The following is a 57671-nucleotide window of genomic DNA, read 5'->3' as shown; positions in this document are numbered from 1 at the left end:
CAGAAAGCTGTTTAACAAAGTGACTATTGATTCCTTCTTCTTTCAATGCATCGAACAGTTCACTCGTAATTTGATTATTCAACTTTCCTTTTCCAGCAATCATTTCTTTTTTGGCACCATTACCAGCAGTTGCCTGGTTCTTGTAAACGACCCATAAAAGAGAAGGATCACTTGTCTCGTAAAGTGCTTTCGCTTTTCCTTCGTACAACAATGCTTTTTTTTTCACCAAATATGCCTCCATCTCAAAAACGCTTATAACCGAACATTCCAGTTGATTAAATCCGTAATGTTATTATCTAAATTCATCATAAGTCGTAGTCAGAATTGAGTCAACCTTTATCGGTACATTCACATCTTAAATATCTTTATTGTTCGTATTTGCATTCTGTTTAATTGAAATACTAACCATCTAAATATAAAAAACCTATTAAAACGAACAATACTGCTAATACCTATTACTTTTATAATAGGTCGACCATAATTGTTATTGTATTTCATCAGAGAGGTTGATATAGTATAGTTACTTACTTTTAGGAAGAAGCGTGGGAACATGATAAAAATAGAAGTCTGGTCAGATTATGTCTGTCCATTTTGTTATATTGGAAAACGAGAACTTGAAAAAGCCATTAAAGAAACAGGCTTAAGCGGACAAGTAGACGTACAATTCAAAGCATATGAACTAGATCCAACAACCTCTCTAACAGATGATCAACCTGTCAAAGAGAGCTTGATGAAGAAAAAAGGAATGAACGATCAACAAGTTGAAGAAATGTTTAGCGCCGTAACCGAACGTGCACAAAGCGTGGGCTTAACGTATGATTTTTCTAAAATGATCAATGCAAATACTAAAAAAGCCCATCGATTGGCAAAATTTGCGGAGGAAAAGGGTAAAGGTCCTGAAATAGACGAAGCTTTATTAGCGGCGCATTTTTCAGACAATCGTGCTTTAAATGAAGACACGGTCTTGTTAGACGTAGCTGAACAAGTTGGCTTATCTCGCGAAGAGGCACAAGCAGTGCTCTCAAGCGATCGCTATGCAGATGCGGTTTCTCAAGATATTCAAGAAGCACAAGCTATCGGCGTTCAAGGCGTTCCATTCTTTGTACTCGAACGTAAATATGCTATCTCTGGTGCTCAACCACAAGAACTTTTCCAACAAACCCTACAAACAGTAGCGGATGAATTAGGGATTAAGCCTAGTTTACAAATACTCGGCGACACCAACACTGGTATCTGCGAAGATGGCAGCTGTTCAATTTAACGCTACCTTTAAAAAGCACAAGCATCATGACTGAATTTATTCAGTATGATACTTGTGCTTTTTTGTGATTACTTTCAATTACATCATTGATACACTCAGCTGCGAGCAGTCTATAAAGTATGATCTCCATTTAGTTTATGATTTGAATCAACTGTTTACGTTTGTTTTACGGCCATACGCTACTATTTATAGGTGAGATTATTTAAGTTACTACATAAGTAAAACGCTTCGTGTTTATTCAATTTAAATTAGTAGAAAGGCGGTCCACGATGTATAAGCACCTCGTTCCCCCTATTTATAAAAAGCAAAATCCCTTTCAATGGATTAATTATGCCATCTACACACATGCTTCATTTGCTATTGTCAAAATAGTCATTAGCATTGCGACACTTTCATTATTTTTATTTATCCACGCCTTCTATAATTTAATGCTGGCTATAGCGAAATCTACTATTTCCAAAACAAATTCAAATCGTGATCGGGGAATAATAGATGAAAGAAAAGTATATAAATCAACGGCCATCCTTATCTTGGTCATTAGTATCGTTTATAGTCTGTACTGTAAAAGAATCTTTTTAACTACCTATGAACTGACCACTTATCCCATGATCCTCAGCATCGGCATTGCGCTCTTTGCTTTTATTGAACTCACTCTAGCAATGATCGGCATTATCGTTGCTAGGAAAAAGGCTAATCTCTTAATTGAATCTTTAAAAATGATTAATCTAACTTCCTCTTTGATCTCCTTGCACTTAACACAAACAGCCATTATGTCCTTTGCTAGTGCCAGCGACTCTGTCAATACAGTTCGCCTCATCGGCTATGGCGGATATTTCATGAGTTTTATTATTTTCTTAGTAAGTTTGTTGATGTTGTTGCGAACAACGAAATTATTTCAAATGAAGTGACGAAAAATCATCAGCTAGCCTTAGGAAATGTTTACATTAGTTTTACTTGTCTTCACCTTGACTTTACCTTTAGCCTCTATACTCGTAAGTAAGCAAGACATAACAACTTGGTCATATTGAATAACAAGTCTTTGGGAACGAATGCGTTATCACTATACCCGGAAGTTATGTCGGCAAATAAAATCACTATACAGGAGAAAGAGGAGATTATATTATGAGTCAAATAGCCACAGATAAAGCAGAGAAAACCCTTGAACAAAGAATCGAAGAAAGATTACTCAATGGATTTAAGAATTGGAATGGCGGGTATGATGGTTGGCTAGAATGGTGCAATAAACTTTATGAACCAGATGCTCATTATAATGTGTATGGGAAAAGAATGACCTTGCAGGAATACAAAGATATGATGGGAGAGTTATTCGAGCACTATACGATGGATTTAGGCGAATTCGATAATATGCTCATCAAAGATGACTGGTGTGCCATTCGCTATACTGTTACCATTAAAAACATCCACACGGGTGAAGCTACTACTCAACACACGATGGAATTTGTAAACTTTAAAGATAATGACAATACCGAAGGTGCACGTGTTGTAGAAGGCTGGGCTTTATCTGATAGTCCATTGTCTACGCAACATTAAACAGGCTGCTCGCTTTATAATTCTCAGCAGCAATCAGTAAACACTATAAGAAAATGCAAAAAAACTTTATTTAATATAAAAAGCGCTCGTCGAGTATATAACATTACTAGACGGGCGCTCTTTACATGTGCATCAATTCTTCGTCATACATCCCTTACCACTTATCTCCCAATAAACCTAGTCTTCCCTTTCCCTCCTCAATGAGTGTTTCAAAACTATCTATCATGGCTAAATAGTTGATCAAATCCAATGATTCATTTGTACTATCACTAGCTGTGATTCCTCTTAAAAAAGTATAATCGTAGTCGAATAACAAACTACCGGATTCTACCAGGTCTAGCTTCTCGTCAAAAACAATCAGCATCGTTGGTTGCTCAAAATACAGCTGAAACATACTTTCACCAAATGTACTGAATTCATCATAGTACAATCGACTTTTTCCATTATGTAGCACTTTATAAAACTGTAGAGTGATTTTTTCTCCTCTATAAGTTGGCATGTGCCTACAATTTTGTTCAAGAATCGTTAAATGAATTTTTGCAATACGATTCATTGGGTAAGCTTCTATGTCTACTAATTTTTTGACTACTGCTAGAGGGGCTGTTTTAGTTTCTACATCGTTTATTCGGTCTTTATATTTTTTCATCAATTCTTCTACTTGCTTGTCTTTTACTGGATTCCCTGGAGAAATAACCCCGTAAAAAGTATCATTCATCTACATTCTCCTTTATTAATGAAACAACTCTTTTTCTTTTTGCTCCACCAATTTTCTATTATCTTCTCAAATATAATTAACAAATCCTTGCATATGTATCAGTAAAGAACGATTAAGATATAGTACATCTATTTAAGTTAAAAAATACATTAAATACTTTAATCACTCAAGCACTTTTTCCCGATTCCTAAAGCAATTAGATTAGACCAGAAAATCTATTCATGATAAATTCACATTGTATTTCCACTAGATATGGTGCAAAAAAAAGAGAGTGGAACTTTTATAGTGACCCCAAAAAGTTAGACTTTTTCAGAGCAGATATTCTGCTCTGTTTTTTTATGCTGTTTTACACTCATTTGCATGAGTTCGCCGATATTCGATTGGACTTAACCAATTCAATCGTTCTTTCATACGTTCTTCATTGTAGTAAGTAATGAAAGATTCAATCGCCATTTTTAACTCACTAAAACTTTTGAATATCTTTCCGTAATACATTTCTTGTTTTAAAATACTGAAAAAATTTTCTATTGGACTATTATCTAAACAGTTGCCTTTTCGAGACATACTTTGAAAAATACTATGCATTTTCAGTTCTCGACTGTAAGCTTTCATTTGATAGGCCCATCCTTGATCAGAGTGGAAGGTTCTCCTGTAAGGGCAACTATTCGTTGCCTTAATGGCTTCTTGAAGAGCTTCCATAATACTTTCTCCATTGGGTTGTTTCGTTATTTTGTAGCTCACAATCTCTTGATTAAATAAATCCATAAAAGGATCTAAATACAATTTTTTAATTTGTAATTGGCCAGAAACATTCTTTTCATAGTATTTGAATTCTGATGTATCCGTTGTAATCTTTTGATAAGGAATAGGGGTGGTAAACCGTCGGTTCACTTTGTTTGGGGCAATGTGACCAACTTTCCCTTTGTAGGAGCTATACTTACGTGACTTACGTGTAAATGAAGTCACACAAATCTCTAACTCCTTCATCAATCGTTGGATCTTCTTATGGTTCACGATTGTCCCTTTTCTAGCTAATTCTTTTTGGATACGGCGGTAGCCATAATTCTCATGTTTCTCTCTTATAGAAAGCAATTGATCTTTTAATACTTTATCTGGATCTTCTCTATTAAATCTTTTCTGCCAATACATATAGGTAGATTTAGGAAAATCAATGACCGATAGAATCTCTTTTAATTTAAATCTTCCTCGGAGGAAGTGGACGATCCGTGCGAGTTGTTCGCTCGTTTTTGAGATTCCACGTTCCGCAACCTCCTGAGTTCTTTTAAAAAGGCATTTTCAATTTCCAATTCTCGTATGCGTTTCGCTTGAACTTTCTCACGGTCAGTAAGCAGAGATTGGTCTTTAGAAACTTTAGGTCTCTTCGGTTGTCTTTTCTCTTTAGACATTTCAGACGGACGTCCTCTCGATTTAGTTGAAAGTCCATCAATCCCTTCTTCACGATACTTGATTACCTAATTGGTAAGTATAGAAGGATTATTCATGTTTAGCTGTCCAGCTAACTCTTGATAGGACAATTCAGTAGTTAAATACAATTCTACCGCATTTAATTTAAATTCACTAGTATAATTGATCTTTTTTCGGCTTCTATAGAGTCCTTCTTCTCCAAAATTTTTATAGGCGGTTATCCATTTTCTAACCGTTGATTCAGCTGGAACGCCATATTTTTTCGCTAAATAAGGGGTTCCTCCTTCGCCTTTAAGATATGCTTTTACTATCTCATGTTTAAGTTCAAAACTATATATTGCCATAAAAAAATACCCCCAGAAGTTAGATTTTAGGTCTAACTTCTGGGGGTCGGCTCATTTTGCTCCACCCTTTATTTAGTTGTTTACGCCAAATCTTCACCATTTGATTCAATCACTTTCTTGTACCAGAAGAATGAATCTTTTCTTGAGCGATTCAATGTCCCATTGCCAAAGTCATCTTGATCGACATAGACAAAGCCATAACGCTTAGCCATTTCACTGGTTGAAGCACTGACCAAGTCAATACAGCCCCAGCTTGTATATCCTAATAAATCTACACCATCTTTAACAGCTTCTCTCATCTGTTCAATGTGTTTTCTCAAGTAATCAATGCGGTAGTCATCGTGAATACTACCATCTTCTTCTACTTTATCGTACGCACCTAAACCATTTTCAACAATAAATAATGGTTTTTGATAACGTGAATACATATCATTTAATGTATAACGTAATCCAATCGGGTCGATTTGCCATCCCCAGTCAGAAGTTTCTAGATAGTTATTTTTCACGCCACCAAATAGATTTCCGCCAACGCTATCATCGCTCTCTTTTGAACTAACCGATAATGACATATAGTAACTGAAAGAAATAAAGTCAACTGTATAAGCTTTTAATATTTCGTCATCTCCGCGCTCTTTTTTGATTTGAATATTGTTCTCATCAAAGTAGCGTTCCATGTAGCTTGGATATTCTCCACGAGCGTGTACATCTGTAAAGAATAAGTTCAGTTGATTTTCATGCTGTGCTAGTAAAACATCTTCTGGATTATTTGTTTCTGGATAGAAAGTCGAACGTGCTAGCATACAACCAATTTGGAATTCAGGGTTGATTTCACGCGCAATTTTAGTCGTTAAAGCACTCGCAACAAATTGATGATGTGCCGCTTGATAACTAAGTTGCATTGGATTCTCAGCATCTTCAGTTAATACGCCTGCCCCGGTATACGGGCTCATTGTGACAATGTTGATTTCATTAAATGTTAGCCAGTAAGTGACTTTATCTTTGTAGCGTTTGAATACTGTTTCTGCATAGTTCAAGAAAAAGTCTACAACTTTTCTATCTGTCCAACCATTATATTTTAATGTTAGGTTTAACGGTGTTTCATAGTGAGAAAGTGTAACCAACGGTTCGATACCGTATTTTTGACATTCATCAAAGACTTTATCGTAAAATGATAGCCCTTCTTCATTCGGTTCTTGGTCATCACCATTCGGGAAAATTCTTGCCCAGTTAATAGATAGTCTAAATACTTTGAAGCCCATTTCAGCTAGTAATGCAATGTCTTCTGCATATCTATGATAGAAATCTGTACCAAAGCGTTTCGGGAATGTTGCATCTGATTGACCATCCAAAATCGCTTCGATTTCTTTTTTGGTTACATCTAATGCATGTCCACCTGTACGTTCTTCTTTAGGTACAAATTTAACCATATCGGCAGTAGACAAGCCTTTTCCGCCTTCGTTATAAGCGCCCTCGTATTGGTTGGCCGCAGTTGCGCCACCCCATAGAAAATCTTTCTTGAATCCTTTGACTGACAAATTAACTCCACCTTTCAAATAATATACAGGCAGCCTTTGACTGCTGCCTGTACGCTATTACACTTTTTTATATGACAACTGTCATCAGATAATCACTTGTTGATACAGCTGTTTTATCTGTTGTTAATAAATCTAGATAGTGGTCAGCATTCGTGACTAAGACTGGTGTTGTCACTGGGTACCCAGCTTGTTTGATTAAATCAATATCGAATTCAATCAATGTCTGTCCTACTTCAACGCGGTCTCCCGTTTTAACGTGTGTTGTAAAGCCTTCACCATCTAATTGGACAGTATCCATTCCAACATGGATCAATAACTCTACGCCTTCATCACTAGTGATACCAATTGCGTGACCTGTTGGGAATAATGCTGTTATCTCACCTTTTACTGGTGAACTCACTTTACCTTCTGTTGGTTCGATTGCTAGCCCTTTACCCATTGCGCCTGAAGAAAAAGCTTCATCTTTTACTTCGCTCAACGGTAATACTGTTCCTGTTAGAGGACTTTCGATCACTTCTTTTTCTACATATGATTCGCCATTTGCTTGAACGATGGCACCTTCAGTTGTAGAAGCATTTTTGGTTTCGATTCCTTGGTCAGTCGCTACTTCTGCTTCACCAAATAGTGTACCGAATCCAACCAAGTAAGTTACGATTGCGCCGAATAATAGGCCTGCTACTGAGATAGCAATAATGATAAATAAGTTTTGAACACCCGATTGTGCTGGGTCTAAGAAGTTTGTATAACCAAACACACCTAGTCCACCGATGATATAACTTTTTGTTTCAAAAAGTGCCAATGCAGCACCACCCAAGGCACCACCGATACAACTGATGATGAAAGGTTTTCTAAGTGGTAAAGAAATACCATAGATTGCTGGCTCTGTTACACCGAACAAACCTGAGATAATAGCAGGTATTGCTAATGTTTTGACTTTTGTTTCTTTTGTTTTGAATAACACACCAATGATTGCACCAGTTTGAGCAAAAGAAGCAATAAATGATAGTGCTAGAATTGGGTCGAACCCGTAGACAGATAGATTATTGATGGCAACCGGAACAAGTCCCCAGTGTAATCCGAAGATTACAAGCACTTGCCAAAATCCACCAATCAAGAGACCAGCAATAATTGGGCTAAAGTTATAAACAGCTAACGTTCCAGCACCGATCATGTTCGCTGCAATATTTGCGACGGGTCCAATAACCATAAATGTTAAGGGTACAACTACGAGTAAGGTAGCAAATGGCACTAAGAATAATTTAACAACATCAGGAATAATCTTTTTCATCAATCTTTCAATTTTAGAAGCAAAGAATACTGCTAAAATGATTGGAATAACAGTAGAACCATAGCCACCTTGTGGCAGAATAACCGGTAGTCCTAAGAAATCTAGATATACGGGAGATGCAAACAGCGTATCTGGGAAAAGTGTGTACATTACTTCCCCACCTGTAATCCCTGCGATCGTCGGATAAACCAACGCACCACCAATTGCCATTGCAATAAAAGGTGCTACTTTAAATTTCTTAGAAGCTGTATAAGCTAAGAAAATTGGGAAGAAATAAAACAGTGAATCGCCTATCGCATTTAAAATTTGATAAGTTCCTGAAGTATCGGTCAATAAACCAGTCGCTAGAAATAGTGCATTAAACCCTTTGATCATACCAGTTGCTGCTAATACACCTAGAACTGGTTGGAAAATACCTGATACTAAATCAATAAATTGATCAAGCGGATTCCCTTTTGGACCTGAATCATCTGATGATGAATCTGAAGCATTACCTAAATTACCTTCTTCAACCACTTGTGCATAAACGTCTGGTACGTGGTTGCCAATAACAACTTGGTATTGTCCACCACTCTTCATAACGGTTACGACACCGTCCATTCCTTTAAGGTGTTCAGTATTTGCTTTCTCTTCGTCTTTCAATTTGAAACGTAATCTTGTAATACAATGTGTTAAGCTGTTGACATTTTCTTTACCCCCGACGTTGTCGAGAATCTCTTTTGCTAATTCTTCATAAGCCATTTTATTTTCCTTCTTTCTTATAGTTGTTTACCTTATTTATCTTTAAAGTAATAAAAAAACCTAAACGAATAGTCATGAATACACTCTCCCCTAAAAGAGGTGCTTCTGACTATCAACTTAGGTTTTGCCTGCACCCGGTTGCCCAGATCAGTAACAATCCATCTATGATAGATTACTCTTCAGTTGTGACACGTTGGATATGAATCGCTAGATATAGCTGTTCATCTTTCGTGAGTGCCGCTCCTTGCGTATTTAACAGATACTCATTGATCCGCTCCGTACACTTAAAGGCTTTTTCATACTTGCTTTTCACTTGTTCGTATAGAAAAGTATCTTCTGTTTCTTTTCTTTCTTGCTGCAGTAATCGTCTTGCAAAATACTGAAGATGTGTAATAAATCGCGTATACTGAAAAGATTCTTCGTTAAAAGTCTTTCCATAATAATAGCTGACAATATTCAGTATATCCTGCACCATCTCAGTCATTCGAATCGTTACTTGCAAGTCTTGTTCGTCTTGTCTTGCATTTACAATGTGCAATGCAACGGCTGCTGCTTCTGATTCCGGTAATTGGATAGATAGGTTTTTTTCAACAAGTTCTATAGCTTTCAGACCAATTTCGTATTCCACTTTGTAAAATCGCTTGATTTCCCAGGTCAGTGGATTTTTGATGTCCAATCCTTCTTTTGCTCTGCTGATTGCATAGCTTAAGTGATCTGGTAAAGTAAGATAGATATGATTGCTCAGTCTAGTGCGTAATATTCCTTGAGCATACTTGATGACATTCGTTGCAATCTCAAGAATATCTGGATCGATGTCTCGATATAGTGACAATAAATGTTCCATCACATCTTGACCCTCTGGGATAAACGTTTTTTCGATTTTATCTAACTCGATTTCGTCTCCAGCATGCTTTTGAAAAGCAATACCTCGTCCCATCACGACCATTTCTTGCTTTGATTCATTAAATGCTAGTACGACATTATTATTCAGTACTTTCTCGATTTTCATTTCACTCTTATGACACCCCCGATTGGAATTTATTAAAAAAAACCTAAACTCATCCCAAACCTACTATACAGCGAAAATCCGCTAAAAGAGTAGCTTTCAGATCAATTTAGGTTTTGCCCATACAATTAAGTGTGGTAACAATCCATTTCATTGAATGATTGCGTTATTTAATTGTTGAGATAACTATAACATGCACTTAATATTCTTGCAAGCGTTTTTTTAAATTATTATTTATCTTTTTTTCTTCCCTATCTAATGTGCCTCTTCTATCATGATTCACAAAAATTTAAAGAGGCACCTCATTCGTAAGTTATTTCACCATTTTATTGAACTTCATTTACGCTTACGCCCGTTTTTAAAATACTTAGTACACTGCCTAATGAACTATCGACCATATTTTGAACCGCGACAGTCGTATAAAATCCGATATGAGGGGTAATCACTACATTATTCATTTTCATTAAAGCGTTAAGATTCTCATCTGGCAACGGTTGGTTTCTTAAATCGACATTAAAAAAGGCTTGCTCATTCGGTAAAGTATCTAATGCCGCACCGGCAATCTCGTTTTGTTCTAAAGCGACTATTAATGCTGAATTATCAACGATTGGTCCTCTAGCTGCATTGATTAGATAAGCATCTGGTTTCATCTGTGTGAACGCTTCGGAATTTATTAGCTGATTGGTAGACTCATTCAAAGGGACATGAATACTGACGATATCTGATTTTTCCAAGACAGACTGCTGGTTTGGTTCATAGGTTAGCACGTCTTTGAGTTCATCTTTAACGATAGGATCGTATGCAATCACACTCGCACCCAAAGCCTTAAATAGTCGAGCAGTCGTCCCACCTATTTTTCCTGCTCCAATAATTCCAACGGTCAACGTATTGATTTCTTTTGCAATCATACCGCCCCAACGGAAGTCTCCTTGTGCCATTTGGTCTTCGACAATTGGGTTATTACGAATTAGTCGAAGTGCTTGCATGACAACCAGTTCTGCTACTGATGTAGGAGAATAGGCTGGTACATTGGTCACTTTCAAGTCATACTTTTTAGCTAATGGTAAATCAATGATATCATAACCGGCAGTTCTCAAGGCAATCTGCTTGATTCCAAAACCACTCAACCTTCGGTATATTTCTTCATCGACGATATCTACTCTTTGCTGAAGACAAATGCCTGTATAACCTTTTACTAAGTTCACCGTTTCCGTCGTTAAGGGTTCTGCTATTGTTGTGATCTCTACACCATTGCGTTCTTCCCAAGCTTTTACAGCTGGTTTTTCATCTTCTCTTACGCTAAACATGATTATTTTCATCAGTCATTCTCCGCTCTTTTCTTATTGAAACCAGTTTAGCACCGGTTGCCGACATACTCAACTCAAGCAAACCATTCTGTATCTATCCTCGTTTCTAAACACACTAAGTCCCATGTCTCATCAACACTGTAGATCTCTACAGATTCTTTATTAGCGACAATAAAGATAGGATCTTCTATGTGATTATAAGCACCTTCCCAATCATGTTCAAACTGAAATGTCGTAACTTGGTTGACTGAATCTAATTTTGTTAAATAATCTGCATAGTCATTGCAAATGATTAGTTGAAAAGGATACCGCCCATTCACTTTTTCAGCCACTCCTTTAATGCTTTTTCCATGTTCAACTTCCTCCGCTCTATGTAAAAATCCCCCTGCACAGATACTCACCTGTACAGGGGAAAGATCATTCTACTCGCTTAAACCAACGCGTTCAAATATTTCATCTACGTTTCTCAAATGATAATTGTAATCAAACGCCTCTTCCACTTCTTCTGAAGAAAGATGAGACATCACCGTGTCATCTTGTTCTACTAACGTTCGAAAAGCTTTCTGCTCGTCCCACGCAATAGCTGTCAAAGGTTGAACCAAATCGTAAGCTGCTTCACGACTCAAACCTTTGTCAATTAATTTTAGCAATACACGCTGGCTATAAATCAAGCCTAATGTCGCATCCATATTACGCTTCATATTTTCAGGGAATACTGTTAAATTACGAACGATATTAGAAAAACGATTCAACATGTAATTTAGCAAAATTGTGCTGTCTGGTAAAATAATACGTTCTGCGGAAGAGTGTGAAATATCTCTTTCATGCCACAGTGTTACATTTTCGTATGCTGTAACCATATGTCCACGAATCACCCTTGCTAGGCCGGCCATATTTTCAGAACCGATTGGATTACGCTTATGGGGCATTGCTGAAGATCCTTTTTGACCCTTCGCAAATCCTTCTTCTACTTCTCTTGTTTCAGACTTTTGAAGTCCACGAATCTCAGTAGCAAATTTTTCAACACTTGTTGCAATGAGTGCAATCGCACTGACGTATTCTGCATGAAGATCACGTGGTAATACTTGTGTCGAGATTTCTTGCGGGCGTGTGCCTAATTTTTCGCAAACATATTTTTCTACGAATGTAGGAATATTCGCAAAAGTACCAACAGCCCCGCTGATTTTACCAGCTTCTACACCTTGTGCTGCATGTTCGAAACGATCGAGATGACGTTTCATCTCTGAGTACCAAAGTGCTAACTTCAAGCCAAAAGTTGTTGGTTCTGCATGCACACCATGTGTTCTACCCATTGTTACAGTATATTTATGTTCTTTTGCTTTTTCACCGATCACTTCAAGTAATAACTGAAGATCTTTACGTAAAATATCATTTACCTGTTTTAATTGATAGCCATAAGCTGTATCCACAACATCTGTACTTGTCAGACCATAGTGAACCCACTTTTTCTCTTCACCGAGAGACTCCGAAACAGCACGCGTGAAAGCCACAACATCATGTCTAGTTTCTTTTTCGATTTCTAAGATTCGATTGATATCAAAAGAAGCATGCGCACGAATTTTCTTCACATCTTCTTTTGGAATTTCACCTAGTTCTGCCCAAGCTTCATCCGCTAAAATCTCTACTTCTAACCAAGTATTGTAACGGTTCTCCTCAGACCATAATCGTTTCATTTCTGGCCTTGTATAGCGATCGATCATATCATTACTCCTTTGTTTATGTTCATTCTATTTAATGATTCCATATCGTTGTTTCTTCTATTTCAGCTAGGGTGCTTTCCAAATCGGTCGTAAGTATCGTAACATGTCCCATCTTGCGTCCACGCTTTGCTGCTACTTTTCCGTAATCGTGCACATGCCAAGCCGGCTTTTGCTCATTCAATTCGAGTGCTCGTTCCAAATGCTCCCCAAGAATATTGACCATAACAGCTGGTCTCAATAATTCTACCGCTGGAAGATCGTATCCACAAATCGCTCGAACGTGCATATCAAATTGCGAATCGGTACATGCTTCAATGGAATAATGCCCAGAATTATGGGGGCGTGGTGCCAATTCGTTTGCGAAAATTTCACCTTGTTCTGTTATGAATAATTCGATACCTAAGACACCGACCAAGTTCATTTTATGTGCAATCGTTTCTGCGATTTGCTGGACATTCCTTTGTAGTCCTTCAGGAATTCTTGCCGGTACAATGCTTTGCAATAAAATATTGTTTTCGTGGATATTTTCCGACACAGGAAATACAGAAGTAGCACCCGATTCGTTCCGCGCAACCATGACAGAAACCTCTAGCTGAAAAGCTACCCATTTTTCCAAAATACATGTTCCTTGTTCAAGTAATGTCGCAGCCGATGCGATATCAGACGCTTGCTGCAAGACAAACTGTCCTTTTCCATCATACCCGCCTCGAATCGTCTTCAAGACAGATGGAAAACCGATCGTTTTGCTTTGTAGTACTAAATCCTCTATCGTCTCAATTTTAGCATAGGTTGCCACAGGAATACCTGAATTTTTTAAAAACTCTTTTTCTTTTAATCGATTCTGCGTGATCAATAATAGATCTGTTCCTTGTGGTACTGCCACATTATCTTGTACTTGCTGGATAGAGGCAGCGTCCACATTTTCAAATTCATATGTTAATACATCACTTTTTTCTGCTAACGCTAAAAGTGCTTCTGTATCATCATAGGCTGCCTGAATATGCCAGTCTGCTACTTGAGCAGTCGGACAATTTGGCGTAGGGTCTAACACACCTACTTGGTAGCCTCTTTCTTTTGCAGAAAAAGCCATCATTCTTCCTAGTTGGCCGCCACCAATAATACCTATTGTACTTTTAGGTTTGATCCATTTAGACAAGTTCTTCACTACTTTCCATCACTTTTTGTTTTAAGCCTTCTCGACGCTGCGCCAGTTTGTCTGCAACCCCTAAATCCGTCATACCTAGCATTTGAGCTGCGAGTAAGCCTGCATTCTCTGCACCTGCTTTTCCAATGGCCACAGTCGCTACAGGAACGCCACCTGGCATTTGGACAATCGAAAGTAATGAATCTAATCCGTTTAATGTTCGTGACTGTACGGGCACACCGATAACGGGTAAAGTCGTTTTTGCTGCGACCATCCCTGGCAGATGCGCTGCCCCACCTGCACCTGCGATGATTGTTTTATATCCTTTATCTCTTGCAGAAGCTGCAAATTCGAACATTAAATCAGGCGTTCGATGCGCTGATACAACCGTTTTACTGTATTTGATTTCCAATTCATCTAATATCGCACACGTATATTTCATCGTTTCCCAGTCGGAAGTACTTCCCATGATCACTGCCACTTCTATAGACATATAACGCCTCCTGAAATTTAATCGTTCATCAATAAGACTATTCATCTTACATATTAGCAATAAAACGAATAGGATTAAAGTTTTATTCGAACTTTAACAATAAAAATGATTTAATCGTTCGTTTTTATTCGATGCCTTCATTTCTCTTCTGAATTTATTAATTAATATTGTACAAATAGAGAACTATTTACGTATAATATAAGAAAAGGAGTGGGTAGCGTGAGTGATCGAGACAAAGAAAATAAGCATAACCGAGATCAGCATATCAGTGGTTCTATGTATGCTAGAGTAAACGTTGGCAATAACGTTAATAACAGTCATCAAGGATCGCGCCAATCAAACATCGCAGGTAGCATGAATAATCCAGATGAAAAAAATACTGGTACGCATAAGCGTTCATTTCTCTATAGTGCATTATTTTATATTTTAGGTATCGTTTTTGCCTTCATTTATATGTATATCAGTTTATGGATATTCAAAGATTACTTTGATAGTCCAGAATCGAAAGCGATCTTGCCCTCTACAGCATCCATTTTGGTGCCTTTCTTATTGGGTTTTTCTAGTTCAAAACTTTTACTATACCTTTTTGGTAAAAAACTTTAAATTGCAGCTAAAATAAAAGCGTTAAAACAACTGTCTAACTTCGTTGTTTTAACGCTTTTTACTATTCTACTCATTCTTTTTTGACCGCTTTTAAATAAACCTTTTCTACTGAATTACTTTTAAGAAGCCTTCGAGAAAGTCTTTTGAATTGCCTACATAGCTAAAGTCTGAGTATTTAAAGATTGGTGCTTTAGCGTCTTTATTGACTGAAATGACCATTGCAGCATTCTCAATTCCGGTTGAATATTGAACCGCACCATGAACACCTAAGTTGATCAATAATTTCGGTGCAATACTATTTCCAGATTGACCAATTTGGTCTTCTCCACTAAATTTAGCATGATCCGTCAGTGGCCTTGTAACACCAATTTTCGCCCCCAGCTTACGAGCTAATTCCTCTGCTAAAGTAATCACTTTATCATCGGAAGCGCCTCTTCCCAATCCAATAACACGGTCAGCTTTGGCGATACTATCACTTTTAGATAATAGAGGTGTCTCTTCTATAATATTTACTCGCGGTGCTTCTTTAAACGGTAAATCTGTTACCTCCGTTACTACTACCCTTGCATCTGTCACTTTTTCTGCTTTAAATGTATTGGGTCTAACCGATGCCATCTGTGGCCGATGGTTCGGACAAATAATTTCACACATAATGTTATCCCCGTAAGAGGGCTTAGTTTGAATCAGTAAGTCCTCTTCAAATGACAAGTCCAAACAATCTGATGTAAGACCTGTATTTAATTTTGCTTGTAGACGAGGTGCAATAGATCGTCCGACGACTGTTGCTCCGAAGAGAATACTGTTCGGTTGATGTCTTTCGGCCAACACTGTCATCAGACTAGCGATTTCAGAATCTGTTGCATCTTTTAACCGATCATCTCTCACGACCATGATTTCATCTGGTCCATAGGCCTTAATGTCTTCTTCCAGTTTACTATTCATTGCCTCGAATAAGACTACGACCACTTTTTTTCCTTTAGCAATCTTCTTCGCTTTCGTAATCAACTGATAGGTTACTGGTTGGATGATTCCAACATGTTTTTCTGCGTATACCCAAATTTCTTGCGCCATTTTATTTCCCACCTCTTTTTATAGTAAATTACTCGCTTTTAATTGGATCAATAACTCACGGACAGCTTCATCAGGAGAGCCTTTAAGCGCAATGGTCTCTTTGGCTACTTTTTCCGGTGCCCATACATCTCGTACTACAGTTGGCGATCCTTTCAAACCAATTCTTTCTTCATCAACGGATAAGCTTGTTTCATCCCATACACGAATCGTTTTTCGATAACTTTGCTGTATATTCCGTGGTGTCGGATAACGCGGTTCATTCAGTTCTTTACGGATCGTTACCACTGCCGGTAATTGAAATTCGATTTTCTGTTGCATATTTTCTAGTAATCTTGTAGCCGTCATCATCTGATTTATCGGACCGTCCAATTCACTGACGAAAGTAATTTGTGGCCAATCTAGAAATTCTGAAACGATGGGGCCTACTTGACTAGTATCTGCATCTACAGATTGACGACCAAACAATACTAGATCTACATCCCCTAATTGCTTGATGGCTTGTGACAACACATAACCAGTCGCCAGCGTATCTGCTCCACCAAATTTCCTTGAACTCAACAGGATAGCTTCATCACATCCCATAGCCAAACCTTCTCTTAAAGTCATTTCAAAGTTAGATGGCCCCATGGAAAGTAATGTGATTTCCCCACCCCACTCATCTTTCAATCGTAAGGCTTCTTCGATTGCATTTTTATCATAAGGATTCATCACCCCTATTTCACCTGATCGAATAAGGTTCTTTGTATTAGGGTCGATTTTTAAATTATTAGAAACTGGAACTTGTTTTACACAAACGACGATTTTTAAACTCATGTTTTTACGCCTCTCTCTCTTTCACGACTTCTTTCGTTATTTCTATCATCATTTTCTCCAAAGATCCTTCTGCAATTTGTAATGCACGTGCATCACGAATCAGATGTTCTGCCGGATATTCTCGGCTATAACCATATCCGCCTAATACTTGTAGTGTATGGTCTGCTGCAATAACAGCTGCACGACTCCCATATGATTTAGCCATTGTTGCGACTTTAGCATACGGTTGACCCTCTACTTTTAGTTTAGCTGCTTCTTGATAAAGTAATTGGATGTTTTCTTTTGCAATTGCAATTTCTGTTATTTTTGTTTGAATTGAATGCAATTGAATGATTGGGGTACCAACAGCCTCACGTTGTTTGGCATAATCGACAGCAATCGTTAATGCTTGCTCAGTAATACCTGCAGCGATTGCGCCCATTAATATACGCGCATCATAGTGAGCATGATCGCCAATCTCCACACCTTGACCAAGCTTTCCTAATAAGTGATCTTCTGATACCACGACATTTTCCAGAAAAATTTCTCCTACTGGTGTACCGTTCATCCCGATAAATTCTTCTCTTTTACCATGTTTGAATCCGGGCATATCTTGATCAACAAGGAAGCAAGACAATTCATCTGGTGATGTTTTGAGCAAAACACAATAGACTTCAGCAAGTCCACCATTGGTTATCATCGTTTTGTTTCCGTTTAAAATCCACTTTTCCCCATCTTTAACTGCATTTGCTGTATTCCCCATAATATTAGAACCACCTTGAGGTTCAGTAGACGAGAATCCAAATATACGGTGGTTAGCCTGCGGCATATATTTTTCTTTCAATGCAGGTGTAGCATAATTCATTACTTGGTCAACGGTTTTATAATGACCTTCTAAAGTAAACGCGATACTGGCATTTCTGATGGCCATATCATAAACCGTTTGAGCGCTAGCGATAGCATCGAATCCAGCACCACCATGTTCCTCAGGAATTGTGAGCCCCAAAAATCCAGTTTCTATGACGCCTTCCCATAATTCTTTTGGATAAGCTCTTTCTTTGTCTATTTGCATATCGTACGGCTTTACTTTCTTGTCTGCAAAATCAGATACCATTTGGTGTAACATCGTTTGTGATTCTGTTAGGTTTATACTCATTTATATCTCTCCTTTGTTCAAATGTGAACATGTTGTTACGTTCTTCATGAGCCTATTCTATTATAATTATTTTATGATATACTTGATTTATATCAAGTTTAATAAATTTTATATAAGAAAAATATAATTTTATATATATCATTGTGAAAAACATACAGGGGAGCCTTTTAAATGGTACAGTCAAACGCGGTATTAACTCATCAAGCATTTGTAACTAAAAACCAAGAGCCCGATTGCATCAATCATGTCGCCTTATTCGATTCACTAACATCCTTTCAAAAAAATCAAATAAAACCTTTACTGCACCTTAAGCATTACAAACATGGCGAAAATCTATATAGCCCCGGGCAAAAAGCTGATGCCTTCTACATCGTGAAAAGTGGGATGCTGCGTATATACAGACTAGGCGATACTGGAAAAGAGCAATTGATTCGGATGATACCTGATGGAGCTTTTACTGGTGAATTGGCTTTATTTAAAACAGGTGTATACGAAGCTTTTGCAGAAGCTAAAACGGATTGTTATGTTTGGTCTATCAGTCGTTCAGACATCCAGGCTTTATTAGCTCAATATCCCGAAATTGCGTTATATATGCTTTCCACTTTATCAGAAAGATTAAGCTCTTCTGAACAACAGACAGCATGGGCAACGACAGAGACAGTAAAAGATCGTTTGTTTCACTTTCTTACCACTCTCGTTCACTCAAAAGAAAACGATCCAATCGTTGAATTAGATATGGCAAAGAAGGAATTAGCTTCCTATCTAGGTACAACTTCCGAATCTATTAGCCGAGAATTCTCACATTTAATCAAAGAAAATAAAATCGCAGAAGTATCTTGTAGAAAATTTAAATTATTAAACTTTTCTCTCTATTAATGGAAAATCATCCAAAAAAAAGTATCTTTCCGCTTAAATGAACGGAGAGATACTTTTTTGATGACAAGTTTCTTTATTCTGCTTTGATTTCTACTGTTTCTATAAAACTGTTGTGCTGATTCAATACCACCTCTGCAATCCGCTCAACATCTTTTGAAGTTCCACGTAATTCATATTGTTCAATCAGTGGAAACCCAAATCTTTCCGCGTATTGTTTTGCACTTAAACAAAATTGCTTATTAAGATTTCGATTGCCACTTCCAATAATACCGTAACAATAGCGAAAATTTTCGTGAGCCGCTATAAATTCTCCCAAGTTTGTCGTCATGACCTCTTTATCACCATTTTGCACACCATTTCCCCCGCTTAAGTATGTAGGTAAGAAACTCACAAATGGCTCTGTTACTGGAAAGGTGTCTCCCATCAAATCTTTCACATTGATTGACTCTACTTCGATACCTTTGACTTCTGTTAAAAAAGTTGAGAGTTTTTTGACAAAAGCTGCGGTATTCCCACTTAAGCTGATATAAATGATCTTTATTTTTTTATTCATTTAACTACTCCTCCACAATATCTAGCATTCCAATAAAGAAGATAACACGACATGTAGATGCTGTAAACGTATAGAACAACCCCCTCTATTTCTTTTTTTCGTTTTTATTCATTTTTATTCATTTTTCATTCTATTACAACAAGTGATGAAATTCACTTAACCAAATAGCATTCAATCCTTTATTCATCAACAAAATCTTTTTTTATTCTACTTTTTTCACAAACTCCGACTTACTCAAAAGGCATGATCGCTACTTAACTTTCTGAAGTTTCTACTGTATCAACCACTTAAATCATTAACCCATACTTTCTTTTTAACTTTTTACATAAAGATTCGATTCTTGTCCTTATTCTTTACCAAAACTATTTAATTTGTTATAGACAAAAAGCGATACCTTGTATAAAAAGATATCACTTTTTTAGTTTTCGAAAGGTACAGCATATTTTTTCAGTAGCAAAAGTACTGTTAGTTGCATAAAAATCACGATAATCCATAGATATTGAAGTCCCGCTAGTACGTTACCCAACAGTGTGATGGTGATGGCTAGTATGATACAGCTCTTGACAATATTTTGTAATGTTTTTGATTCAAGACATTTTGACTTTAATTCTAGATAAGCAATGCATTTCGAGAATAAATAGAGTGGATAAATGAACACATACAGGTGCACAAATAAAAGTGCCGCTGCTAGTAAATATGTTTCTATGTAAGTAAAAGTAATGTTATCAATTGAAAGATCAAAGATACGGCAAAATAGTAAAACCAGATTTAAAATAAGATAAAACCAGAGTGAATCTTTCATATACAATTCATCAGCTTCATCAGTGTTTTCGATACCTATGCGTAATAATACATAACCGATAAAATTTGTCATAATATAAATCAAACTATAGTCAAATAAGGTGAAATTTAGTTTTAAGAAGAGTAATAAAAAGCCCATTAAAATTAAAACCATCTTTTTTCCTTTCTAATCGTTTCTTATGATCCCAGTCATTGTCCTTAGCTTATTTTAGATTATGCCTAATAGCCGCTAAAAAAGGTACCAACCAATCGTTACCCCTCAAACGAATATACTATGATGATATTTCAATTCTATATATCGTTGATCAATTTATTTCGTAAGTCCCTATTCTAAAGTGTCCGCTTTTCTTTAGTAAAATATTAAGCTACACTTTCCGCTAACACAATTCATTTGTGTACGATTTACTTTTCCCTATACGACTCTTTTATCCCAATTTTGTTGGTCTTTTTATGCTTATGCGTTATTCAAAAAAATAATAAGTCTAAGAAATCAATCAAAAGTCACAATTGTTTAGATTAAACGATTAAGAACTAAACAAAGCCTTTATTTGAATAGTTCCCTGTAGTACTATTATCAATAGATAAGGAGTTGAACAAATGGAATTTCCAGAGAAACTTAAAAAGTTGCGCCTAGAAAAAGGCTACTCTCAAACCGCTTTAGCGAATGAACTTTTCGTAACACGACAAGCGATTTCTAAATGGGAACGTGGTCTCAGCAACCCAGATCATGAAACTTTAAAAAAAATCAGTAAATTATTGGAAGTATCAATAGATACCTTATTAAACAAAGGCCCTCTTTTAAGCAATTATTCAGAACCGGTTTCTTTTACAGAATCGACAGTAAAACCAATGCACGATCAACCCTACATACCTGTAAAGTCACTAGAAGAAAAAACAAGTTTTACAAAGGATACGGATTCTAAATGGCTGATAGCTTTTCGGTCGTTAGGTGCAGATTTTTTTATCATGAGTCTGATTGCTTTAATTCCAGTCGTTATTCATCCAGTTATATTATTGATTTCTTTTCCACTTATGTTACTCGCTTACTATTATAAGAAAAAACGTATTTATTATGTGATTGCTATTATGGGTTCTTTTTTATTCGTTTCCCTTGAAACATATGGCTACTTTGGTGAAAAGTATGGTTGGTTCACTACCTATGAAGTGATTCTATTGGAGGATGAACCTCTCGAAGATCCTGATGATGATCCATTATTAGAGAACGACTTCACACCCTAACTTTAATACTTATTTTATTTTCGTTGATACTCTATACTAACGATCAATATCTTTTATTGAGAAATAATCAATTTATTATCGCTGATCGTCGCAACAAGTTTTCCACTTCTTTCTGAACCGATATAAGGAGTCAACTTAAATTCTAGACGTGCACGTTTTTTTGAACTTTCCCTGATCAATGTTCTTTTGGACGAAGTTCCAGCGAACGCCGAAATAGATGGTTCTGATACTTTAGTGATCAATTGATTTTTCACACTAATTTTGTAGCTTGCTTCCCATAAAAGTGGTAAGGATCCTTTAATTACGTATGTTTTGTTTTGAACCGCTAATGATCGGTTTATTCTGAACGTTTGATCCGATATTGGTTCATCTACTTCAGTAATCGTCACAAATAATTCGCCTCCAGATTCTCTTACAATATTAGCTGATTGTTCTCCACCAGTTGCCATATCGTAAGAAAATTCATCGGCTGTCTCTACAGCCTGACTTGCATAAATGGTATTCCAGCCCATAGCCCAAATTGATGCACCTACCATCACTCTCATTATGTATGCCTCCTTTGATTTTATTATAGCAATATAGCAATTAGAAGAAAGCATTATCTGTTTAACAGGGGGCAACCATTCGTTTCCCCCTTGTGGTTATGGGCTTTTTATCTGTTTAATGATATTATCTTTCTCTCCATTGTCCTTTATTTTTTAGAGCTATTTTAGAATATGCATTCTTTTTTCGTCCTTGTTTTCGTACCTAAATGATGCCTAGTTGACCTTATCAAGAGAATAGCTTACGATTAACTGTAGGTATTCGTTATCTAGAAGACGTATTCAAAACATAGAGGTGAAGTATGGAAAAACAACTAATTTTTTTAGACGTAGATGGTACTTTATGTACATCAGAAGGAACAGTTTCCGAACGCACTAAAGAAGCTATTCAGCGTGCGCATGAAAATGGTCATCAATTTTTTCTTTGTACGGGAAGATCAAAAGCGGAATTGAACGAAGAAGTTTTATCGCTACCAATTTCTGGTATTATCGGTGCAGGTGGTGGTTACTGCGAAGTAGACAGCAAAGTCGTTTTTCACAAAGTTCTCGATAAAGATCGCTTGATCGACCTGGTTTCATTTTTGAAAGATCATCAAGTGGAATATTATTTAGAGTCTAATGATGGCTTATTTGCCAGCACAAATCTAAAAAATCAATTAAACGAAATGACACTGAGAGATAATCCTGATAAAGGTCTAGCGGCACTCGACAGTATTACTTGGTTCACCGACTTACTGATCGAAGACGAAAGTAAAATCGATTATGATCATATCAATAAACTAAGCTTTGTTAATCAAACGATTCCATTCCAAGAGATCTATGATCGTTACAGCAACGCTTTCCAAGTGATCCCCACAACAGTAGCCGCATTTGGAAAAGAAAGTGGCGAAGTCGGCGTTAAAAATATCCATAAACAAACCGCCATTGAGTATGTATTGAACTATTTGAATGAAGATAAAGCACACACAATGGCTTTTGGTGATGGGCATAATGACGTTGAAATGTTTGCGGCTGTTAGATACGGTATTGCGATGGAAAATGCTGGTGACCAATTGCTTGCTGTAGCAGACGAAGTGACGACATCAAATAATAGTGACGGCATTGCTATAGCTTTAGAAAGACATAACTTGATTTAATCCATAAAAAAAGATAACCCGCTGAGGTTATCTTTTTTTACTATTAAAGAATTTTAGCAAGAAAATCTTTTGTTCTTGGATGTTGCGGATTTTGGAAGATCTCATCGGGTGTGCCTTGTTCAACAATATAACCGTCGTCCATGAACAACACACGGTCAGCTACTTCACGAGCGAAGCCCATTTCATGCGTCACTACGACCATCGTCATACCAGACTTAGCTAGTTGATTCATTACATTCAATACTTCTCCTACCATTTCTGGATCGAGTGCCGAAGTCGGTTCATCGAATAACATCACATCAGGATCCATTGCTAGCGCACGAGCTATCGCTACACGTTGCTTTTGTCCCCCAGATAAGCTAGCCGGATAAGCTTCTAACTTATCCCCTAAACCAACTTGTTTAAGGAGTTGCCCCGCTTTTTCCTCTGCCAATTCTTTCTTTGTCCCTTTTGATTGAACCGGTGAAATGGTCAAGTTTTTCTGTACTGTCATATGAGGGAATAAATTGAACTGTTGGAAAACCATACCCATCTTTTGACGTAATTGGTTTAAATCTTGTTCCTTCAACCCTGTTAACGGTGTGCCCTCGAATACAATTTCCCCATCAGTTGGTTCTTCCAATAGATTCAAGCAGCGTAAGAAAGTGGATTTTCCTGAGCCGGAAGGGCCAATGACCACCACGACTTCTCCTTGGTTGATTTCTTCATTGATATCTTTTAATACTTCATTTTTTCCAAACGATTTTTTTAAATGTTTCACACTAATCATGATTCATTCTCCCTTCAAAGTAATTCAATATTTTCGATAACGTAAAGGTTAAGAAGAAGTAAATGATCATTGTTACGAACAATGGTAAAATTCCTTTGAACGATGCAGAACGCACGATTCTTGTCTGGAAAATCAACTCTCCCACGCCGATAACAGATACGATTGATGATTCTTTGATAATCGTAATAAACTCATTTCCTAATGCGGGCCAAATATTTTTCAGTGCTTGTGGGAATAAGATGTAACGCATTGCCTGATTCTTACTCATTCCTAAACTACGTGCTGCTTCTGATTGCCCTGAATCGACAGAATTCAATCCACCACGAATAATTTCACAGATGTAAGCCCCACTGTTCAATGAAACTGCAATAATACCAGCTGTCAAAGCTGGAAGATCGAAGAAGACGCCTACTCCGAAATAGATAAACATAACTTGAATCATCAGTGGCGTACCTCTAACAAATTCAACATAAGAAGATGCAATCAATCGTAACACAATATTTTTTGCTAATCTCATAAGTGACAAGAAGAAACCTAGAACCATCCCTACAAGTACACTGATAACAGAAATCAAAAGCGTCACATACATCCCATCAGCGAAGTATGACCAATAGGTTCCTACAAAACTTTCAGATGTTTCTTCATCACCATCAGTTGATCCAGCCATATATTCCCCGGCTGTTCCTAAATACTCTTCAATCAAGCCATTTTCTAAGATTTCCCCCAAACTATCATTGACAGCTGCTGCTAGAGAATCTTCTCCCATACGCATGGCAATCGCTGATCCTTGGTCTTCTTCATCTAATTCAAAGTCTCCTTCGAATGTATATAACGTATTATCATTTTCTGCATGTGCGACTGCGTTTGGTCCTTGCATAACCACCGCTTCGATCCGATTCGTTTGTAAAGCTAAAATCAAATCGTTGATATTACCCAGTTGCATTAACTCTACATCCGGTATCTGTTGTGCCAGTTGTTCTTGTAAAGAAGCTGTCTGTACACCGACTTTTTGTCCTCGTAGAGAATCGACTGAATCGTAAATGCCTTCATCTTCAGCTCGAACCATAATATTTTGGAATGTTTGATAATAAATATCGGAAAAGTTGACACTCTTACGACGCTCAGCTGTCGGTGTCATACCGGCTACGATCATATCAATATTGCTTGCTTCAAGCGCTGGAATCAAACTATCAAATTCCATATCTCTAATAACGAGTTCTACACCCATATCTTCAGCAATTTTACGCGCTATCGCCATATCCATCCCAACGATTTCTTGTTCACCATCTACTTCCGCATAAAATTCAAATGGTGGAAAATCGGCGCTTGTCCCAATGACTAATTCTCCATTTTCTTTCACACGCTCTAATGAACCATCTTCTGCATGAACCGACTGTGTCGGAATCAGCAGTGTTATTGCCAAAATAAAAAAGGCTATAAATGCTTTAAACGTTTTTTTCATTCTCTTTGTCCCCCTGATACGCTGATCAATGTATTTGTATAATACTTGCATAACTATCGTCACTCATATAGCTGACGTTAAAAAGAATCATACCATCATATAAATAATTATGCAATATAATAAATAATATTTTGTTACTATTATGTAAATTCTATATTTTTATACATTTATATTGCATAAATTTATTTCTTTGGTACATTTCTCATCTTTTGGGAAAACGCCCCTAAATTGAACCCTATTCCTTATTGCAACAAATCTATTTACTCTATTCAGTTTATTGTTAAGGTATATATGTAAACGCAATCATATTTGATAAAGGAGTGTATAAACCATGATGGAAAAACTTCAGCGATTTGGTGGCGCCATGTTCACCCCTGTTCTATTATTTGCCTTCAATGGTATTTTGCTTTCATTCGCGATTGCTATGCAAAGTGAATTAATTTTAGGAACACTAGCTAGTGAAGGAACGTTTTGGAGTAATATTTGGTTCGTTGTTGAATCTGGCGGATGGACTATTTTTAATAACATGGAAATTTTATTTGTTATTGGTCTACCGATTGGATTAGCTAAAAAAGCCAGCGCAAGAGCTGCTCTCGCTTCTTTCGTTGTCTATATGACTTGGAACAACTTCATAGCAGGCATACTAAGCGTATGGGGAAATCAGTTTGGTGTTGACTACTCTCAAGCTGTCGGTGGCATAAGTGGGCTCAAAGAAATTGGGGGCGTCAAAACATTAGATACCAATCTGATAGGTGCCCTAGCCATTGCTGGTCTCACAGTTTGGATCCACAATCGCTATTTTGATAAAAAACTACCTGAATGGTTAGGTGTTTTTCAAGGTACTTCTCTCGTCGTCATTATCGGATTCTTCATTACTTTGATTCTAGCGTTCATTACCGCTTGGATTTGGCCACCTATCCAAGACCTAATCAGCCAAGCTCAAGGCGTAATGGCTAATAGCGGTTCTATCGGTGTCGGCTTATATGTTTTTCTTGAACGGATACTCATCCCCACTGGTCTGCATCACTTTATTTATCAGCCTTTTGAGTATGGTCCAGCAGTTGTTGAAGGCGGTCTTGTTCCCTATTGGATGGCAAATTTAAATGAAATTGCTTCTTCTACTGGTAGTTTAAGAGAAATCATTCCCGAGGCAGGATTCGGTTTGCATAACGTCTCAAAAGTTTTTGCACCAATCGGTATAGGTGCTGCTTTTATTGCTACTGCTAAACCAGAAAATCGCAAAAAAACTTTTGCATTAGTCTTACCTACTGCTTTGACAGCGATTATGGCGGGTATCACTGAACCTTTTGAATTCACTTTTCTTTTCTTAGCACCTCAGCTATTTGCTGTCCATGCTGTTTTAGCAGGTCTTTTGAGTTTCACACTATATTCGTTAGGTGTTTCAGCCGTTATTGGTGGGGGACTGCTATCGAACATTTCTTACTTTATTATTCCAATGGCTTCTAATCACTTGAGTGCCGTTCTCTTATTCTTCGGAGTAGGCTTATTATTCAGTGTTATTTACTTCTTTGTTTTTAGATTTGCTATTACGAAATGGGACATTAAGACACCCGGTCGAGAAACTTCTGGAGAAGCAAAAATGTTTAAAAAAGCAGATTACCGTGAAAAAAAAGCACAAGAAAAAAATTCTAACGATAATCGATCAAGCCATAACGAGAAAAGCACTTCTATAGACCCAAATGCTGAAAAAGCTATTCAATTCTTGGAAGGACTAGGAGGTGCTAACAATATTACAGCAATCAATAATTGTGCTACTCGTTTAAGAGTCAGTGTGGCAGATGAATCACTTGTCGCAGACCCAGATTTCTTTAAACAACACGGCGCACATGGATTAGTAAAAAAAGGAACAGCCCTTCAAGTCATTGTAGGATTGGACGTTCCACAGGTCAGAGACTACTTTGAAAAGGAAGTTGAAAACCAAAAAATAGATTAATCATAAAAAAGGAGTAGAGAATATGTCATTAAAAGAACAATCAATTCTTGTAGCAGGTGGCGGAAGTACTTTTACACCGGGGATCGTGTTAATGTTATTGGAGAATTTAGATAAATTCCCCATTCGACAACTCAAATTCTACGACAATGATGAAGATAGACAGCAACAAATCGCTAACGCCACAGAGGTTATTCTAAAAGAAAGAGCCCCTCATATAAAATTCATTTCTACTACTGATCCTAAAGAAGCTTTTACAGATGTTGATTTTGTTATGGCTCATATACGAGTCGGTAAATATGCCATGCGGGAAAAAGACGAGAAAATCCCCTTGAAATATGGGGTTATTGGTCAAGAAACATGCGGACCGGGCGGCATTGCTTATGGTATGCGTTCTATTGGTGGAGTGTTAGAACTCGTTGATTATATGGAAAAATATTCTCCTGATGCTTGGATGCTAAACTATTCCAATCCAGCAGCAATCGTTGCAGAAGCGACTAGAAAATTACGTCCTGAAAGTAAAATCATCAATATTTGTGATATGCCTGTTGGAATCGAAAATCGGATGAAAGATATTCTTGGACTAGCCTCTAGAAAAGAGATGACTGTTAAATATTATGGATTAAACCACTTCGGATGGTGGACAGATATAAGAGATAAAAACGGGAATGATTTAATGCCTGAATTAAAAAAATGGGTATCTAAAAACGGTTATATCACACCTAAAGAGCTAGATGGAGCTTCCAAAGAAAACGTTGAGCCAAGTTGGTATTATACATTTGGAAAAGCCAAAGAAGTTCAGTGGTTAGATCCAGATACACTGCCTAACACCTATTTAAAATATTACTTCTACCCTCAAGACGAAGTCGCTCATAGCGATCCAGACCATACTCGAGCAAACGAAGTGATGGAACACAGAGAGAAATTAACATTTAATGAATGTAATCGTATTGCCAGTATCCAAACTGCTGAAGATGCAAAACTTGAAGCAGATGAACATGCAACATATATTGTAGATTTAGCTAGAGCAATCGCATATAATTCTAAAGAACGCATGCTTTTGATTGTTCCGAATAAAGGCGCAATCGTCAATTTCGATGATACGGCTATGGTAGAAGTTCCCTGTATAGTAGGGTCTCAGGGTGCAGAACCAATGACTCAAGGCGAAATTCCTCGATTCCAAAAAGGTTTGATGGAGCAGCAAGTCGCTGTTGAAAAATTAGTTGTTGAAGCTTGGGAAGAAGGTTCTTATCAAAAATTATGGCAAGCACTGATCTTATCTAAAACCATGCCTAATGCTCGAATTGCCAAAGAAATCCTCGATGAGTTAATGGAAGTGAATAAAGAATATTGGCCCGTATTATGCTAATAATATAAAACCGATAGAATCCGGACTCATCCATAGCGGATGTGTGCGGATTCTTCTCGTTGAGGAAAAAATCACCTACACTTTTAACTGCTATTTACAAATACAAAATCTTTTTTTTGCATGTTATACTGATGCTTAAAGGAGTGAAGATAATGAATATTGAAGCCTTAATCAATCAGTATTATTCAAGTTTAAACGAAAATGATTTACATATAGCTAATTATATGATGCAACATAAAGAGTCGATCAAAAAGATAACAATTGCTGAATTAGCTAAAGAAACACTCACTTCTAAATCAAGTATCCTTCGGTTAACTAAGAAATTAGGCTTTTCTGGATTCAGCGAATTCAAATATGCGCTTAGAGGAACTTCTCAAGACCAAATCCCCTCTAATCTTTCATTTTTGGGTATGCAAGAAGAAGACTTAAGGGGTACTGCAAAGTTATTTGCTCAGCAGCAAACTAGACCCATTATTGAACACTTTCATAAGGCGAGAATGGTTTATTGCTATGGAACAGGATGGGGGCAAAGAGATGTACTAAAAAATTTCAACCGTAGTCTAACAAATTCAAAGAAATTCCCCGTTATATTAGAATCTTTAAATGAATTCAGAATGGTTGTAAACCGAACGGTTCAACCTGAAGACCTCGTGATTATCGTATCTTTAAGTGGTGATATTTCTCAAGCTGAAGAAGTAACCAGACTACTGTCTGCCAAAAAGATCCCTTTATTATCTATCACCAATTTATCAAATAATACCTTAGCTTCAATGGCTACTTATAATCTTTATTTCCAGAGTACACCGATTCATTTCATGGGAGATGATGAGTATAGTTTATTGCCCATTTTTCAGTTAACAGATTCGTTGAGAAGAGAATACCTAGATTACTTAATAGAATTAAACGACTCCAACTAAAAACGGACTACCTCGTAAAAAGATAGTCCGTTAGTCGTGTTGAATAAAAAGCATACTTAAATTACTTTACATCAACTACAAAACATTCATAAGGTGCTAATGTACATTGTTTGGTATCCACTGTTTGTCTATCATAGTTACTAAATCGAATCGTTGAATCTTTCGCTATTTCCGGTAATTCGATCGTGTTTTCTTCTGTAGAAAGGTTCGCGATGACGAGTAGCTTATTATCATTATATAGACGCTCGTACGCAAATACACTTGGATGGTTTGGAAGCAATAAGTTATATGAACCTTTGACGACCGTCTCATTTTCCTTTCTGTATTGAATCAATTCCTTATACATGTAGAAGACAGAATGCTTATCTGCTACTGCTTGTTCAACATTGATTTCTGTGAAGTTTGGATTTACAGCTAGCCATGGTTTTCCATTTGAAAAGCCACCATTCTCTTGATCGTTCCATTGCATCGGCGTTCTTGCGTTATCTCTTCCTTTATGGTTGATGGCATTGAGTAAGGATTCAGCCGTTTTACCATTCGCTATTTCTTCTTTGTACATGTTGATGCTTTCAATATCGTTGACTTCAGAAATAGCTTTCACTGGTCGGTTCGTCATACCGATTTCTTCGCCTTGATAAATATAAGGTGTGCCCTTCATCAAGTGTAAAAGTACCGCAAAACATTTAGCGCTCTCTATACGAAAGACTTGGTCATTTCCCCACCTTGAAACGATCCTTGGGGTATCATGATTGTTCCAGAACAAACTATTCCAAGCTGTTTTACCAAGTGTGGTCTGCCATTTAGAAAGGACTTGCTTCAGTTCTACTAAATCTAGGTCTTTCAACGCCCACTTACTAATCGGCTCTTGATCTAATGCAATATGTTCGAACTGGAATACCATAGATAGTTCTTCTCGGTCCGATCCAGAATATCGTTCAGCATTCTCAGGCGTTGCACTCCATGTTTCACCCACCGTCATTACGTCGTAATGTCCAAATGTCTCTCGGTTCATTTCTTGCAAAAATTCATGTAGTCTCGGACCATTTCCTGTGATTTTTTCATCCGGCACCTTACCAATCAAATCGATGACATCCATCCTGAACCCACCGATCCCTTTTTCTAGCCAGAAATTCATCATCTTATAGATATCTTGGCGCATCTTTTCATTTTCCCAGTTTAAATCCGGCTGTTTTTTACTGAACAAATGCAAGTAATACTGGTTACTTGTTTCATCGTATGCCCAAGCGGAACCACTAAAAGTTGATTTTAAATCATTTGGCTCTTTACCATTCACTGGATCTCTCCAGATATAATAATCGCGATAAGGAGAATCTTTCCCTTTTATTGCTTCTTGAAACCAATGGTGTTCATCACTTGTGTGATTGACGACCAAATCCATGACGATACGAATGGATCGTGCTTGCGCTTCAGCGATCAATTCATCCATATCCTCCATTGTTCCAAATTCTGGATGAATGGCTACGTAATCACTGATATCATAGCCATTATCATCATTAGGAGATTGATAGACCGGGCTCAACCATATTGCATTGATGCCAAGTTTTTCCAGATAATCGAGTCGCTCAATGATTCCTCTGATATCTCCAATACCATCTCCATTTGAATCGTGGAAACTTCTTGGGTAGATTTGATAAACGACTGCGTTTTGCCACCACTTCACATTTTCACTTCCTTCATCTATTTTCTGCTTTTTCGATCATTATTTTCAAGTCAAGCTCTTTTGTGCTTTCGACAAAGTAGTCCGCAGCTTTCATCGATTCTTTTGATCCTACACCAACAGAAAACATGCCGGCATCATTGATGGCATCGATCCCCGCTTCTGCATCTTCGATACCAATGCATTCTTCAGGTGACAACCCAAGTAGTTCCGCCCCTTTATAGAATATTTCAGGATCTGGTTTCCCTTTTTTTAGACTGTTTGGATCAACAATACCGGTAAATTGCTCCTTCACTTGCAGCTGTTCAAGGATTGTTGGTGCATTTTTACTTGCTGAAGAAACTGATAGTGCTAGGCCGGTTTCCTTTGCCTCAAACAATAATTTTTCCATACCTGGACAAAGATCTGCCGGCGTGATGCTCTCAATGAATACTTTATATTCATCATTTTTTTTAGCAGCAAGCGTCTCCTTTTCTTCCGCTGAGTAACTTTGAGCTTTTCCTCCGCGTTCTAGAATCAATTCTAGTGATTCCATACGGCTAATCCCTTTTAACTGCTCATTGAATGCGCGATCAATATCGATACCGATTTTTTCTGCTAATGATTTCCATGCCAGGTAATGATATTCTGCTGTGTCAGTAATGACACCGTCAAGATCTAAGACTAATCCTTTAATCATATTCTATCCTCCAATCTTTTAAACGGCTTTAATTTGATCTGTATTTTCTTCAATAGCAATCGTTAAAGTATCTTCCAATGTGACGGATTGACCAAACACTTCAAAAGTCAGTGATTCTCCAACTTCTAACTGGAAGGTTACCGCAGATTTTTGTACTGCCACGTTGAGTAACCTTTCTCGATAATTCAATTTAAAATGATAGCCATCCCATTGATCTGGACAATATGGCGCGAATGATAAGGTACCTGTCTGTGTCCGCATCCCTGCAAATCCTTGAACAATAGATAACCAGCCGCCACTCATCGATGTAATGTGTAGACCATCTTCTGTATCATTATTATAATTATCAAGGTCTAGTCTTGCGGTTCTTTCGTACATTTCAAAAGCTTTCTCTTTTTTACCGAGTTCTGATGCTAATATCGAGTGAACAAGCGGTGATAAGGAAGACTCGTGAACCGTCATCGGTTCATAGAAGTTAAAGTTTCGTTCTTTCTCTTCTTGACTGTAGTGGTGGTTCAAGAAATATAGCCCTTGTAGAACATCTGCTTGTTTGATGAATGGTGATCTCAGTATCTTATCCCATGACCAGTTCTGATTAATAGGACGCTCAGAAGGATCCAGACCACTGACTGGTTGTAAATCTTTATCTAAAAATGAGTCGTGTTGAACAAAAATAGCTAATGATTCATCTTTTGGTAGATACATTTTATCGCTGATTTCTTGCCATTTTTGTTGCTCTTCTTTACTGATCTTCAATTCTTGGATTTTATTATCTGTTACTTTTCCTAATGTTTCTAACGTATATTGCAGACACCATTGTGCCATTGTGTTGGTGTACCAGTTATTGCTGACGTTATTCTCATACTCATTAGGCCCTGTAACCCCATGGATCATATACTGTTGTTTTCTTGCAGAATAATGAACGCGGTCTGCCCAGAATCTAGAAATGCCCACGAGTACATCAATTCCTTGATTCAGAAGATAGTCATCGTTTCCTGTGTAAGTTGTATAGTTAAAAATACCATGGGCAATCGCACCATTACGATGAATTTCCTCGAAGGTAATTTCCCATTCGTTGTGACATTCGATCCCAGTGAAAGTTACCATTGGATATAATGCACCTTTGAGTCCTTGTTTCGCTGCATTCTCGTAAGCTTGTTCGAGTTGATTATGACGATAGACGAGTAACTGTCTAAAGGTTTCTTCATTCGTAACCGACAAGTACATTGGTAGAATACAAGCTTCTGTATCCCAGTATGTTGCGCCGCCATATTTTTCACCGGTGAAGCCTTTTGGCCCTACGTTCAAACGAGGATCTTCTCCGTAATAGGTTGAGAATAATTGGAAGATATTAAAGCGGATCCCTTGTTGACTGGCATCATCTCCACTGATTTGAACATCTGCATTATTCCAACGTGTTTCCCATTCAGCTAAGTGATCCCCCAAGACACCCTGCAAGCCTTTATCCATAGCAGATTGGAGGATGTTCGCAGCTTTTTCTACTTGCTGCTCTGCTACTACATCACGGCTCGTTACGACAGCTATATATTTAGTGAGTGTCAGTTGCTCGCCTGCTTTTAATGGATAGAAAAAGCGTTCACCTACATACATGGCTTGTTCTTTTTCAGCATCTTTTGTTGTTGCTTCAGACTGATTACTCATCATCGTCGTTACTGTAAAGCGCTCTGTCCCAAAAAGATTCTCTTTCGTTTTTGTTTTTAAAAATGGAAAAGGTTCATGTCCTTTTTCAAGTTCATTCCAAAATTGTTCTTCGTAGTTACTGTCTTCATTTACAACATTTCCATCCAAGTGCGGAATCAGTGTGAGTTCAGCAGTACCCGTTTGCATTTCTGCTTCGATGTTGACCACCGCTAATTCTGTTGTATGAGCGCTGACGAATCGTGTAAAGCGGAATAAAATCGCAACTTCTTCTTTTTTCCATACAAAAGAGCGTCTCAAAACGCCTTCTTTCATGTCTAATTCCAAGTGGAACTGTTCAACCGTATCAACAGCCAAATCTACTTTGTGTTCATCAACATAGATATCTACTGGAATAAAGTTGGTCGCATTAATCACTTTTCCAAAGTAGTCAGGATAACCGATTTTCCACCACCCAACTTTTGTTTTGTCTGGGAACCATACGCCAGCAATATAGGTTCCAATATGGGTATCGCCAGAATACCCTTCTTCAAAATTCCCTCTTAAACCCATATATCCATTTCCGATGGCTGTAAGACTTTCTTGTAGTCTTTTATTATCGCCTACTGTATCCGACGTTAATTTCCACGGATCAATCCCAAATAATCTCTCCATTTATTCTTTTCACTCCTGTACTCTAGTTTGATCTTTTTCATCATTAAATTGTGTTTTAAAGTAAATCAACAACAACATAATCAATAGACCTGTTGTTTGAATTGTCATCATCCAGATAATATCAAAGCGAATCAAGCCATATAGTAAAGCAAGTATGGTAGGTAAACCTAAACCGTAAAGAATGATTGCTACCGATTCTTTGTATGTCGTAATCGATGTTAAATGGCTCTTTTTCGTCAAGTAGAGGAACACCGCAGATCCTAGCGTTAAAACGATCAGCATAACAAGTGTCATACAAGAAATCACAAAAGTAAGTGCCGCTACGATGTAAACACGATTATTGATTCTCCATTGTCGGTTCATTTCTGCTTTTATTCCTTCTACTGATGCACCTTCTAGTGTGAAGTCTTTCGTGTAGTTGACAGTTAATTCAGGCTGACCGTGTTCTCTGATGGTAAAGAGCGTTGGCTCAAAAACGATGGCAACGTCACTATCTACTAATGGCGCGCCCGCTTGATCGATTACTACCACGCCACCAGCTTTTGTCTGAACGGTCGATTGGTCGATTGCTAACGTTCCATTTTCTATAGGAATCTCGGCAAGTACTTCAGCAGCTCCATCATCGATCAAGCCAAAAGCTTCAGGATAAAACTGCTCCACACCAATCGTATCGGTCTGCGCAAAATTCAGTGAAACGGGTATCGTGATCAATGCGTTTAAGAAAATCAGCATGATCACGATCGTTGGCCAACCAATGGCCTTACGATTAAAGAAAGCACGCTTAGGTGTAAAAATATTCGCAAAATAATTTAATGGAAAACTATCTGTTCTCATACTCATTCCTACTTTTTAGACTCATTTATTTTTATATCTTATCCTTTAGTTCCACCTGCTGTTAATCCAGATACAAAGTGTTTTTGTAGATAGAAGAACAAAATACAGATTGGTAAAGCAATCAAAATAGCGCCAGCAGCGAATAAGGTCACACGCTGTTCTCTTGGATTACTGATAAATGTTTGCAGTCCAATCGCTACCGTATACACTTCTGGTGTTCGAAGCAAGAATCTTGCTAGCATGTATTCTCCGAATGGGCCCATGAATGCCCAAAGTGCCTGAACCGCAATCATTGGCTTAACTAATGGCAGAATAATTTGCCAGAATGATCTTAAATGTCCTGCACCATCTAATTTAGCCGATTCATCTAATTCAAGTGGTACCGTGTCGAAGTACCCCTTCATAAGCCAAGTATTCATAGGTATTCCCCCACCGATATAAATAACCGTTAAGAACCAGTGTGTATTCAATCCGCCTACAAGCAGGGCCATAACGTAGAATGCTGTTAAAGCAGCGGTTGTTGGAACCATTTGAATGATCAAGAAAAACTTGATACTTTGTTTTCTTCCAATAAAACGGTACCGACTATAGGCGTAGCCGGCTAGTGTGATTGCCGCCACTTGAATGATCATCGTCGTTCCTGCCACTTTCAAGGTGTTCAAATACCATGTACCATAAAGCGTATTATTGAATAAGCGAGAAAAATTTGCTAGAGACCAAGGTCCAGTGAAGTTCAAATCGAATGCCATGATATTCCCAGTTCTGAACGCAGAAGTAACTGTGATCAACAGAGGATAGATAATGACGATCGATAGCCCAATCAGATAAGCATAAGAAAAGAGTTTATTCCAGAAACGAGAATTTTTCTGTGTTTTGATTCTTTTTGGTTTATTCATGTTAATCCTCCATTTCAAAAGCACGTGTCCGACTGAAAATAACCATTGAGATCGTAATGACGATTGCAGAAATAATCAGTGTGACGGCTGCTGATATGTTGTATTGCGGCGAGGTTCCGGTCGTTAGTTTATAAATCCATGAAATCAGGATATCTGTCGACCCTGCACCACTTCCTACACTTCCGGGACCGCCTTCATTAAAGAGATAGATCAAGTTGAAGTTATTGAAGTTACCGGTATATTGTGTAATAAAAATGGGTGCTGCAACTGCAAAAATATGCGGCATCGTGATATGTCTAAATTTTTGTATCGCTGTTGCTCCATCAATAACGGATGCTTCATACCAGTCATTTGGTATAGATTGTAAAATACCAGAAGTTAATACATAGATGTACGGATAGCCAACCCATCCTTGAATCATGATGATGGCAATTTTTGTCCAGAAAGGATCTGTTTTCCAAGAAATTGCTGGTATTTCAAGGAATGGAATGATCTGATTGAAAAAAGGAATGACTTGCGTATTGATTGCACCTACGCTCGGGTTAAAAATATTTGAGAAAGTTAGAATCGTGATGAACGCTGGAACTGCCCAAGGTAGCAGCATAATCACTCCGAAGAACCGATTGAAACGAATATGCGGCTGGTTAAGCACTAATGCTGTGAATACACCAATGATCAATTGCAAAGTCGTTGCCGCTAAAGTCCAAATAATCGTCCATGTGAAAACAGCAAAAAATGTATCACGGTAGGCGGTCAGTGTAAAAATACTGCTGAACGTTTCAAATCCTACCCAATCTACTAAATTAGCGGGAGGGATATTTTGAAAATTATAGTTTGTAAAAGCAATAAATATCGTTACCAGCACTGGGAATACAATGGCAAAGATCATAACCAAGTAAGCGGGTATCGTTAATAAGTAAGGAAAGCCATTTTCGAAAACACTAACGGCTGTGTCTTTAACAGTGTAATTGACTGCGTTCGGGCTAATGATTCGCTTCTTCGCCACACGATTAGCATCCATCATAACGGCTGCCATAAAGACAAGATAAATGAGTATAATGAGCACTTGAATCGTACCTTCAATTAACAAGAACAAAGAGTGGTCTTCTCTAGGAACCGTACCTAGTGTAATCAGACCCTGAACTGCGCCGGCACCGAATAGGATTAATTCAATAACGAATGCAGCAAATATAGCAAGAAATAATGCACCTTTTACAAATTGCTTATTATACAGTTGACCGAGTCCAGGTATAACTGAGAGTAGCGTAGCCGTACGGACTTTTTTCTGATCTTTATCAGATAAAAGCGAATGATCATTTTTTTTAGTTTTCAACCGTAACACGTCCTTTCAATGATAAAAACGGCAGAGATCATCCTACTATCTCTGCCGAATCATCTAGTCTTCTAATTAAAATTAATATTTTTGTTCGATGTTTTCTTTGATAATTTGTACAGCATCATTTGCTGCTTCTTCAGCTGTTTTATTTCCAGATCCAGCATCAAACATCATTGATTCAGCGCCTGTCCAAACTTCAGCCATTTCTGGGATATTTGGCATTGGAACGGCATTATTGTATTGTTCGATAACCGCTACAGCCAATTCATCTTCCCCAGCCTCATTGATGGCATTACGCGCATTCTGGTTAGCAGGAATTTCATTTGTGTAGTCTTCGTATAACATCATCATATTTTCTTCGTTCGTTACGAAATCGACGAATGCTGCCGCAGTTTCATAGTTCTCAGTGTAAGAAGGAACTACCCAACCTTTACCGCCAGCAAAAGGCGCATATTCGTTTCCATTAGGTAGGGTAGGGATTGTTGCTACACCCAAGTTCACACCACTATCTCTATAGTTGGCTGCACCCCAAGGCCCGTTGATAACAGCTGCTGCATTTCCTTGAATGAATTGATCATCAATGAAGTCACCAGCACTTGTTACATCAAGCATACCTTCTGGCCATACATCATTAAACCATTGTTGAGCATATTCAATCCCTTCAATTGCTTCAGGTGAATTTAAACCAATATCAGATGTATCTTCTCCGTCCTCACCGAATACATAACCACCGAAGCCAGAAATCAATCCATAAGAATTATAGAAATCGACCCAGTTTGCTAGAAAAGCTGTACTCGTGTCTGCTTGTTCTGAGAAGGCATATTGCTCATCTTCCGTAAGTGCTTCCAATTCACCGAACGTTTCTGGTGCTGTATCCATTAAATCTTTATTATAGAAAAGAACAAGTGACTCGATTACGAATGGTGTACCGTAAACTGTGTCATCTACTGTTACTTGTTGTTTATCTGTTTCATCATATCGACCATCATCAGCAAGGGTCATTTCAGATAAGTGACCTTGTTGACCCATACCACCGATTCGATCATATGGAGATAATAGAACATCTGGAGATAACCCTGCTGGACCATCTAAAGGTACAGCTTCTAATGTATCAAACATATCTCTTTCAGATACAGTGACTTCAACACCGTATTCTTCTTCAAACGCAGGAACGATTGCTTCAACAAATTCTACGTAATCTTCACCAACACCTACTTCGATTGAACCACCGATTTCACCAGTTGCTGCGCCATCGTTTTCTGTTTCACCTTTTGAACCAGAACTGTCATCTGATCCATTTCCACATGCTGCGAGTAAAAGTGCAGCTGAACCTGCCATTGCTAATTTGTAAAATTTTATCATTTATTTTTTCCTCCTCTAGCTTTCTTTGCCTGTCTTCATTTTCAATTATATTTTATTACCAGAGCATTGCAACCGTTTTCTCTTTGTTACCGGTATCAGTATTTTATAACCTTTTATTCTAGTTATTTTCGAACTTGTAAAGTTTATAGGATAAAGAAGCCAATACAATCACATTCTCTGTAAGAATAGACTGTTGTTCCAATAGGTCTCTTCCTTTTCTATTTTTCAACTCCATGATCTCAATCCGTTGCTGTTCCTGAGACCGATTGATTAAAAGATACAGTGCTTGGGTCTTCGTTTTCTTTTTCAAGACCAGTAAATCTTCTTGAACTTTTAAAAACTCAAATTGGTTTCCTGCAAACAAGGCTAGATTGGATCTTCGCAGACTAGCTAGCCGTTTAATGAGTGGTTTAAAATCTGCATTAACCTCATCCGTCCATTGCATCGGTTTCCTATTACTTGGATCTTCTCCACCATCCATACCGATTTCAGTGCCGTAATATAAACAAATGGATCCTGGTAATAAGTACAGCATGATCAAACACAGTGTTGTTCTTTCACGGTCATAGCCAGCGTATTCATATAACCTCGGTGCATCGTGACTATCTAATAACGTCAGCATACCTCGATTAACATTTTCTGAGTATTGTAAAAGTGCCTGTACAAATTGCTCCTGAAATTCAAGTGTAGATAATCGATTCGCTGCGATCCATTCAAGAATCGGCTTTCCTAAAGGATAGTTCATTACGCCATCCAGTTGATCCCCTTGTAACCAAGCATCTGCATGATGCCAGATTTCTCCCACAATGTAACAGTCTGGACGTACAGCTTTCAAACGCGCTCGCAATATTCTTAAAAAGTGATGGTCGATTTCATTGACGACATCCAGTCGCCATCCATCTATTTCATATTCCTCTATCCAGTATAATGCGACTTTTATTAAATAGGCTTGAACGTCTTGATTAAATGTATTTAGCTTTGGCATATTAGGTGTGAAATGTCGATAGTGGTCAACGATTCGAGTACCTTCTTTATTTTCAAGCGGAAATTTTTCGATATAAAACCAGTCTTTATAAAGAGACTGCTCACCATATTTCAGTACATCTTGAAAGAAGACTGAATGGTCTCCAATGTGATTAAATACGCCATCAAGCAAAACGCTTATATTAAGTGCATGTGCTGCATCAACCAGCGCTTTAAAATCTTCTTTAGTTCCAAACCTCGGATCAATTTCCATATAGTTTTCAGTATCATATTTATGTGCTGTTGGACTTTTAAAAATCGGCGTAAGATAAATACCCGAGATACCTAGTTGCTTTAAGTAAGGTAATTTTTCTTTGATACCTTCCAGTGTTCCGCCGTGAAAATCATATTGACCAAACTGTTTTCCACGTCCCCACGAAGGATTTCTAGGATCGTAGAACCGGTCTGGCATGATTTGATACCAGACCGTCTCATTGACCCAACGTGGTGCTTGAAAGACTTCCGATTCGTGCATATAAGGAAACGCAAAGTAACTATTGATATCATTTTCAATAAAGTGATCTTCTGGGGAGAACCAGCCTCTTTCGATATATAATCCACACGCTTTTCCTGACTTCAGTAAGAATCCGTATCGCATCTGGTGGTTTAACGGTTGATGTTCAACCTGCCAGTAGGTGTAGAGAGCTGTTTGATCAATCTTTTTCATTTCTATTTTCTTTTTTTTCCAGTAATAGCCCTTTTCACCCTTTACCCATCCAGCTGGATGATCCGTCACTAATGCGACACGCTCAACATCATGGGCCGTCCGAAGTGTCAGACACATGGTTCGTGCATCTTTCATATAGGCATATGCACTATTTGCTTTATGGTAGACAGCTTGTCGATTCAATCCATTCACCCTTTATTCTCTCGGTTCGGTTTAATTTCTGACTAAGTGGGAGGGAAGAACTTTCATGCGTTTCATTCTTTCTTTTGTTCGTTGACGTTTTTGTTCGGTCCGCATGCGTTTTTCTGCTTCTGTATCTACGTGATAATAAACCACAAAACCATTTTCATGAAGAACGGCTTGATTGTCATAATGAACGGTTGCTGTCTCCAAAGATAATATGGCATCACTCGGGAGCATATCTAAAAAGGCATCGTCTTTATCTTGATTGAAATAAAAAATCAATGATTCATTTCCTAATGTTCGTTTGAATCCAATTAATTGCTCATCATCTCGAACATCATGCCATTCGACTTCTCCATAGGTCAAAATCTTTTGATAGTGTTTTCTAAAAGCAATCAGATTCCTTGTAAAGTCCAACATTTCTTGGTCTTGCAGCGCTTCATCCCATATCATACATTTTCTACAATCAGGATCCATTTCTCCGTAAAGACCGATTTCCGTTCCATAAAAAATACATGGTGTTCCTTTTTGAGCAAACATAAAAGCAAGTGATGATTTAACCAGCTCTTTATCGCCTTTAGCCTTTGTTAATAATCGAGGTGTATCATGCGAGTCTAATAAGTTAAACATGACTTCTGAAGTTTGCTGTCTGTATAACATCATTTGAGCGTTCAAGCCAGATACCATTCTTGATGGTGTGATGATCTTTTTCAAAAAGTAGTTTTCAATATTGTCATTGAACGCGTAGTTCATGACTGCATGAAACTCGTCTCCGTTCAACCATTTTTGTGAAGAATGCCAGATTTCACCAAGAATATAGATATCCTCTTTCACTGCTGTTGTTTCTTTGAAGAATTTTTTCCAAAAGAAATGGTCCACTTCGTTGGCGACATCCAAGCGCCATCCGTCAATATCAAAGGCTTCTATCCAGTATTTTGCAATAGCCAATAGATAGTCTTGTACTTCTTGATTTGCTGTATTCAACTTCGGCATATGTCCTGTAAATGCAAAGGTTTCATAATTAACGCGTCCAACATCTTCCAACTCCTCCGTTGTCAAGTCACCAAGATTATCGACAGGGAAGCTGTGTATATAAAACCAATCTTTATATTTCGATGCTTCCTGATGTTTCAATACATCTTGCCATTGTGGTGAATGCCAGCCTAGATGGTTGAAAACAGCATCCAGCATAATTTTGATGCCTCTTTCGTGTGCTTTCTCCACTAACTCTTTGAAGGTTTCTTTGTCTCCAAATCCAGGATCGACCTCGTAATAGTCGATTGTATCGTATTTATGATTAGAAGAAGCTTTAAAAATAGGACAGAGGTAGATTCCGTTTATCCCTAGGTCTTCTAAATAGTCTAATCGGTTGATTACCCCTCTTAAATCTCCACCATAAAAGTCATCCCGAGAGGGGTTTTCTTTGTCTCCCCACGGTAATGTTCCTTCAGGATCAATGGAGGTATCCCCATTTTCAAAACGATCCGGGAATACTTGATACCAGATTGTATTTTTTACCCATTCAGGTGCTTTAAAGGCATCGATTTCGTGGATATAGGGAATTCTAAAATAAAAACTAGCTTCTTGCAAAAAGGCTTCATCGTAGGGATAAACGCCTTGGTCTGAATAGAATACTTCGATTCCATCTCGACCAGTTACGTGGAATCCATAAGACATCCGATTCGTTTGCTCATGTGTATCAATCAGCCAGTAGTCATGTAAATTCGTACTCGCAACTTTCCGCATTTCCTTCCCATTCTCATACCATTTGTCGTTCTCTATCGTGTACGGATCTCCACTTAATAGTTCAACGTGTGCAACGTCTCCCGCTTGTGTTCTTAGACGGATGTGGAAGTGATCTTTTTCGTATAAATAAGCATACTCACTTTCTGTTCGGTGGTACAGTGCTGCTGTGTTCATTGTATTGACTCCTTTTATAATGTAGTTTTGATCACCAGTGAAGCGAATGGTGATAGTGTAATTGTTTCTTCCTCATAGCTGTATTCTCCAACGCTCACTAAGATATCTTGTTCAGAAAACAATGGTAAGTCGATGTCACTTTCTTGAGGTTCACCGCTTATATTGGATAAAACAATGGCTTGTTCATTTTCATAAACACGTCTATAAGACATGATTGGACTTTTAGAAACTAACATTTCATAGGCTCCATGCGTAAATAACGGTGTCTTTTTCACTTGAATCAACCGCTTGTAAAACGTCAGAATACTTGAAGGATCTACTTCTTGTACAGCAACGTTGTACAGTTTTTCCTGGTTCACGCCACTCCAAGGTTCAACGGTAGAAAACCCAGCAAAGCGTTCATCCGTCCACTGCATGGCGCCTCTACTTGCATTGATACTGATTGAACTTAAATAATTTCGTGCTTCCTCTTTAGAGATTCCTCTATCTAGTAACGTTGCATAAACTTCATGAATACGTTCAATGCGCGTGTTTTCCCAGCGTTTCAATAAAAGATTTTTCATACCGATTTCTTCTCCATTCAGCATGACTGGTACGCCACGTTGTAGATACATCGCTACTGCAAGTGTTTTGGCACTTTCTTCTCTAAATTCTGTTGGGTCACCTAACCGTGAAACTGCTCGCTGCATATCATGATTGTTTAAGTAAAGTGTCATTTCACTGACTTCTCCAACTTTGCGCTGCCATTCATCCATCACTTGTTTGAAAGCTGTAACATTTAACTGACCTTCTTGATTTTCTAATGGAAAACGATCATCTTTTTTCTTTTCATCCATCGGAAAATATTTAAAGGAAACGATGGAGTCGCAAGCTTCTCCCTTTGGAAATGTATAATTGACGGCTCTTTCTGGGTCTGCAGAGGCAGCTTCACCTAAGAGATAGGCATCAGGATGCGATTCCCGGATACACGCAGAAAATTCTCTCAGATAGTCATCTACCCGAGGCAAATTAGCAAAAAATTCTTCCGCACTGACCAGTTGTCCAGGATCTGCATAACGAGCATCTGGATAGCCAACCGCTTTTTCCATATGGATAAAAGCGTCAAGTCTGTATCCATCAACCCCCTTATCAAGCCAAAATTTCGCTACTTTGATCATTTCTTTTCGCACGGCTTCATTCTGCCAATTCAGATCCGGCATCTCTTTATCGAAAAGATGAAAATAGTAAGCCCCTGTTTCTGATTCTTTCTCCCATACGGATCCACCAAAAAAGGATTTCCAATTATTAGGTAATTTACCTTTTTCTGCTTCTTCCTTCCATATGTAATAGTCTCTGTAAGGATTATCTGGTCCTTTTAGTGCTTCTTGAAACCAGTAATGTTTGGAAGAGGTATGATTCAACACAAGATCAAATAAAATTTTGAGTCCTCTTTTGTGTGCTTCATCAATCATTGTCTCAACTAATGCCATCGTGCCGTATTGTGGATCAATTGTGTAATAATCGGATACGTCATAGCCGTTATCCACATGTGGAGAACTAAAAATCGGATTCAACCAGATCGCTGTTACACCTAATTCTTGTATATAATCAAGCCGTTGGATAACGCCTTTCAAATCTCCAATACCATCATAATTGGTATCCAAAAAACTTTTTGGATAAATCTGGTAAATGATTTCTTCGCTATTTATCTCTGTATTTGTCATTCAAAGCCCTCCTTAATGAAGCGGTTTCAATATAATTCTAGCATCTAGCTTGAAAGAAACAAGGTAATCTTCGTTGTTACCGTTAACAGAAAAAACCAACGCTTGTGAGCGTTGGTTTTTCTTTGACTATTTTTAAGAACCGTTAAACCGATGGATCTCTAGTGGTGCCCCCTAGTTTTAATTCCGTTTCAAAAATGGCATTTTCTTGTGGTAGTCCACCTGCATTCACTTTGTTTAATACCAATTGAGCAGCCGCAACACCCATTTCATCAAGTGATTGCTTAAGTGTAGTCAGAAATGGATAAGCGATTTGATCTAAAAAGACCCCATCGTGTCCAATGATGCCATATTCTTCTGGAATTTTTCCACCTCTTTCTTTTAACTCTCTACTGATGCCTAAAGCTAGTCGATCAGAAGCACAGATAAATAAGGTGTTTGGCTCGAAATTTTCCCAATTTTCCTTAATAAAGGTCGCTGCATAACGAGATCGATTTTCGAGTTTAACCACTTGCTGTTTTAAACCGAGACGCGCCATCGCACGTCGATAGCCTTGTTCTCTAGAACGAGCAAAAGGCTCTGCAACATCCATTCCTACAAATATAATCGTTTCGTAATTGAGCATTAGTCCATACTCGACAGCTTTTTCGGTACTTTTTTGATTATCACTGTCTACAAAATCATACCCATGCGTATTCTCTCCAAACAATACCATGGGCTTATCTAGTGTGTTCAGCCATTCATAGTCTGCTTCTCTCATGCCGCAAACAATATAGCCATCAGAATCTCCTATTTTTGTATTTCGTTTTGTAACCAATTGCAGACCATAGGAGTGTTTGTCTAACTCATTGGCGATGCCGACAAGCAACTGCATATAATAAGGCTCAACATAATCCATTTCTTCCAAAATCAATAGTTTTATGATTTGTGTACGATTATTTGCTAATGCTTTGGCCATCACATTGGGTTTATAATTTAATTCTTTCATTGCAGCGTGAACCATTAGTTTCAATTCATCGGTTACTTGTTCAGGGTGATTGATCACTCTGGAAACGGTCATTTTAGAAACATTTGCTTTTTTTGCCACATCACTTAGTGTTGGCAATAAGATCATCTCATTTCTGATAATTCATCGTCGTATGGTTAATCCATTTTTCTTTTTGTCTAAGACTTCGTTTAGTTAATTCTAGCACATCAAAATGAAGGTCGCTATATCTTAAAATATACTTACCCTTTATTATCTGGATAGTTTGCGTAGCAATTTTTCAGGACTGCTTAGGTTTTGGGACCAACTAGTGCGAGAAATAGCCTATGAATCAAAAAAATCATTTATGCGGTTTGTAAACATCGAAAATGCATACGTATAGCTATTTTGGGCAAAAAAAAGAACAGTAAGATTGACTAACCTTACTGTTCCACTAGCCTTTCACGACTAATGCTATCTATTCAAATTTAGATGTCATCTTAAGCCCCAGGGCAATGACATGTTCCATATCGTAGTAACGATACTGCGCCAAGCGTCCAGCAAATGTAACATTCTTTATTTCCTTACTCAACTTCACATATTCTGAGTATAAACGATTGTTTTTTGTATTATTAATTGGATAGTAAGCTTCTTTTTCGCGACTATAGGTATCTGGATATTCTCTGGTAATGACGGTTTGCGCTTGTTTTCCAAAATCAAAATGTTTGTGTTCAATGATTCTTGTATAAGGTGTCTCAGGATCTGTGTAATTCACAACAGCATTCCCTTGATAATTCTCGCAGTCAAGCACGTCGGTTTCAAATCTTAAACTCCGGTACTCCAAATCGCCTAATCTATAGTCAAAAAATTCATCAATTTTTCCTGTATAAATGATTGTATCGTATTCTTCTAAATACTGTTGACGGTTCTCCATAAAATCAGTGTTTAGGTGTACGTTGATCATTTGATGATCTAACATTCTCTCAATAATCTGAGTGTAACCACCTATCGGGATTCCTTGATAACGGTCATTATAATAGTTGTTGTCATACGTCATTCTAACGGGTACTCTTCTTATGATAAACGGGGGTAACTCCGTTGCTTTTTTCATCCATTGCTTTTCCGTATACCCTTTGATCAGCTTTTCGTAAATATCTGTTCCAATCAAGCTGATCGCTTGTTCTTCTAGATTCTCGGGTTTTCCTTGCTTCTCAGTTTTACGTTGTTGATCAATGATATTCTGTGCTTCCAACGGTGTTTTAATATTCCACATTTGCGAGAAAGTATTCATGTTAAAAGGCAAGTTATATATTTCTCCGTAGTAATTAGCAATCGGGCTATTGATATAATGATTAAAGTCTGCAAATTGTTGAATATAGTCCCAGATATACTTCTCATCTGTATGGAAAATATGTGGCCCATACTTGTGGACTTGAATCCCTTTCAGCTCATAGGTATAAATATTTCCACCGATTGTATCGCGCTTTTCAATCACGTCAATCTCGTATCCCTTATTTGCCATTTCATGCGCATAAGTCGCGCCAAACAATCCAGCGCCGACGACTAGTACTTTTTTTTTCATTCTTTATTCCTCACCAACCTATTATTAACCGTAACCTGCTACTTTTCGTACTGTTTTATAGATGATCCTAAAAATCATCTGACCACTTCGACCTTCTAAATTCACGACTCTTTCATAAAAAGACCCTTTTGAGTTGATATATACCTCTTCCGCATGCTCATGCAAGTAGTGCCATAATGCTTGTTTTGCTCTTTTACTTTCAACTGTACCGATACGATTAAACAGTGCACTTGAAATGATGGTTACTACCTCTACATGATGCGCAAGATAAGCTTTGAGTTTTTCAGATTTCGGGTGTGCGCTTTTATACTCATCTATTAATAATTTATTGACTTTGATTTGTTGGTCCAGTCTTTTCATCATCACATGTTCATTAATAGATTGATCTTCTCGTCCAATAGAGTATCGGTAAAGTGGGCGATCCAAATAGTATAGCGTCTCAACGAATTGCAAAGGAACCAAAACAAATAAATTATCAACGTAAAAAGTGTGTTCAGGTAATTGCACACCACTTTCCTTCAGTAAGTCTGTTTTGTATATGACAGAATGCATCAATAAACATTGTCTTTTTTTAAATACACCAATATCATTCCAGTTCAGCATGGTATCTGGCTTAATAACGCCTCTATAGTGCATTTCTTTCTTTATAAGTGTTTTACCTTGTTCATGCACAAAATTGGTAATAAATACATCAACTTCATGATCATTCAGCACTTGTGTCTGTATTTGATTCAAAAGCTCTTTCAATGAAGCTTCATCTAACCAATCATCACTATCTACTACTTTCAAGTATTTTCCAGTTGCTTTGCGAATCCCTGTATTCAGCGCACCACCATGGCCTTTATTTTCCTGATGGATCGCTTTTACTATAGTAGGATATGCCTTAGCGTACGTGTCTGCTATTTCGGCTGTGCGATCAACAGAACCATCGTTAACAATGAGAATTTCGACCGCTTCACCACCAACTAGACAACTTTCGATACATTTTTTCATATACGCACTTGAATTGTAACTAGGGATTATTATAGATAACAACTTCACGAATCATTCACCTTTTCTTTTTGTTTATAACGTCCACAAACGATGCTGTTTATCTCAACATGTTTAGTAGTGATTTAGTCATGCTTTTTCATTATAACAAATTTCATCATCGGATAATTTATAGCTACTTGAATTAAAATATTTATAACGTTAGCTAATGTTTGAGAAATAGTAAGATTCAATCCAAAATCCAAGAAAATATTTGTCGTGTATTGTGGCAGAACGATTGAAATGAATCCAGCCACTACTACTGTCAGTATATACCAATGAAGCGTACTTTTAATAGAATTTTCGGCACCAAATACAAATTTACGTTGTACAATGTAATTGACGATTTGTGCGCCTGTGTATGCAATTAAGAAAGATAAAAAGCCGCCAAAACCACCATTCCCTTCATCATAATGAAAGATAAACCAATGGAAAGAATTGTTCGATAAAGCATCGAATAAAATATTTGTTCCAATCCATAGTAATACAAAATTGGTAATTGTTGCTAAGTTAGATAAGACATTGAATTTTATGAATTCCCACAGATCAGGGTGCTCATCTGCCCATTTTTGGATGGCACTAGTCATTGCTTCGCACCTCTTTTTCAATCTTTCTATTTCGTAAAAAGATACGTGTCAATTTAGTCATTCCTGACCAAAAATGTCCATTGACCATTCTTACGATTTCTGTGACCATTGGTTGTGTGATGGCTCCACCAGTCATTTTTCCCATTGCTCGAAAAGGCATATAGTAGTTGAAATACAAATTTAAATTTGGCTTTTGTTTAGCGATGCTTCTATTCAAGAAAAATGTCAAGATACTGTATGCTCGCCTAGCAGTCCAACCTTTCGCATAATACATCTGAGAAAGGGTATCATTTCGTGTCAGTAATTCATCTTCATCCCATGTTGCTTGTGGAATTTTTCTTCCTAGCAGTTCCTCGAATACCGCATCCGAAACTTGCTTTACATCTGCTTTTTTATACTGTGCCATTATTTCCTGGCTGTATACGTCTGAGGCATTGAGGCCCTTTTTGAAAATGCGCTCTCTTAACTGAATATCCTGACAATTTTCGCCAACGATAATCGTGTATTCACCCTCTTCAATTTCCCATTGATGGGTCTTACTATTATAAAATTGGAAACCATCATCACTCAATGAAATGGCTACTTGTTTAGTTTCCCTTGGCTCAAGTATGACTTTTTTAAAGCCAATCAATTCTTTCGAACTTCTAAAAATGGCTGATTCTACTTTCTCAGCATATACTTGAGCAATCTCTGCACCTTTTATCTTACCTGTATTTGTAAGATCAAACGTTACTTTATTTTCTGATACCTTTAAATTATGATAGCGGAATGTCGTATAAGACAATCCATATCCAAAAGGAAACTGTACTTGAACATCTGCCGTTTCATAGTATCTGTAGCCCACAAATAAGCTTTCTCTGTATTCGCTTGTCCGTTGCTCTCCTGGAAAGTATTCAAAAGAAGGTACATCTTCTAACGTCAGCGGATAGGTTTCGCTTAACTTACCTGATGGCGAGACGTTTCCGGCTAGTAAATCAATAATCGCTTTCCCATGAGATTGCCCCGGAAGATACGTATGCAATACACTTTTCACCTGATGAATCCAAGGCATTTCTATCACAGCTCCACCAAATAAAACGACTACGATATTTTTATTTGCTTTCGCCAATGATTCTATTAAGCTAACTTGATTATCCGGTAATTTTATATCTGTTCGGTCTATCCCTTCAGATTCATAAATTTCTGGCAAGCCAGCAAATACGACAACTGCATCTGCCCCTTTAACACCTTCAATAGCCTCATCAACCAAAGCTTGGTTTGATTGCCCGTCTCTCGTATACCCTTTGAAGTAATGATGATCGCTATTTAAAGCAGCCATTACTGACGTGATACTGGTTGGATTTACTAACGAAGACCCTGCACCTTGATAGCGAGGTTCACTAGCAAATTCTCCCACGATTGCGATATTTTTTTTCATATCTAAGGGTAATACATCATCATCATTTTTCAACAAAACAGCACTTTCAACAGCCGCTTTGTAAGCTAATGCTTCGTGCGCCTTGATCGTTTCGGCTTTAAGCGCTGTTTGATCTGACTGGTTTTTCCCGACTTTCAAGATGATGCTCAATAGTTCATCTACTCGTTGATTGAGTACTTCTTCTGTTAGTTCACCTGATTCTACCGCTTCTTTTAATTCTAACGGTCCAAAGATACCTGTTCCAGGCATTTCCAAATGGCTTCCCATTTTCACGCCGAGTACATGGTCATTACTTCCGCCCCAATCGGTCACAACAGCATTCTCGTAATGCCATTCTCCATACAAAATATCTTGTAAGAGGGTTTGATGTTCATTTGCGTATTCGCCATTCACTTTATTGTAAGAAGTCATCAGAAAGTCAGGGTTTCCTTTTTCAATCGTCTTCTTAAAAGCTGAAAGGTAGATTTCTCTTAGCGCTCGCTCATCAACAACCGAGTCATTACTCATCCTTCTAAGTTCTTGACTATTTACAGCGTAATGCTTAGCACAAGCACTGACATCATTATTTTGTATCCCATTTACATAAGAAGCAGCTAGTTCACCAGTAAGATAGGGATCTTCACTGAAGTATTCAAAATTTCTTCCCCCTAATGGATTTCTTTTGATATTCATCCCTGGACCTAATACAACTTGCACACCTAATTGTTTAGCTTCTTCCCCAATTGCTGAGCCGACTTCTCTTGCTAAGTTTGTATCCCAACTATTTGCAATGGTGGCAGCGGTAGGGAAACAGGTCGCTGGTATACTTGCATTTAATCCTAAGTGGTCAGCACTCCCCATTTGCTTCCTTATTCCATGAGGACCATCCGATAAAGATAGCGAAGGAATAGCTAAACGCGGAATATCATACGTCTCCCAGACACTTTTTCCGGATAGTAAAGAACATTTTTCCATTAGTGTCATTTCATTGATTAATGCTTGATTCTTCATTTTTGTACTCCTTTTAAATCATGCTCTGTACCATTTCTCTCTAGTTAATAATAAAAATGACAGTCAATGACCGTCATTTTTATTGTTTTCTTATTCGCTATCTTTTTGATTACTAGACTTGATTCGTTTCGTTGCCCAGTAAGTGGTCCAAAGGATGAAGATGGCTACTACTGCTGTTGCAGCCCACAACCAATATCTCCAAAGTGGTGTGATTTTAACAACTTCGTCATCTTGCGCAATCCCGTTCATTGCATTACTGTTAACAATCGTATACAAGATAGAATGTGTTGAAGCTCTAAGATTGTTTACAACATTTGCTGTCAAATCTTCGTCATCTATATGCCAAAGTTCAGAATCTGTATTTAACCATAGATTCGTTCCTGCATCTAGTCCAGCTACGATATCTTGATACGCAAAGTTGATAAATGATGCTTGATCTGTTGCAACAAGACCTTCAAATCCCCATTCATTTCTCAATGTTTCTGTCATTAAGCTATAATTTGCCCCAGACCATGTAGTACCAATACGGTTCATACTAGCCATGAATCCATTAGCGTTTCCTTCACGGACAGAAATCTCAAATGGTGCAAAATATAAGTCGCGTAGTGATTGTTCATTTGCAAACATACTACCATTTATTCTGTTTGTATCTGTGTCATTCAAAACAAAATGTTTCGCATGTGTGAATGCACCTTTTTCTTTAGCGCCTCTGATAATTGAAGAGCTCATTTTCCCTGATAAAAGACTATCTTCTGAGAAGTATTCAAAATTTCGTCCTCCAAAAGGTACTCTGTGAAGATTCATACCTGGTGCGTACCATCCAGCAACATTATTTTTAAGAGAATCCTCTCCAACGGCTCTACCCATTTCTTCTACAAGCGTATCATTCCAAGTTGAACCGACGACTACTTGTACAGGGAATGCAGTCGCTTCGATTTCTCCTCCGGCTAGCTCACCAGAAATCCCCGCTGTACCATCACGAATAACGGTTCCCGGTAAGTTGATTGAAGAAATCGGAACGGTTGCATATCCACCCATTCTTACTAACTCTAACATTTCTTCAACAGTTAATTGATCTAACAAAGAGTCCCATAGTGGATCATTGAATTCTAAATCTTTAAGATGTATAGCGGATACTTTGCCTAATTCCTCATCAATCGTTCCTAATGTCGGCATTTCCGTTACTTCTTCTTGAGGTGTACGATCAACTTTTAGATCTTCTAAGAAAGCATCTGATGCTTCAAGTTCTCCACCAGCGTAGACCTCTGGCCATGTCCCTTCCCAATCATTTCTGCTTAGGTAAGTCAGTGACTCATCATATTTTTGCATATCAACAGCTTCAAATTGATTAGTAATAGGGTTAGATGTAGCAACTGAACTTGCATACGTTTCAGAGTCCATTTCATCTATCGTAATCGTTTGAACCATATCTTCATTTCCAGCTTCAGTCATTCCGTCTTCTTCAGTGTAACCTTCTGAAGCTAAGATATTATTCACTGCGTCGTGTGCATTTTCGCCCACTGCAAACTGATAATCGCCAGCATCTACGATATACGTTTCAAATCCATTAGCATCATAGACTTTCATACTTTCTTTGCTGACATTTATAGTAACCGTTGCTGTTTCTTGTGGACTCAATAGTTCTGTTTTAGCATAGCCCACTAGTTCAACGACAGGTTTTTCAATTAGATTTTCTTTATCATAATCTGTATAAGGTGATTGCATGTATAATTGAACAACGTCTTTACCTTCTGTATCTCCATCATTTGTTACTTCAATTTCGAATACATATTCATCATCTTCTTCGGACATTGTATAATCACTATAAGAAAATGCTGAGTAAGACGTACCATAGCCAAATGGATATTGGACTGCTTCTGAGTAATCAAACTCTCCCACATTTTCAACACCTCTGACAAAATCAGCGTATCTTGTCTCATAATAACGATAACCGATATAAATGCCTTCACTGTAAACCATGTAGCCATTTGCACCTTCTACAGAGGTATTTTCAATAGAAAAGTTTCCGTAGTTTACCATTGCTGGCGCGCTCATTACATCATAAGCATACGTATCTGTAAATCTTCCTGAAGGATTTGTTGTTCCATTCAGTACATCTGCGATCGCCAATGTTCCTGTTTGTCCAACTGCGCCTGTCCAAACCACTGCATCTACAGCATCAGACTCTAAAGCCTCTAATTCCATTGGGTTAACGGTATTTAATACCACGATAACAGAATCAAAATTTTCATCAGCTAAATTGATCATATCAATCTCATCTTGATCTAGTTCTAGATAACGTGATCCAGAATCCAATACTTCAGTAGAGATATCTGCGCTTTCTCCTCCAGATCTTCCGATTACGACGACTGCTGCGTCATTGTAATCTTCAAATGAGTCGATCACTTCGTCCGTATACTCACTCGCAGGTACCTCATTTACGGCAAATTCTCCTTCACCATATAAATCAGGTTTAGATTTTCTAAAAGAAGATCCTGGACCATCAGTGTAAAATTCAGTTAATGTAGGATTCGTTTCAAATCCAGATGTATCTAGCGCATCCATGAAAGATACGGCTTTGGATTTATCTACCGAACTCGCGCCTTCTCCACCATAAACAAAATCAACGGAGTTTTGACCGAATATAGAGATGTTTGAACTAGCATCTAAAGGTAATGCCTCATTCTCATTTTTTACTAGAACAATTCCTTCAGAAGCTACCTCTTTAACGACTTCTTCGCTATGTTCGACTTGTGCTTCTTCACTTTCATAATCACTTTCATAGTATTCAGCGCTTTCATTTTCATCCGAACTCGTTATTTTAGTTGTCTCGTGTCCCAATGATGTCGTAATAATTTGCGAATACTTATTTGCATAATAGTAGCCTACAATCAAAGCAATAATTAGTGCAATATTTAAAATATATAAAAGTATTGCGGGTATTTTTTTATTTTTCAATCTGAACCCTCCTATTTTTTAAAAGCCCTTTCACTAATCAAATTAACACGTTCTATCCGACTACTCTATATCTATTACATATTCGGAACCTTCTATTACATTTTTGGTAAGCTTGATTTTAGCAGTGATGGTTTACAAGTCAAAAAAGAACAAGCCTGTATGAATTCTCAGGCTTGTTCTTTCCCCTCTTCTGCAATTCAAATTCACTTTAAGTCAATTAGCTTCTAAAAAAATAGTCATGATTCTATCCTTCTAAAGGAAAAATAATACGCAAATTGAACCAGTTATCCGAAAAATCGATGTGCATATTCCCATCATACTTCTCCACGATGTATTGAATACTTTTGAGCCCAAAACCATGATTATCTTTATCGACTTTTGATGTTTCTGGCAGGGTACCATCTAAAAAGATATCTTCTAAACAATAATTACTCACATTCATTACACCCATTTTTCCTTTTTTAGCTAATTTGAATGTAATGAGCCTTTTTTCTTCATCTTCAATTTTTTCAACATGCTCAATCGCATTGTCTAAAGCATTTCCTACCAAACTACAGATATCCATTACTTCAAATTGATTAATGAGTTTACCATTCGCAATGCAAGTCAAATTGATTTGATTTTCTTTACAATGAATGTTTTTTTGCGTCAACATTGTATCCAGCACAGCATTCCCTGTTTCTATTTTCAGACCAAGTTCTTCAATCGAACGTTTGATTCTAGCAAGATACGTTTCTCGTTTACGAATATTTTGTTCAGACAAAATGACATCGATTTGATGCTTTAAATCATGCGCCTTTCGGTTGATATATTGAGTGTTTTCAGCATACGTTTTATATTGTAAGTACTGATTATTAAATAAATTGTTGATAAGATTGAGTTCTTGTTTATTCAAATTATCTATTTTTACATAGTTATATAAATAAATGATACAGAGTCCGCTAATGTCTACTATCGAACGTATAACGAATACAGCGAGTGTGTTACCAAAATTATAATTAGTATTTGAAAGCAAGAAGCCTGAGTTACTCGTGCCAAATATTGTGATCACTAAAAAGTTAATGATGATTACTTCTTTACTATCAATATATTGTAGAAATTTATGATCTTGCGTATTCTTTTCTATTTTAAATACTTGAAATAATACGATTGAATAAATACACGCACCGAATATAAATACAACAAAACTAGAATCTATCCCTGCAGGATATAATGTAATGCAGTACAGGAGCCAGAATATAGATGCCATAAATTCCGATAGTATGAAAGCCTTGGAAAATAGATATAACCCAATCTTATAATTTACTTTACTTAGCGTTACAATCGTTAAGACCATCCATACGATATTCACTAACATTCCTGGTATCCACAGTATGATTGGAAGTTTACCTGCTAAAGCTTGTAAGAGTATTTGACCTGATCCAAAAGCTAAAATCATTAAAAGTATTCTGAACCATGATGCTTGTCTTTTAGTGATAAATGGCCATATAAAAATGACGCACGAAGCTACTTCGGCAATCGCCGTATAAAAACGTGGAATATCTGGTAATACTTGTTCATTCATCATAAGACAGACTCTCCTAAAAATATGGTGAATCGATCGATAAATGCTTTTTTCCTGGCACGACTGATATCCAATTTCTCATCGTCTATAAATATGGTGTTTTTTTCTACTTTATCAATATGGTTCAAATTCACAATAATTGAATTGGACGATCTAAAAAAGAAGTCATTATCCAATTTAGTTTGGATATTCTTTAAAGTATCTATAATTGTAAATGTTTCATTGATTGTTTTAAACTTTATATAATGACCTTGGCTTTCGATATATTGAATATCACTTAAATTTATCTTTCTTAAATTCCCAGCTATTTTAACGATAATAGACTCAGATTTAACCGTTACTTTTTTAGTGATTTTTTTAAAATGTTCATTAAAAGTAAATGGTTTTAACGGTTTTAATAGAAAATCAGCGGCATCAACTGAATAGCCTTGAATGGCTACTTGTCCATGATTGGTTATAAACACGATAACAACTTCAGAATCTCGTTCTCGTATTTTTTTTGCCGTAGTCATACCATCCATGATTTCCATCTCTACATCGAGGTAGATAATATCATACTTTGCATCAAACTTATCGACCAAAACAACGCCATCTTCATAAAGATCAATGTCTACATGTAAGGATAGATGTCTAGAAGATTCTTCTATATATGCCTTGATTTCTTTTCGCGTATTTGGATTATCTTCTACTACAGCAATTTTCATATTATCCTCCCAATCTGCATACCATATTCTTTTTTTAGATTTCTCAATTTCACTCTAGTGCTCTTCTCTTCATCCTATTTCCTCGATATAGTTTACCATAATCACTATTTAATAAAAACTTTTCCAAAAAGATTGGTGTTTACTGATGTTACTTCTTTCTGCCTTATTTTTTCTGCGATCGTTTTTCAGTTTTCTTTTTCACGTAAATTTCAAGTCTAAGTTAGCCACCTAGTTTCCAAGTATATATCCGCTTAATTGTCAGTTGTTCAATTAGTTATTGTTATTAGAAGAAGTCAGTCGTCATTTGGAAAGCACTAACGTGCTTAGGCTATTTGGAATAAAGAGCGTAGAGCACGAGCAAAACAGTCATGTGGAGTTTTATAGCCAAGTATTTTTCGAGGATAGTCATTCATCCATTGCTGGATTCTCAAGTATTCTGTCTCACTCAATTGACCGATGGCTTTTCCTTTTGGAATAAATCGGCGAATAAACTTATGTTGGTTCTCGCTCGTTCCTCTCTCCCACGAAGCATAAGGATGACTGAAGTACACATCAAGAGTCTCTTGAAGTGCCTTATGAAGGCCGGCAAACTCAGATCCATTATCAGAGGTAATGGTCTTAAATACTTTAGAGAACGTGTCACCGGCTCGATGTCGTAATTGACTGATTGCCTGATCAACGGACTCTTTATCTTTCCCCTTGAGTTTAAGTATGATCTCAAAACGGGTTTGGCGTTCAACTAACGTCAATAAAACCGAATCGGTTTTCGCTTTGTTTCCGACAACGGTATCGATTTCCCAATGGCCAAAGGTCTGTCGATTATCAACTTCTTCAGGCCTCTGTTCAATGGATTGGCCTAAAATCCGCTTATTTATCCTACTTCTATAAGAAGTGTCCTTTGGTTTACGCGACAGTTTTTCAAGTAGATCCATATTCTTGGTTCTCATGATACCTTTGTCAATCCATCCATAAAGGGTCGTTGTACAAGGAATAATAGACGGATCAAATAAGTCGTGTGTCGTAGCAAACCCAACGACTACATCTGGAGACCACTTTTCCCGTAACAGTTTATCATCTGCCCACTCAATAAATGCATCCGAATCAGCCCATTTTGGCCGACGGCCGCAGTTCAATTGAAGCCTATCATAAGCTGCTTGTCCGGCATTAGGATCGTAGTTAGTCGAATAGTAGTCATATACTTTATCGTTTTGCTTTTGACGTTTAAGTTGAGTAATCGTTCCACGATGAATCTCGCTATTAATCGTTTGTGGGACACGTCCCAGAGCTTTTGCAATCCCGCGATTGGAGTAGTTCTCGGTCTTTAAAATAGCGATTTGAGATCGTTCTGAATAAGATAAGTGTTTTCCCTTACGTGCTGTTGTGTTATTGTTAGAGTGCGTCATGTGAATTCATCCTGTCTATTGAGAGTTAGTGGTATAACTTCAATATAACATGAAATTCGCATGGCGTTTTTTTATGGGTTAGCCTAAGTGGCTAACTTCATTATAAAATCCAGC

The 57671-nt window shown here is 37.6% G+C and carries 47 protein-coding genes and 1 pseudogene (1 of these 48 running past the window's edge); 10 read left to right on the top strand and 38 right to left on the bottom strand.

All coding sequences use genetic code 11. The annotated features are described in order from the left end of the window. Window positions 1-226, bottom strand: the beginning of a protein-coding gene (purC, locus tag J5J05_RS04940) for a phosphoribosylaminoimidazolesuccinocarboxamide synthase (RefSeq protein WP_208559559.1). 485 nt of this gene lie to the left of the window's left edge; 226 of the gene's 711 nt are visible here — the first part of the coding sequence; its start codon is at window positions 224-226; its stop codon lies off the left edge, out of view. A 324-nt stretch (window positions 227-550) separates the two neighbouring features. Between purC and J5J05_RS04935 the strand changes: the two genes are divergently transcribed. The 3 genes from J5J05_RS04935 (at window position 551) to J5J05_RS04925 (ending at window position 2812) form a co-directional block, all read left to right on the top strand. Then, window positions 551-1261 (top strand): DsbA family oxidoreductase, encoded by a 711-nt coding sequence (locus tag J5J05_RS04935; protein WP_208559558.1) that lies wholly within the window; start codon window positions 551-553, stop codon window positions 1259-1261. A 269-nt stretch (window positions 1262-1530) separates the two neighbouring features. Then, the gene (locus tag J5J05_RS04930; RefSeq protein ID WP_208559557.1) at window positions 1531-2169 is read left to right on the top strand and encodes a hypothetical protein; all 639 of its coding nucleotides are present in this window, start codon (window positions 1531-1533) and stop codon (window positions 2167-2169) included. A 214-nt stretch (window positions 2170-2383) separates the two neighbouring features. Then, on the top strand, window positions 2384-2812 hold the full coding sequence (locus J5J05_RS04925; RefSeq protein ID WP_208559556.1) for a nuclear transport factor 2 family protein: 429 nt from the start codon (window positions 2384-2386) through the stop codon (window positions 2810-2812). A 154-nt stretch (window positions 2813-2966) separates the two neighbouring features. Here the strand turns inward: J5J05_RS04925 and J5J05_RS04920 are convergent, their stop codons facing one another. The 10 genes and pseudogenes from J5J05_RS04920 to purE all read right to left on the bottom strand — a co-directional run bounded on the left by J5J05_RS04920 (window position 2967) and on the right by purE (window position 14531). Continuing rightward, entirely contained in the window at window positions 2967-3527 is a 561-nt protein-coding gene (locus J5J05_RS04920; RefSeq protein WP_208559555.1) for a hypothetical protein, read from the bottom strand. A 336-nt stretch (window positions 3528-3863) separates the two neighbouring features. Further along, window positions 3864-5296: pseudogene (locus J5J05_RS04915) on the bottom strand (IS3 family transposase). An 80-nt stretch (window positions 5297-5376) separates the two neighbouring features. Beyond that, the gene (ascB, locus tag J5J05_RS04910; RefSeq protein WP_208559554.1) at window positions 5377-6831 is read right to left on the bottom strand and encodes a 6-phospho-beta-glucosidase; all 1455 of its coding nucleotides are present in this window, start codon (window positions 6829-6831) and stop codon (window positions 5377-5379) included. Between the two features lie 67 nt (window positions 6832-6898). Then, the gene (locus J5J05_RS04905) at window positions 6899-8860 is read right to left on the bottom strand and encodes a beta-glucoside-specific PTS transporter subunit IIABC (RefSeq protein ID WP_208559553.1); all 1962 of its coding nucleotides are present in this window, start codon (window positions 8858-8860) and stop codon (window positions 6899-6901) included. 172 nt (window positions 8861-9032) lie between these two features. Further along, window positions 9033-9869, bottom strand: a complete 837-nt coding sequence (gene licT / locus J5J05_RS04900) for a BglG family transcription antiterminator LicT (RefSeq protein ID WP_208559552.1) — start codon at window positions 9867-9869, stop codon at window positions 9033-9035. Between the two features lie 323 nt (window positions 9870-10192). Further along, on the bottom strand, window positions 10193-11185 hold the full coding sequence (locus J5J05_RS04895; protein WP_208559551.1) for a D-2-hydroxyacid dehydrogenase: 993 nt from the start codon (window positions 11183-11185) through the stop codon (window positions 10193-10195). Window positions 11186-11247: 62 nt separating this feature from the next. Further along, window positions 11248-11493, bottom strand: coding sequence for a hypothetical protein (locus J5J05_RS04890; RefSeq protein WP_208559550.1), 246 nt, complete (start codon window positions 11491-11493; stop codon window positions 11248-11250). A gap of 102 nt (window positions 11494-11595) precedes the next feature. Then, window positions 11596-12894: an adenylosuccinate lyase gene (gene purB / locus J5J05_RS04885; RefSeq protein ID WP_208559549.1), complete on the bottom strand. Its 1299-nt coding sequence runs from the start codon at window positions 12892-12894 to the stop codon at window positions 11596-11598. 31 nt (window positions 12895-12925) lie between these two features. Continuing rightward, window positions 12926-14050, bottom strand: a complete 1125-nt coding sequence (purK, locus tag J5J05_RS04880; RefSeq protein ID WP_208559548.1) for a 5-(carboxyamino)imidazole ribonucleotide synthase — start codon at window positions 14048-14050, stop codon at window positions 12926-12928. After that, window positions 14043-14531 (bottom strand): 5-(carboxyamino)imidazole ribonucleotide mutase, encoded by a 489-nt coding sequence (gene purE, locus J5J05_RS04875; protein ID WP_208559547.1) that lies wholly within the window; start codon window positions 14529-14531, stop codon window positions 14043-14045. Before purE ends, purK begins: the two co-directional genes overlap by 8 nt. A 219-nt stretch (window positions 14532-14750) precedes the next feature. Between purE and J5J05_RS04870 the strand changes: the two genes are divergently transcribed. Further along, entirely contained in the window at window positions 14751-15134 is a 384-nt protein-coding gene (locus J5J05_RS04870) for a hypothetical protein (protein ID WP_208559546.1), read from the top strand. 105 nt (window positions 15135-15239) lie between these two features. On the opposite strand, the gene J5J05_RS04865 is transcribed toward J5J05_RS04870, so the two are convergent. From J5J05_RS04865 to J5J05_RS04855, 3 genes are read right to left on the bottom strand one after another with little or no spacing between them, the layout of a single operon-like run. After that, window positions 15240-16205 (bottom strand): electron transfer flavoprotein subunit alpha/FixB family protein, encoded by a 966-nt coding sequence (locus J5J05_RS04865; RefSeq protein WP_208559545.1) that lies wholly within the window; start codon window positions 16203-16205, stop codon window positions 15240-15242. Between the two features lie 18 nt (window positions 16206-16223). Continuing rightward, the gene (locus J5J05_RS04860; RefSeq protein WP_208559544.1) at window positions 16224-17018 is read right to left on the bottom strand and encodes an electron transfer flavoprotein subunit beta/FixA family protein; all 795 of its coding nucleotides are present in this window, start codon (window positions 17016-17018) and stop codon (window positions 16224-16226) included. 4 nt (window positions 17019-17022) lie between these two features. Continuing rightward, the gene (locus J5J05_RS04855) at window positions 17023-18153 is read right to left on the bottom strand and encodes an acyl-CoA dehydrogenase family protein (RefSeq protein ID WP_208559543.1); all 1131 of its coding nucleotides are present in this window, start codon (window positions 18151-18153) and stop codon (window positions 17023-17025) included. Window positions 18154-18324: 171 nt separating this feature from the next. Between J5J05_RS04855 and J5J05_RS04850 the strand changes: the two genes are divergently transcribed. Beyond that, complete coding sequence (locus J5J05_RS04850) at window positions 18325-19029, top strand: Crp/Fnr family transcriptional regulator (RefSeq protein WP_208559542.1); 705 nt, start codon at window positions 18325-18327, stop codon at window positions 19027-19029. A 73-nt stretch (window positions 19030-19102) separates the two neighbouring features. Here J5J05_RS04850 and nrdI read toward each other — a convergent pair whose 3' ends face one another. After that, window positions 19103-19582 carry a class Ib ribonucleoside-diphosphate reductase assembly flavoprotein NrdI gene (gene nrdI / locus J5J05_RS04845; protein ID WP_208559541.1) on the bottom strand — a complete coding sequence of 160 codons (480 nt, stop codon included), beginning with the start codon at window positions 19580-19582 and terminating at the stop codon, window positions 19103-19105. Between the two features lie 418 nt (window positions 19583-20000). Continuing rightward, window positions 20001-20537: a hypothetical protein gene (locus J5J05_RS04840; RefSeq protein ID WP_208559540.1), complete on the bottom strand. Its 537-nt coding sequence runs from the start codon at window positions 20535-20537 to the stop codon at window positions 20001-20003. 443 nt (window positions 20538-20980) lie between these two features. Here J5J05_RS04840 and J5J05_RS04835 point away from each other — a divergent pair, with 443 nt between their 5' ends. Next, on the top strand, window positions 20981-21622 hold the full coding sequence (locus J5J05_RS04835; RefSeq protein WP_208559539.1) for a helix-turn-helix domain-containing protein: 642 nt from the start codon (window positions 20981-20983) through the stop codon (window positions 21620-21622). Window positions 21623-21675: 53 nt separating this feature from the next. Here J5J05_RS04835 and J5J05_RS04830 read toward each other — a convergent pair whose 3' ends face one another. After that, window positions 21676-22167: a DUF5626 family protein gene (locus J5J05_RS04830; RefSeq protein ID WP_208559538.1), complete on the bottom strand. Its 492-nt coding sequence runs from the start codon at window positions 22165-22167 to the stop codon at window positions 21676-21678. 299 nt (window positions 22168-22466) lie between these two features. Here J5J05_RS04830 and J5J05_RS04825 point away from each other — a divergent pair, with 299 nt between their 5' ends. Then, entirely contained in the window at window positions 22467-23300 is an 834-nt protein-coding gene (locus J5J05_RS04825; protein WP_208559537.1) for an HAD family hydrolase, read from the top strand. 43 nt (window positions 23301-23343) lie between these two features. On the opposite strand, the gene J5J05_RS04820 is transcribed toward J5J05_RS04825, so the two are convergent. Then, on the bottom strand, window positions 23344-24069 hold the full coding sequence (locus J5J05_RS04820; protein ID WP_208559536.1) for an amino acid ABC transporter ATP-binding protein: 726 nt from the start codon (window positions 24067-24069) through the stop codon (window positions 23344-23346). Then, window positions 24062-25531: an ABC transporter substrate-binding protein/permease gene (locus tag J5J05_RS04815; protein WP_208559535.1), complete on the bottom strand. Its 1470-nt coding sequence runs from the start codon at window positions 25529-25531 to the stop codon at window positions 24062-24064. The genes J5J05_RS04820 and J5J05_RS04815 overlap by 8 nt, the downstream gene beginning before the upstream one ends. A gap of 331 nt (window positions 25532-25862) precedes the next feature. Between J5J05_RS04815 and J5J05_RS04810 the strand changes: the two genes are divergently transcribed. The 3 genes from J5J05_RS04810 (at window position 25863) to J5J05_RS04800 (ending at window position 29768) form a co-directional block, all read left to right on the top strand. Continuing rightward, window positions 25863-27485: an alpha-glucoside-specific PTS transporter subunit IIBC gene (locus J5J05_RS04810; protein ID WP_208559534.1), complete on the top strand. Its 1623-nt coding sequence runs from the start codon at window positions 25863-25865 to the stop codon at window positions 27483-27485. A 22-nt stretch (window positions 27486-27507) separates the two neighbouring features. Further along, window positions 27508-28851 carry a 6-phospho-alpha-glucosidase gene (locus J5J05_RS04805; RefSeq protein WP_208559533.1) on the top strand — a complete coding sequence of 448 codons (1344 nt, stop codon included), beginning with the start codon at window positions 27508-27510 and terminating at the stop codon, window positions 28849-28851. A 152-nt stretch (window positions 28852-29003) separates the two neighbouring features. Further along, window positions 29004-29768 (top strand): MurR/RpiR family transcriptional regulator, encoded by a 765-nt coding sequence (locus J5J05_RS04800; protein WP_208559532.1) that lies wholly within the window; start codon window positions 29004-29006, stop codon window positions 29766-29768. A 61-nt stretch (window positions 29769-29829) separates the two neighbouring features. On the opposite strand, the gene J5J05_RS04795 is transcribed toward J5J05_RS04800, so the two are convergent. The 19 genes from J5J05_RS04795 to J5J05_RS04705 form a co-directional block, all read right to left on the bottom strand. Further along, window positions 29830-31449: a glycoside hydrolase family 13 protein gene (locus tag J5J05_RS04795; RefSeq protein ID WP_208559531.1), complete on the bottom strand. Its 1620-nt coding sequence runs from the start codon at window positions 31447-31449 to the stop codon at window positions 29830-29832. A gap of 13 nt (window positions 31450-31462) precedes the next feature. Then, window positions 31463-32125: a beta-phosphoglucomutase gene (pgmB, locus tag J5J05_RS04790; protein ID WP_208559530.1), complete on the bottom strand. Its 663-nt coding sequence runs from the start codon at window positions 32123-32125 to the stop codon at window positions 31463-31465. Between the two features lie 18 nt (window positions 32126-32143). Then, a complete protein-coding gene (locus J5J05_RS04785; RefSeq protein ID WP_208559529.1) occupies window positions 32144-34438 on the bottom strand; it encodes a glycoside hydrolase family 65 protein in 2295 nt (764 codons plus the stop codon). A gap of 9 nt (window positions 34439-34447) precedes the next feature. After that, on the bottom strand, window positions 34448-35272 hold the full coding sequence (locus J5J05_RS04780) for a DUF1189 family protein (RefSeq protein WP_208559528.1): 825 nt from the start codon (window positions 35270-35272) through the stop codon (window positions 34448-34450). Between the two features lie 38 nt (window positions 35273-35310). Further along, window positions 35311-36168, bottom strand: a complete 858-nt coding sequence (locus J5J05_RS04775) for a sugar ABC transporter permease (RefSeq protein ID WP_208559527.1) — start codon at window positions 36166-36168, stop codon at window positions 35311-35313. A gap of 1 nt (window position 36169) precedes the next feature. Beyond that, a complete protein-coding gene (locus J5J05_RS04770; RefSeq protein WP_208559526.1) occupies window positions 36170-37501 on the bottom strand; it encodes a carbohydrate ABC transporter permease in 1332 nt (443 codons plus the stop codon). An 81-nt stretch (window positions 37502-37582) separates the two neighbouring features. Then, entirely contained in the window at window positions 37583-38866 is a 1284-nt protein-coding gene (locus J5J05_RS04765) for an extracellular solute-binding protein (RefSeq protein ID WP_208559525.1), read from the bottom strand. 118 nt (window positions 38867-38984) lie between these two features. After that, on the bottom strand, window positions 38985-40739 hold the full coding sequence (locus J5J05_RS04760) for a glycoside hydrolase family 13 protein (protein ID WP_208559524.1): 1755 nt from the start codon (window positions 40737-40739) through the stop codon (window positions 38985-38987). A 30-nt stretch (window positions 40740-40769) separates the two neighbouring features. Beyond that, window positions 40770-42659, bottom strand: a complete 1890-nt coding sequence (locus J5J05_RS04755; RefSeq protein WP_208559523.1) for a glycoside hydrolase family 13 protein — start codon at window positions 42657-42659, stop codon at window positions 40770-40772. Window positions 42660-42673: 14 nt separating this feature from the next. Next, window positions 42674-44362 carry an alpha-glucosidase gene (locus tag J5J05_RS04750; protein WP_208559522.1) on the bottom strand — a complete coding sequence of 563 codons (1689 nt, stop codon included), beginning with the start codon at window positions 44360-44362 and terminating at the stop codon, window positions 42674-42676. A gap of 142 nt (window positions 44363-44504) precedes the next feature. Next, window positions 44505-45464 carry a LacI family DNA-binding transcriptional regulator gene (locus J5J05_RS04745; protein ID WP_208559521.1) on the bottom strand — a complete coding sequence of 320 codons (960 nt, stop codon included), beginning with the start codon at window positions 45462-45464 and terminating at the stop codon, window positions 44505-44507. Between the two features lie 337 nt (window positions 45465-45801). Further along, a complete protein-coding gene (glf, locus tag J5J05_RS04740) occupies window positions 45802-46905 on the bottom strand; it encodes a UDP-galactopyranose mutase (RefSeq protein WP_208559520.1) in 1104 nt (367 codons plus the stop codon). Window positions 46906-46929: 24 nt separating this feature from the next. Then, window positions 46930-47946 (bottom strand): glycosyltransferase family 2 protein, encoded by a 1017-nt coding sequence (locus J5J05_RS04735; protein ID WP_208559519.1) that lies wholly within the window; start codon window positions 47944-47946, stop codon window positions 46930-46932. A 74-nt stretch (window positions 47947-48020) separates the two neighbouring features. Continuing rightward, entirely contained in the window at window positions 48021-48521 is a 501-nt protein-coding gene (locus J5J05_RS04730; protein WP_244244620.1) for a GtrA domain-containing protein, read from the bottom strand. Next, the gene (locus tag J5J05_RS04725) at window positions 48514-50928 is read right to left on the bottom strand and encodes a beta-glucosidase family protein (RefSeq protein WP_208559518.1); all 2415 of its coding nucleotides are present in this window, start codon (window positions 50926-50928) and stop codon (window positions 48514-48516) included. The genes J5J05_RS04730 and J5J05_RS04725 overlap by 8 nt, the downstream gene beginning before the upstream one ends. A gap of 90 nt (window positions 50929-51018) precedes the next feature. Then, the gene (locus tag J5J05_RS04720; protein ID WP_208559517.1) at window positions 51019-53886 is read right to left on the bottom strand and encodes a glycoside hydrolase family 3 protein; all 2868 of its coding nucleotides are present in this window, start codon (window positions 53884-53886) and stop codon (window positions 51019-51021) included. 244 nt (window positions 53887-54130) lie between these two features. Continuing rightward, complete coding sequence (locus J5J05_RS04715; RefSeq protein ID WP_208559516.1) at window positions 54131-55453, bottom strand: ATP-binding protein; 1323 nt, start codon at window positions 55451-55453, stop codon at window positions 54131-54133. Further along, entirely contained in the window at window positions 55450-56154 is a 705-nt protein-coding gene (locus J5J05_RS04710) for a LytR/AlgR family response regulator transcription factor (protein WP_208559515.1), read from the bottom strand. Before J5J05_RS04710 ends, J5J05_RS04715 begins: the two co-directional genes overlap by 4 nt. A 323-nt stretch (window positions 56155-56477) precedes the next feature. Further along, complete coding sequence (locus J5J05_RS04705; RefSeq protein ID WP_208559376.1) at window positions 56478-57557, bottom strand: IS30 family transposase; 1080 nt, start codon at window positions 57555-57557, stop codon at window positions 56478-56480. Window positions 57558-57671: the final 114 nt, after the last annotated feature.

The sequence above is a fragment of the Marinilactibacillus kalidii genome (assembly GCF_017599325.1).
GTDB lineage: Bacteria > Bacillota > Bacilli > Lactobacillales > Carnobacteriaceae_A > Marinilactibacillus > Marinilactibacillus kalidii.
This window is presented reverse-complemented; position numbering and strand designations above follow the sequence as displayed.

Coding starts and splice junctions, on each gene's coding strand:
- J5J05_RS04935 (WP_208559558.1), top strand. CDS start 551: ATGATAAAAATAGAAGTCTGGTCAGATTATGTCTGTCCATTTTGTTAT.
- J5J05_RS04930 (WP_208559557.1), top strand. CDS start 1,531: ATGTATAAGCACCTCGTTCCCCCTATTTATAAAAAGCAAAATCCCTTT.
- J5J05_RS04925 (WP_208559556.1), top strand. CDS start 2,384: ATGAGTCAAATAGCCACAGATAAAGCAGAGAAAACCCTTGAACAAAGA.
- J5J05_RS04920 (WP_208559555.1), bottom strand. CDS start 3,527: ATGAATGATACTTTTTACGGGGTTATTTCTCCAGGGAATCCAGTAAAA.
- J5J05_RS04905 (WP_208559553.1), bottom strand. CDS start 8,860: ATGGCTTATGAAGAATTAGCAAAAGAGATTCTCGACAACGTCGGGGGT.
- licT (WP_208559552.1), bottom strand. CDS start 9,869: ATGAAAATCGAGAAAGTACTGAATAATAATGTCGTACTAGCATTTAAT.
- J5J05_RS04895 (WP_208559551.1), bottom strand. CDS start 11,185: ATGAAAATAATCATGTTTAGCGTAAGAGAAGATGAAAAACCAGCTGTA.
- purB (WP_208559549.1), bottom strand. CDS start 12,894: ATGATCGATCGCTATACAAGGCCAGAAATGAAACGATTATGGTCTGAG.
- purE (WP_208559547.1), bottom strand. CDS start 14,531: ATGTCTATAGAAGTGGCAGTGATCATGGGAAGTACTTCCGACTGGGAA.
- J5J05_RS04865 (WP_208559545.1), bottom strand. CDS start 16,205: ATGGCGCAAGAAATTTGGGTATACGCAGAAAAACATGTTGGAATCATC.
- J5J05_RS04860 (WP_208559544.1), bottom strand. CDS start 17,018: ATGAGTTTAAAAATCGTCGTTTGTGTAAAACAAGTTCCAGTTTCTAAT.
- J5J05_RS04855 (WP_208559543.1), bottom strand. CDS start 18,153: ATGAGTATAAACCTAACAGAATCACAAACGATGTTACACCAAATGGTA.
- J5J05_RS04850 (WP_208559542.1), top strand. CDS start 18,325: ATGGTACAGTCAAACGCGGTATTAACTCATCAAGCATTTGTAACTAAA.
- nrdI (WP_208559541.1), bottom strand. CDS start 19,582: ATGAATAAAAAAATAAAGATCATTTATATCAGCTTAAGTGGGAATACC.
- J5J05_RS04840 (WP_208559540.1), bottom strand. CDS start 20,537: ATGGTTTTAATTTTAATGGGCTTTTTATTACTCTTCTTAAAACTAAAT.
- J5J05_RS04835 (WP_208559539.1), top strand. CDS start 20,981: ATGGAATTTCCAGAGAAACTTAAAAAGTTGCGCCTAGAAAAAGGCTAC.
- J5J05_RS04830 (WP_208559538.1), bottom strand. CDS start 22,167: ATGAGAGTGATGGTAGGTGCATCAATTTGGGCTATGGGCTGGAATACC.
- J5J05_RS04825 (WP_208559537.1), top strand. CDS start 22,467: ATGGAAAAACAACTAATTTTTTTAGACGTAGATGGTACTTTATGTACA.
- J5J05_RS04820 (WP_208559536.1), bottom strand. CDS start 24,069: ATGATTAGTGTGAAACATTTAAAAAAATCGTTTGGAAAAAATGAAGTA.
- J5J05_RS04815 (WP_208559535.1), bottom strand. CDS start 25,531: ATGAAAAAAACGTTTAAAGCATTTATAGCCTTTTTTATTTTGGCAATA.
- J5J05_RS04810 (WP_208559534.1), top strand. CDS start 25,863: ATGATGGAAAAACTTCAGCGATTTGGTGGCGCCATGTTCACCCCTGTT.
- J5J05_RS04805 (WP_208559533.1), top strand. CDS start 27,508: ATGTCATTAAAAGAACAATCAATTCTTGTAGCAGGTGGCGGAAGTACT.
- J5J05_RS04800 (WP_208559532.1), top strand. CDS start 29,004: ATGAATATTGAAGCCTTAATCAATCAGTATTATTCAAGTTTAAACGAA.
- pgmB (WP_208559530.1), bottom strand. CDS start 32,125: ATGATTAAAGGATTAGTCTTAGATCTTGACGGTGTCATTACTGACACA.
- J5J05_RS04785 (WP_208559529.1), bottom strand. CDS start 34,438: ATGGAGAGATTATTTGGGATTGATCCGTGGAAATTAACGTCGGATACA.
- J5J05_RS04780 (WP_208559528.1), bottom strand. CDS start 35,272: ATGAGAACAGATAGTTTTCCATTAAATTATTTTGCGAATATTTTTACA.
- J5J05_RS04775 (WP_208559527.1), bottom strand. CDS start 36,168: ATGAATAAACCAAAAAGAATCAAAACACAGAAAAATTCTCGTTTCTGG.
- J5J05_RS04765 (WP_208559525.1), bottom strand. CDS start 38,866: ATGATAAAATTTTACAAATTAGCAATGGCAGGTTCAGCTGCACTTTTA.
- J5J05_RS04755 (WP_208559523.1), bottom strand. CDS start 42,659: ATGAACACAGCAGCACTGTACCACCGAACAGAAAGTGAGTATGCTTAT.
- J5J05_RS04750 (WP_208559522.1), bottom strand. CDS start 44,362: ATGACAAATACAGAGATAAATAGCGAAGAAATCATTTACCAGATTTAT.
- glf (WP_208559520.1), bottom strand. CDS start 46,905: ATGAAAAAAAAAGTACTAGTCGTCGGCGCTGGATTGTTTGGCGCGACT.
- J5J05_RS04730 (WP_244244620.1), bottom strand. CDS start 48,521: ATGACTAGTGCCATCCAAAAATGGGCAGATGAGCACCCTGATCTGTGG.
- J5J05_RS04725 (WP_208559518.1), bottom strand. CDS start 50,928: ATGAAGAATCAAGCATTAATCAATGAAATGACACTAATGGAAAAATGT.
- J5J05_RS04715 (WP_208559516.1), bottom strand. CDS start 55,453: ATGATGAATGAACAAGTATTACCAGATATTCCACGTTTTTATACGGCG.
- J5J05_RS04710 (WP_208559515.1), bottom strand. CDS start 56,154: ATGAAAATTGCTGTAGTAGAAGATAATCCAAATACGCGAAAAGAAATC.
- J5J05_RS04705 (WP_208559376.1), bottom strand. CDS start 57,557: ATGACGCACTCTAACAATAACACAACAGCACGTAAGGGAAAACACTTA.